This window comes from Microcoleus sp. T3_B1, assembly GCF_036700445.1.
Classification (GTDB): domain Bacteria; phylum Cyanobacteriota; class Cyanobacteriia; order Cyanobacteriales; family Microcoleaceae; genus Microcoleus.
The window spans coordinates 1-57,671 of sequence record NZ_JAUBOX010000033.1 but is presented as its reverse complement, the minus strand read 5'-3'; the positions used below and the strand labels follow the sequence as shown (position 1 = coordinate 57,671).

Here is a 57,671-nt window from a genome sequence, read left to right as displayed (position 1 = left end):
TTGATCGCCTTTTTCCGGTTCTTGGAACCTTTCTTTTTCCGAGAAACTCGCTTCTGCAATCTCTTCAAAGCTTTTTCACTCTTTCGGAGGTAGCGAGGATTAGGAACTGTTTCGCCGTCGCTATCAGTATAAAAGTGGTTCAATCCCACGTCTATTCCAATAACCTTACCAGTCGGAACAAGTTCCTCTTTCCGCTCCACGTTGATACAGAATTGGGCGTGGTAGCCATCGGCACGGCGCACAATCCTAATTCGTTTAATCTCATCAGGCGCATAAAAATGCAAATCCCGACTACCGATTAACTTGAATCTCCCAGCAGCAAATCCATCTTTAAATGTTAGGCATCTTTTGTCACTAGAAAGCGACCAACCGGACTGCTTGTACTCAACAGAGCGAGTATGTTTCTTGAACTGCGGGTATCCTTTTTTTCCTGGCTTCTTAGCTTTGCAGTTAGCAAAGAAACGCTGGATAGCAAAAATGGCACGTTCGGCGGAAGCCTGACGTGCCGTCGAATTAAGCTTGCCTGCCCATTCAAACTCTTTTGCCATAACGGCGCATTGTTTGTACAGGTCTACTAGCTTAATCCCTTGATTATCTATCCAATGTCTAAGAGTTTTGTTTCGCACAAATTGAGCCGTCCGAATCATGTTGTCGATGATTCGATACTGCTCCGCTTTGCCCTTCAACTTAAACTCTAATACTATCATTTCAATAGTCTACCACTATTACAGAAACTTTGATTTGCAAGTCTGTATCTTTAACGAATCTTCACAGTCTCTGTAATTAAAGCCGTCCTATAAGGACGGGGCTTTAGACCCAATTTCTTGGTAAAGTTTCCAGACATAGTACGGTGACTTGATAGCTAATTTCTTCATCCTGGCTTTTTGGGGGAATTAGTGATTCCCAATTGCATTGGGGTTGAGACTTTTCTGGCAAAGGAATTACCAACTTTAAGGCGGGCGAGGAAGAATTTAGAGGAGTATCATCTTCACCGGCCAGATATTTGGTTAAATGCCTTCGCAGAATTAGGCAGGCTTTGCTCACGCATTTGCGGACGTTTTCTTCAGAGCATAGAAATAGCTTGGCAATATCTTGATAAGATTTATTTTGGTAGTGGTATAAGACAAAAGTATCGCGGATTCTGGGAGGCAAGGAGTCAATTTTGTGGTGGATATATGCCTCCCATTCTAGGTTCATAATATTAGGTTCAGTAAATCCTAAGTTAGAATAAAGTGCGGGATAATCTTCAAGTTTAATCTCGTCTATGTTTTCAATTATTAATGTTTCTCGTTTTCGTTTTCGATGGAAATCTATGCAGAAGTTATAGAGAAGTTGAGTTAACCAAGCTTTAGGACATTTAATTTGAATTCCATAGTTTTGCCATTCTGTCCAGGCTTTAAGCATTGCCTGACTCAATACTTCTTCGGCATCGAGTGGGTTTGAGTTCATCCACTTGAAACAGCAATGGGAAAGATAATCTTGATGCGCCTGCCATTCTTCCCAAAAAATTGTATTTTTATCTTCAGTTTCATCCCACAGGATTGATGCCGCCACTGATTGAGAAGATGACCTGATTTTCTGAGTTCTCTGGCTATTGCTTTCCATTTACAGGAGATTCCACATTTATGAAGTACACCAGCCTATCGTGAGCTTCCCCATAGGGATACTCCAAGATCCCGTTGGTGTCAACAATCGCCTGAAAGCCTGTGATAAATCTCGTTTTTACCTGAGTCCAGATCCCCCTAAATCCCCCTTAAGAAGCAGGACAGTTTCATTCTCGGTAGGGGCCGTGCTACCCCTACTCCCCGTGCCGGCCCTCTTGGTCTGATCTGCCGATCAAATCCTCTAGGTCGGGGGTAGGCATTCTTGGCACTACAAGAGTCAAAATTCATGTTTTTGGTGAGAATGAAACAGCCCTGCCTTAAGAAGGAGAGTAGGGGTTGACTTTGAGTAAGTTATTGTCCCCCCCTCTTCTTATCCCGAACTCAGGTTAATTAAGATTTAGCCATTTTTGAGCGTTAAGCCGCTGGACGACGCCAAACACCATGAGGTCTAGTGTTACCTTGCGCTCATCTATCAAAAAAGGCTCTAAAGTGCTGGTTTTGGTCTTATTTTCCGCGCAGGAAAAGGCTCTTTGACTTTGAATATTTTCTTGAGGAAAATACAGGTTAAATTGGCGCTCTCCTTCTTGGAATTTACCAATTACCTGCCAGCAATCCCCGGCGGAACTCATCCCAAAAACGGGAAATTTTTGCTTGGTAAAACTCACCTCTAAATCCTTAACGCCCTGCTTAGTCAAAGCAGTTTGCAAAGCGGGCAAATAATCTTGTTGAATAAATTCCGCAAAGGGCTTGTCTTCAACAGCAGGTGCTTTTTCCTTTTTAGCTTTAGCTGGGGGCTTGTCGCCTTCGGCCTTGGCTGCGGGCTTTTTAGCAGCCGGCTGAGGCTTGTCAGTGCTGGGAAAGTCGCTTGTCTCGGCTGTGTCGGAACTCGGGGCGTGATCGATCGACGCACTGGGAGTTTCCGATTCGCCAGCGGTAGGATTTTTCGGTTCTTCTGACATTAACGCTTCCTGGTAAAAGTGATTGGGTAAGGAGTTGGGAGTTGAGCAAGCGGGCGCTCGACTTTCTTGATGGCACACATTTTATCGAAAACCAACCTGAGAGAATGGCTAGTCAAAAAAATTTGAACTGAAAACACTCTCACAGGGCGATCGCCAGCAAACATCACAACTCCTTTGGTTATTCTAAATCTCAGCGACAGCTCGTTCAATCAAACGGCGGGCGAGAGTTTGAACACCGGTGTGTTCGTAGTAGTTGGTAGTCATGTCGAGGAATGCGCCCACGTAGTCCACCTTGTCTGCTGAAATATCTACAAAATTCTGCAAGTGGCCGAGTACGTTTTGGGGAGTCAAACCTCGATCGCTCACAAAAGAGCTCATCCAGCCAGAAACCGAGTTAAAGCTTTCGCCGATAAAGCCCAACTGGCCTGCGGGAGAGCCCCCTGGAATCATGCCGCCGATCGACTTAAAGGCCGAATTATCTTGCAAATCGTTCGGGGAGAGCCTCTGAATCCAAGACTGAGTTGCCATGATAAAGTCTGGGCCCAGAGGAATCAAACCATCGAAACAAACCAAAGCAGCCATCCGCATCAGGGATTCGCCGCCGTAGTCACCCAAGGATGCGGCAAAATCGCCGATGCTGTCGCCGGGAATGCCGTTGATTTGGCAAAAAGCGAGCAACTCAGTGACTAACTTCAGAGAAAGGTCGATCGTTTGAGCTTTTTCCGGCTTGGGAGTGAGATTGCCGAGCATGGACAAAAACGGCACATTTTGGGAGACTTTGTTAGCGAGGGCGGCAGTGCCCAAAGCCTTGTCGGCACTGTCGATCGTTTGGTAGAGCCAGAGAGCGCGCTGGTAGCCCTCAGATTTATCGTTGTACAGGTAGATGGCGCGCTCGCCAATTTGCTGGATCAGTTCTTCGTCTGTTTCGCCAGTAACGGTGCGAATGGTATTTTCAAAGCCAACTAAATTGTTCCACTCACCGGGAACCACAAAGTCAAGCGCTCGCAGGGCTTTGACAGTCATGTTGTCTTGAGGCAGTTGATCGACTAATTCAAAGACTGTTTTGCTCACAAAAAACTCCTTATGCTGGAACGAAAATCAAAGGTATTACTTTTGGCAGATGGCAAAAACTTCAAACTCTCTTTGTGGCAAATTTAGTTTTGATAGCGCCCGACTCAAGTCTGGCGCGGAGTTTGACAAGAGACATTGCTACTTGACGCGGGCGAGGCCGCCGAGGTTAAATTTTGACAGCCAAGCTTCGCGATCGCTGGCGGTAAAAGAGGGATTGCGGGATTGAACTTTCACCTGATAGCGATTTGCTACTAAAACAGCGGTGATATTAGCACCCTGATTAATGGCGGGATAGCCGGCAATTTGCTTGGTACTTTGTTGGAATTTTGCACCGGCGTTGGGGTTGCCGGCGATGTCGTTAATCGAGAGCACCGCGACATTTTTACCGTCTTTGTTCAACTTAGCTTCAGCAAAACCGGATTTTTCTTGAGCAAAAACGCGATCGAATCCACCGCCAGAAGACGGGAAGTATTTATTTAACTTACCGCCTGCAACTGCCTTCTTGGGCAGGTTTTGATTACTAGCACTTGATTTATCAGCAGTTGTCTGCTGTGCTTTACCAGGTTTTTGGGTGCTTTCCTGCTGAGCTTTGTCCCAGCGTGATTCGGTTTGGGTTTGACCGCAGGCGGTCACTAACAGCAGTACCGAGATCAGGAATGGAGCTAAAATTCTGCGTGCGGGGGAAAATTGCATCGCTGTCTCCTCATTAGTAGGTTTCCATAACAATTGTGGCTCAGAATTTGGCAATTTGTGTTCCCCGATCGGATGATTTGTCTTCTTTGCAAAAAAATCCTCTACCTGCAGGCAGAGGATTTTTTTGCAATTACGAGTTTTGAAGGAAGAAAACTGAAAGATTGCTCCACAGATAAAGTCTGGGGATGGGGGTAAAGAAACTAAGTTTTCTGATCGCCAGCAATCTCAAAACAATTTTTGCTGATTTTCCCTAGATTTATCTAGAAATTTCAGAGCAATTGTTCGTCCATCGTCTTACTTGGGCTTTCCCACTTAGGTCTTACTTTAGGGGTAAGGATCAGGCGTCGCTTTCAATGTAGATAAACAACAAACCCATTACCACAACCGGCATCACCCAGGTAATTAGGGGAATCAAAATCCAAGGCAAGAAAGAGGCAGCGTAGGAACCTGTCATATCAAATTCTCCAAACTAAAGTTAGTGTGTTCCAACAGGGATATTTGGGAGTCGAGTCTAATTGTTGACTAAACCCCGGAAAATGGCATCAACGCCGTTAAAGTTTTCGAGTAAGAAGTAGGCAACAAAGACACCACCCATTCCACCAATGAAGAAACCACCGGTAAACTGGCTCCACCCTTCAGCATTTCTGAGGGCATCAGGGGTCATGGGATTAGCGCTAGGGTAGCTGGTGTTGTCTTGTTTGAAAGAGACTAAACCGTAAGCAGACATACCTAGTGTGCCAAGCAGAACTAAGACGAGGGCTGTATATAATCCTCCGAGATTAGCTGCTTCTGGATAATCCCGCAGGGGTCCGAAGACGATTTCGGGACCGACGAGGAAATAACCGTGTGCCAAACCAATTTCTAGGCCTCGAATTAGGGGCGAGAGTCCTTTGCGGTAGACGGGCAAGTTCCCAATGAATGCTTTTGTGAAATCAGAAGCACTGATGGGAGTTGCGAGATGACCCGTGAAGGGGTCGCCGTTAAAGGGTTTAATCAGCTCTGCATCTCTGGGATCGGCCATATTCTCTTTTTCCTCGCTGTGCGTAAAAGTTGAGGCGTTCAAGTCATATTTTACGCAGGGACGTGTTTCCTATTTGCATAATTGGCAGCGAGCTTTAGAAAAGTTCACTATTCTTTAGTTTTTGGAAGAATTTTTCTTTTGCCTCTTATACCAGAAAGCGAGTCGATCGGGCGACACTCCCAGGAAATAAGCGATAATTACTATTTGATTAATCGCGGTAGTTTTGATCACCCCAAGCTGCTGCCAGCGACGGGCGGATGTCAGCACTGGCTGGGGTACTATTTCAATGCGGCCTTGTTTTTTCAACCGCCGCACGAATTCAAAGTCTTCCATCAGGGGCAAGTCTGGAAAACCGCCGATTTTGTCAAAGGTAACTGCGTTGAGGAAAATGGCTTGATCGCCGTAGGGCATTTGCAGAAAGTTCGATCGCCAGTTTACCCCTGTTTCTACCAGCCGGAGGCTGAGCCTGCGGGCGTCAATCTTGAGTTCAAAGGCCCCCGCTACTGCCGACGGGTTAGCTAGTACCCGACGCGCGCAAGAGTCGTACCCGCGAGGCAAAAGAGTGTCTGCGTGGAGAAACAGCAGGATCTCTCCAGTAGCTGCGGTGGCACCTGCATTCATTTGGGTGGCGCGGCCTGGGGCGGTGCAGATAACTCGGACGCCCAAAGATTTTGCTATATCTGTAGTACCGTCGCTGCTGCCGCCGTCGGCGACAATTATTTCGACATTTTTGGCCTCAAGGGCGGTGGAGATGACTGAGGCAATTGTAGGTGCTTCGTTTAAGACTGGAACGATCAGGGAAATTTTGAGATTGGGATTTTCTGGCGACAACATACAGAATTAAGCAGCCCGTGAGAGAGAGCGGGTTTTGTACAAAGCTGATTTTGCCCATTTCTGACCCCGGGCTCGCCCCTACATTTTGCCTTAACGTGAGAGTTTGGTAAAAAACAAAGCTATTAGTTGCTCATTTTTTACACCTGGCCCGCGCCTACATTGGGCTTTCATCTGGCGGGGCGGGTTTTGTACAAAGCGGAGCTGTTTGTTGCTAATTTTGTTGGTAATTTTTTGCTTTTTCTCGCGCCTGGGACTATTGTCCCAAGCGCTGTCTAACTGCTACTGAGATTCAGCATTTGGTTAGACAAATACAATTACTATATTATGACGTTCTGGTTTCACAATCAAGTATTTTTCTCAAATTATATATGACAATTTCTAATAACTTAGAACTGTTAAATAGAGTTTAGTTATTTCAACATATTAATATCTAAACCGAGGAGATCTTCTGGTCGATCGATATCTGCAAGAGTGGGAAGATAAGCAATATTGAGATCGAGCTTTTGGGCGATCGCCCGCGTACAAGCCAATACTTGACTGGTTCCCCAGTGAATGCCACCGAACAATTCCGGTATCGATCGCCGCAGCCCGATCAGATAATAACCTCCGTCTTTTGCCGGGCCCAAAACTAAATCGTGCTGACTCAATTCCTCAAAAGCTTGTGCCATGATTTCTGCTTTCAAACCCGGACAATCAGTGCCGATAATTGCAGTTTTATCCACCCCTGAATTAAAAGAGTTTTGAAAAGCTGCTGTCATTCTTGCGCCCAAATCGCCGTCTATTTGATTTTGACAAATAATATCAGTTCCCAACCACTCTTGCATCAGTTGTTGGCTGCCGCCGGTTCGGTGAATTTCTACCGATAATTGGCGGAATTTTTGGAGAGAGAGCGCGCAGGCGATCGTCCGTTGGGCCATCAAGCGGTGAAGGTTGGCAGCGCCTGTTTTTCCCAGCACCGGAATTAGTCGAGTTTTGGTTGTTCCCGGTTCGGGATAGCGGGTGAAAACAATCAGTTTTTCTAAAATCATCGATTGTCCATAATTTTTAAAGAAATGACCTAATGCAGTGCTGGACGCACGCGGGGCTAAAAACCCGGTTTCTGTGGCGAGCATCCGCAATTTTTCGGAGAAACCGGTTTTTTCGCGTCCATGATTACTAATTTAATCCGTGGATTCAACCCATCCTAAAATACTGTCAACTGTCAACTGACAACTGTCAACTGTCAACCGTTAGCTCATTTCTAGCATTCGTTGGATCGGCTGCAAAGCTGCTAGTTGAATATCTAGGGGCATGGTAATTTCAGGGGTTTGATTTTTCATAGCTAGATACAATTTTTCCAAGGTATTTAATCTCATGTGCGGGCATTCGTTGCAAGCACAACTATTATTGTTGGGAGGAGCGGGGATGAAGCGTTTGTGCGGAGCTTGCTTTTGCATTTGGTGAATGATTCCCGGTTCAGTCGCGACAATAAAAGCTTGGCTGGAACTGGCTTGAGAATATTTGAGCAAAGCGGTGGTGGAGCCGATGTAATTGGCGTGGCGCAGCACGGGAGGTTCGCATTCTGGGTGGGCAATTATTTCGGCTTCGGGATTTTCGATTTTGAGTTGAACTATCTTTTTTTCTGAGAAGTTTTCGTGGACGATGCAGGCTCCTTGCCAGATTTCCATGTTTCTGCCGGTTTGTTCCATGACGTAGCGGCCGAGATTGCGATCGGGCCCAAAAATTATCGGCTGATTTTCGGGAATTTGGTTGACAATTTTAACCGCGTTAGAACTGGTGCAAATTATATCGCTCATTGCCTTAATTGCGGCGGTACAATTAATGTAGGAAATTACTAAATGTCCTGGTCGATCGGCTTTGAAAGCTGCAAAGGCTTCGGGAGGGCAACTGTCGGCGAGGGAACACCCAGCATTTAAGTCGGGCAACAATACTAATTTGTCGGGATTGAGAATTTTTGCGGTTTCAGCCATGAAATGAACTCCGGCAAAAACTATGACATCGGCGCTGGTGTTGGCGGCTTTGCGGGCAAGTTCTAGGGAGTCGCCAATGAAGTCTGCGATGTCTTGAATCTCGGAGTCTTGGTAATAGTGGGCGAGAATGACGGCGTTTAACTCTTGTTTGAGGGCGTTAATGGCTGCAAACAAGTCGTGGGGCAGTCGGGTTTGAGTAAAGTTCGGAGCAGGTGCGGTGGTAAACACAGTTAGAATATTCCGGGGAAGGTGCGGGCTGGACTCAAGTGTATTTTGAATTATAGTTGAATTCACCAAAAACGGTGGGCAGTTGGGCCAGAGGTAGAAAATTTGCCATAGGTTAACCGACTGACTGGCAATGGGAGCAAGATTTTGCGATCCAAGGGTGGACTCAGCTAAGTTTTTACCTGACTCTAATTAGACTGAAAGCTTTATCCCGCAAGATATTCACAGGTAAATGACTACCTTGAGCCACGAGTATTTTGAGTAGCCTCTATTGACATCCTTTATTTACATCGTTTACTGTAATCAGTATACGATGTAAAGTGGTTGGTTTTATACATCTATGTACTTTGAAGACGATCGCCAGTGGGAGGGAACTGCTGAGTTTCTGACAAAAGAACTAAAACGACGGATTGAGCAGCTTGGGCTATCTGTGGAACCACCAGCCTTACGAACTGTGCGATCGTGGAGATCCAAGCAACTCCTGTCACAGCCGAAAGGTCAAGAATTTCGGTTTCGGCAGATTTTAGAAGGACTGGCAACAGCACTTTTGCTCAAGAAAGGCTGGACACTGGCCGCGATCGCGCAAGTTTTACCCTCATTCCCCGACGCAACATTGGAGCAACAAATTCTTGCCGAGGCTGATCGTCAAGACCCAACCTGGTTGCCACAAATGCAAACAACGACATTGCCATTACCCACAGGACACGCCAGCACGATCGATCTGGCTGAAGATACTGTTATATTGCTGGCCCAGGGAATTCTGCGACAATACACAAGAATTCTCAATCGAGACATCGTTCGCCAAGACGATGATAGTATGCCATCGGAACTTTATCGGGCTATGTGCAAGTTGGGCAGGCTGTATATCGAATCCGGACAAAGCGATCGCGCCGCTTGCGTGCATACGGTTTTGGAACGTGCTAGATATCCCCTCAATAAGTGGGAATTAGATATTTTTTGTCACGCCGATTTTGACTCTGGTCAAGTAATTCTCATCGATCCAGACTTGCGAGTGCCAACCCCAGATTGTGCAGTAATTGCCAACAGTAAAGGCACTTTTGGCGAAGATAATATCATCGAACACCGCCTGTACCAACGGTTGCGCGACGCAACTGAACGATTGGGAATTCGCCGCCAGCACAAAGCTTATACGGCTTTGCGATCGCTATTTGGCCGCCGATCGCTCATCGGAGAACACCAACTCTTAGAGTATTTACGTGATAACGATTTAACCCCTTTACAGGGAATGATTGTTGACACCTTTTTTGATAGCGTGCCGGATGTCTGGTTAATTGACGGACACGCTCATCGCTGCGCGTATTGCGGTACGCTGATGCGCCCCTATCCCAATAAAGAACTTTTTCCCGATGGGCGATGTCCGATTCGCCAATGCCTCGGTCACAACTCCTCAACAGCAAAAGTTTCGGAGAAATTAGACCCAAACCAAGACCGATTGCTGATTGCCCAACCGCAAATTTTAACCTATTGGACTGGGCCGGCGATCGACGAATTAGCAATTTTTAAGGCTGCCATAAAAAACGGACTAGATGCCGAACTTTACCCAGAATCAGACCTATGCGATGTAGCAATTAACGGTCGCAATATTGGTATTGATGCTAAGTCATACACCAGTCCTGTCTCCCTTGCTTTGCGCCTCAACCGCACTGGCATCGGAGGGCTGATTCACTACCGCCGCCGCATCATTGCCGTCAGCGACCAATTAATTGAGGAGCGGCCCGATTACCTCTCTACTTTCCAGTCAGCGATCGATAAAAAAGGCGATCCTGCTACTCTCGAAATTCTGTCTGTTTCACAAGTCATACAGTTGTTAAAGAAAATCAAATATGAGAATTAAACCAGATTTCTGGACGGGAATAGATCGCATTTGCTGGCTGTGTGTCTTGATGGCAGAATTTATTGAGACTAATTCCCTAGAATATGCCCCTTTAACGATATCGGGAATGGCGAGTATCATCAATGCACCCGCGTTGACAAAAGCCCGCCAAGCCATTTTCAATATGCGCCTGATGTCGCTGGCTTACGTGACAGAACAGTCAGTGAAACACGCCGTTGCTATTTATAACGATCGCCACTACCGCAACAAAACTCAAGGAACCTATAAAATTAACTTAGAAACACTTCACTTTCAACGCACAGACCCCCTAGAAGACCCTTTAATTGCCCAAGCACGTCAAATTCTGGGCCAGCCTTTGGCACACCAATTTTACAGCGCCACCTTTGCCGATCCCCGCCAGCAAATGGCCGTTGCTTTAGGTGAAGAAACAACAGCCGCGAGAGTGCCAATTGGGCCGATCGCAGCCCCACTTGCGCCGCGCCGCACCCATTCCCTCGATCGCCTGCCGAAAGCAAAAATCCGCATTCCCCTTGCGGAACTGTACGAGTTAGCAGTTGAGATGGATGAACGCGAAGCAAATCACCCTGAAAAAAGACGGGGTAGCTGGGTACAACGGTTTGAACATTTTGCAATTAAAGTGCCAGAAATTGGTCAGGGTTTGCGGGAAGAAACAGTCATCGAATTAGAAGGCATCAAGCACTTAATTGGACTGCCTGGATCGGGCAAAACAACTTTGCTCGTATTGATAGCTGTATGGTTGGGAAAACGCGGTTATAAAGCGATGTTTGTGTTTCCCTCTATTGAAGTTGCCAGACAGTACATGGCAGAACTAGCATTTCACGAAATTAAAGTGGGAATGCTAGTCGGTCAAAGCGATGGAACTCGTCGCCGACACGCTAACAATATTGCCGAGGCGATCGCAGCATCAGGGGGAAATGGCGGCTTTGCCTATAGTTTGGAACAGGCAGAAGTTTTTGGCTTAAATTGCGTCTTACCTGCGTTTTCTACTGCTGATACTTCGATGTGGGGATTTGGTTATGCACCCTGCAAGGAAATTTTACAAAGCGGTGGCAAAAAAGGGCAAATGAAAAAGTATCTTTGTCCGGTTTGGACGATGTGCGGCCGCCACAAAGCACCCCGCGATTTGCTAGATGCCGATATTTGGGTCGGCCACGTTCTCTCAATGGATACTGAAGTACCACCCCATGCCATTCGCGATCGCATTCGTTATTTTGAATTAATTGCCCGGACATTTGATGTCGTAGTTTTTGACGAAGCAGATATGGTGCAATCAACTCTGGATGCTTACGGTGCGGCAACTTTAAAACTTTCAGGTGCGGCAGATTCTATCCATTTAGTCATTCAAGAACAAATTCACAATCGTTTTGCTCGCGGCGAAAATTATCGATTGTTCGATCGAGATGTAGAACTTTATAGCCGCGATCTAGCAGAATTTGGCAATCACAACACATCGTTAATTACTGCCGTTCAAAATATGCCCTCATCGCCAGTCGGCAAACGCTATGAGAATCAGTTATTAACCGTTCTGAGAATAGTCAGCGATTTGTTGGATGGCTTTGAGAAAACTTCTAAACGCGATCGCCTTGACGAAGATGAAGTCAAACAGGGATTTAGCAAAAGTCGAGCCTTGAAAGAATTCTGGGAAACGGCTGCTTACCATGCTTTTTACGATCGCACGGGCATTGAACCGCACGATCGGCTAAACATGGATCTGTGCGCTCAAAGGCTGGGAATAAACGCCGACACGCTCAAACAGCAATGGGAAACTCAAATTCTTTATTTTCGTCGTTATTTAGCGGAGAATCTGATCGAACGGCGCGATAAAATAGTCAAAAAAATTGCCGAATTGTTTTTGCCTTTGTGTTTTAAGGATGGCACTGCATCAGGCGAAGCTCAGGATACGATTACCTTACTTGTTTGCGTTACTTTCGTGATTTTAGGCTATCAGCGGATCGTACCGCAAACTAGAACAATGGTAGCAGAAGGACTGATTCGGGAACCGATTGTCGAATCAACGGCAACACCGGAACTGCGACAACTGATTCCTGAGAATATTTTGGGGTCTTTTTCGGGCGTGAAATACAGTTGTGAATCGGCACAAACTACTCGCTCTCAAGCCCGAAATGTGGAACTGTCTTATATTATTTTTGTGGGCGCGCCTCGGATGTTAATGCACCGTTTTCATCAGTTATTTGAGGCAGATGGCGAACTGACAGGGCCGGCAGTTTTAATGACTTCAGCTACCTCATTTCTCGAAGCAAGTCCTGCTTATCACATTAACTCTGGGCCGGATTATCTGCTGAAACCGCGGCAAACAGAACACGCTCCCAAAAAGAGCATTTACCGCTTCAAATGGCTGCCAGATCGCGAATCGCGCGATGAACCTCTCCGATATAGCGGTGCAGGCGAACTGCGAGATCGTAATTTAAAAAAAATGGTAGACGCGCTGGTGCAAGGAGGAACCAAGAAATCTGAAATTTACAAATCCATCCTCAACTTTGACGTGCAACATGGTATTTACCGCAAAGCTGCCTTAATTGTTAACAGCTATGAACAAGCTCGGAACGTTAAGAATTTTATCAACGATTACCATCCAGAAATCGGCAAAAGAACCAAAGCAGTTGTTAATTTTCTCAAAAACGGAGAGCAACCCACTGATTTCGTTACCACGGCTCAGTGCGAGGCTTTAGGAGATGATGAAACTTGCGATATTATCATTTTTCCGATGTTGGCAATTGGTAGAGGCGTAAATATTGTTTTCACCAAAGGAGATAGGCAACTCGATGCAGCCATTGGTACAATTTATTTCCTCACCCGTCCCCACCCCACGACTGACGATACGCAACTTTTGTACAGTCTAGCCGGAAAAGCTACCCAAGAATTTGACAGTCGAGTTTTTACTGAATCCGAAGACTTGCCAGCAATTTATAATACTTGGAAACAGTCCCGAAAACTACTCTGGAAAACGGCTAATCGGCTGTTACGCGAACCTCTCATGGCTAGCCGTTTGGGTGAAGATTTATTTAAACCGTTTACGGCAAATCAGATGGTTGGGATTTTGCAAACAATTGGGCGCGGGATGCGAAATGGATGTCCCGTACAAGTTTACTTTGTCGATGCAGCTTGGGCAATTAAATCTACTAAAAATGAACCTGACTCCGGGCGGGACAGTATGCTAGTTCAGATGCGAATTATTTTAGAAGAATGCGTCAAGCATCCCGATCCAGTGATTCGAGAAATTTATCAAGAACTTTACGGTGCATTTCTGGAGCCCCTGCGGCGCATTAATGGCATAGTTTACCCGGAAAGTTTACGCGATTCAGAAGGTTTGACAGAGGAAGAAGACGATTTTAATGATTTTTCGCCTTTATTGGAGATGTAAGCATGAACGACGAAATTTTGGACGAAATTGAATTCGATCGCGACGGCGAAGTAAAGCAGTCCTGGACGCACTCAGACCAAAGAAACCGGGTTTTTTACCGAATCTACGGGCTGTAACGAAATATTTTCGTAAAAAAACCCGGTTTCTGGCCCCCATGCGTCCAGGACTATAAAGGAAACCACTATTATTGGAGATGCAACCATGAACGACGACATTTTTGACGAAATCGAATCCGATGATGACGAAGAAACTGAAGCTACTGTGGTTTCAGACACTCTTTACATTCCTCTTGCGAATAAGAGTCTGAAAGAAATTACCCTAGCTTTTACCGTGCCAGATAATATCGAGCCAGTAACAGTCAAAGGCTTGACACTAGGTTGGACAAAATCTGCTTTACATGAGCTTTCAACTATCCAAAAAGCTGCTTGCAAGGGCGATTCAGCCATCAAAAATCTCCCTTATGCCTCGCTGCGAGGTTTGTTAGAAGTAGGACTTGACAGTGCCGCACGGATTCAGTCAAATGTAGGTTTGAGTAACTATTCGTTGAATTCTAAAAGTGTAAATGAGCCGGAACCATTTGCTTACTTAAATTCCGAAAGTACACAAGATATCCAGAAAGCGTTACGCCCAATTATCAACGAGTGGATAACAAATTTCCTAAAACCTTTTGCTGAAAAAGAAGATGGGCTAGTGGAAGTTATCGACCGTTTGGAAGATTTGCACGATCGAAAGGAGTTGTTAACAATTACTCCGTCTGAGTCTCAAGTTTTACCTTGGAAATGGAATCCAAATACAGGAACTACAAAACACAGCAACAATTATGATTATCGCGTGTTAGTCGATTATGCAGCTCGTGCGATCGCCGGAAAAGAGATTTTTCAGGGGCTAGGAACAATGAAGCGGGTTATTTCCAGCAGTGGTAGCCTCACAACTGGGATGGCAGAATTGATTACCGATCCCATTACTCTACCCGACACTACAGGAACATTCAGTCTGGTGGTACGCTTAGAAGTTGTAACCTATCCTTCTTTGCACCAGCCTTTATTGAAGATAGATGTTTCCAAACGCCGCTGGTTAAGTGGGTTACAACCTGCACGCTATAACTCAGCAAATATTAGCGGCTTTGTCTTTTCTGATGATTATAGCGATCGCACCTTTCGCTACACGGTGCTTTCCGATTCCGAAAAACCTGAGAAAAATCAACCCGACAAAAAGAAAAATTGGTTTTGGGCGATCGATAAAGATTTTGAAGCCTTGCGCGGCAAGCTAAAACTCCCGCTGAAAACCCCTAACGGTCAAAATATTGATGGTTCCCAAATTGCTTTGGGGAAAGCTTCAACGGATAGCTGTAAAGTAGTATTAACTTACCGCAACCGACTGCAAGAAGGAAAACACGGAATTGATGCTGGTGTACCGGAAATTGATAAATTAGAAGCTTTTGAGGCGATAGCCACAATTCTTGAACCTATCGGTTTTAAAGCTTTTGATAATTACTATCCTGTAAAATTTAAGAGAGGTGAAAGCCACAAATTAGATGATACAGCTTCACGCATGATTAATTTGCCTACTCTGTTAGGTGCTGCTTTAGAAGTTCTCGAAAAAGACGACTGCTATGATTTGACTCCCAAATATCTAGAAAGCTTTGAGGACAATGAGTTAAACAGCTTGCTCACTAAACACCTTGATACCAATTTAGATAATATTGCAAAAGGCAGAAAAGCCCTTAAATTGGTTTGTCAATTAAAAGAACTCAAGGCGATGATTCAGGCAAACCAGGAAGCTATGCGTCGGCTATATCCTAACGAAAGACTGTTGCTTGTTGTCTTTTACGAAGAACAATGCCAAACCGAAGTGAAACTGCTGCAAGCAATGATTCCAGTTCTCTGGGGTGATGCGATCGAACTCATGGCTAATCGTTTGCCAGCAAACACTCACGGGCCGAGAGAGTCATTGCCAGGTGCAAATTTGAAAGCGAAAGAGCGATCGCAAAACCGCATAAAAGCCTGGGAGTCGATCGTCCAACAACTTGCTTTACGCAAACAGCGAACTTTTTGCCTGGTAATGGCACGGGAATGGTATCCAGACAACAAACATGACGATTCGGTGAATAAACCCTCATCCCGTCAAGCACTGGCTAAAATCGCTGGTTCTTGCGTGCAGTTTCTGCTACCGATTGAAAAAAGTAAGGACAAAAATATTCTCAACCTCGATAATTTTTCCCATCGAGTGCAAGCGGCTCTAAAAGACTTACTTTGGGCTCATTCTGGCCGCATTGATGATGTCAAAGAAAAGGTTGACAAATGGCTAAAAGATACTCCTCAAGAAGCCAGACCAAAAGAAATTATTGGGATTACGATCGTCCGCAAACAGAAAGGTCGCACTCGCGGCTCTATTGAGAAGACATTTTTACCAGTTGCTATGCGTCTCAACGTGGAGACAGGCGAGTGCGAACTGTGCTGTGCTTATGATAGGAATAGTTTACAAATCAGTCCTTGGAGCAAGTTTTCTGATGCGATCGCCTTCATTTCCCAAATCTCCCCCGTGAAACTGGCTGACAAAGAAGATGTGCGTCGGAATCGTTTCATGGAATTTGTCAAGCAGATTATTTCCAATTCTGTAGAGGAGGGAAATCAACCATTAGTTACGATCGATTCTTCCAACTGCGTGAAACTTTGGTCTTGGCTTGCCGATTCTAAAATGAATGCAAATCAGATTAATTTTGAAACCCAGTCGGGAAGCCCCTTGCACGAACATATGGAGCAAGAATGGAAAGGCGCGCGGATAATTCGGATTCGCCAAGACCTCGCCCCTGGAATTATCGATAAAAAAGTCCGATATTTAACAGAAACTTCTCTGGAAGATACGCGGACAAAAAAAGAACTGACTTCAACCCTTGAAATTCCTTCAGCCTCTAGTGTAAAGGGATTATTTCGACTAAGCGCAACTAATCAAACGGGTTGTGTTGCTTATCTATCTGTACGAAATGAAAAACCAGGTAAATTACGCGGTCAAAGTTGCTATCGCTCAACAAAAATTAACGTAGGTGCCAAGAAAGCTGATGATTCTCAAGACAAACTTTTAAATAATGCTGATTTAAAAGTTGACGAAGCTGCCAAGAAATCTGATGAGTCCAAAGGCAAATTTTTAAATAAAGCTAAATTAAAAGTTGACCAAATCGCAAGCAAACCGCCGTTTTTGGGTCAGTGGACAACTCCCAATCCCCTTGAGATTGTTGTTACCTTGCGACAAGAAAATGACAATCCCGATCGCCTTGCTGCACTGGTTGAATCTCTGCGCTATGGTTTCGGTCACTACAGCGACTGGTCGAGCTTACCGGCCACCCTGTTCTTCGAGCGTGTCGTGCGAGATTACATCAGCGAATTTGCAATTGAAGATGAAGAAAGGTCGGGGGAACCTGATAGGGAGGAATAATTCAGTCTAGGGGTTCTGTCCCGACTCGCTTGAGTTTTATGGCGTTGGAGTCGGTGATTAACGGGCTTAACTTCAGGCCAATCGCTTCTCATGTCAAAGGGGGAGAGAATTTTTGCGCCCTGGAGTGAAAGATGAAGAAAGCTGAGCAAATCTCAAATCTCCAATCTCAAATCTCCAATTCCCTGGGAGAGGCTGCACTGTATAATTAGTGAAGGCTGGATTTGCCGAAAATTGGTAAGTTTAGTAGGAATTTTTAAGCGGTAAGGGATCGAACGAACGAACGCAAATCACATGAATGAGGCTAAATCTATCAAAATTGCGGTGGTTGGGGATGTTCACGATCGCTGGGAACCTGAAGACGGCGAGGCCCTGAAGCATCTGGGCGTTGATTTGGTGCTGTTTGTGGGGGATTTTGGCAATGAGTCGGTGGAGGTGGTGCGGGCGATCGCCCAATTGGACATTCCGAAAGCAGCGGTGTTTGGGAACCACGACGCTTGGTACACGGCGACAGAGTGGGGCCGCAGTCAGTGTCCTTACGATCGCACTCAAGAAAATTGGGTAAAACAGCAGTTAGATTTAATGGGAGAAGCTCACGTCGGTTACGGGAAACGGGATTTTCCAGAATTGGGCGTAACTGTGGTGGGAAGCCGCCCGTTTACTTGGGGGGGCTCGGAGTGGAAGTACGGAGATTTTTACTCGGAGTGGTTTGGGGTAGAGAGTTTTGAGGAGTCGGCGCGGCGCATAGCAGGGGCTGCGGCGGATGCCGATTGCGAAAATGTGATTTTTTTGGGTCACACGGGTCCGACGGGGCTAGGAGAGGCTCCTGAAGACCCCTGCGGGCGAGATTGGAAGCCGCTGGGAGGGGATTGGGGCGACCCGGATTTTGCGGAGGCGATCGATCGAACTCGGAGTTCTGGGAAGCAGATACCTCTGGTAACTTTTGGTCATATGCACCACAAACTGCGGCACACGAAGCAGGAGTTGCGGAAGTCGCTGGAGGTGAGTGCGGAGGGTACAGTTTATTTGAATGCGGCCAGCGTACCGCGAATTGTGGAGAGAGAGTGCTCGAAACTGCGGAATTTCTCGATCGTCCTGCTGGAAAATGGAGCAGTGTCGGAAGTGTCTCTGGTATGGGTAGGCGAAGATTTCGCGGTAGAAAGAGAACAAATTCTTTATCGGCGCACTGAATCTGCAGCTATTTGTAGTTAGAGACATTTGCTGGTATGATAAAATTTATGCGCCAGGAGAGGTGGCAGAGTGGTCGAATGCGCTCGGCTTGAAACCGAGTGTGGCAGTGATGTCACCGTGGGTTCAAATCCCACCCTCTCCGTTTAACAATTCTCTTGTCCGTTAAGGGTTTCAGATTCTCTCTCCCCTCAAGAGTTCGCTTTTGTGCTCATCTTTCGCTCACTCTTGGTATTTCGCAACAAAAAAACACCCCCGCAGGGGTGTTGCTTACCAGGTAAATTTTCTAGCCAACTGACTTAACTAAACCCTTCCTCATCCGCCGGGTCGCCGTAGGGGTCTTCGCTGGCCGGGCTCACATTGCCGAACATTCCAGCATCCGCTACGTAGTCTGCGGGGTCGCCGTAGGGGTCTTCGCTGGCCGGAGTCAGGTTGCCGAACTGTCCGTAGTCAGTACCGGCGTAGTCTGCGGGGTCGCCGTAGGGGTCTTGGCTGGCTGGAGTCAGGTTGCCGTACTCTCCAGAACCGGCGTAGTCTGCGGGGTCGCCGTAGGGGTCTTGGCTGGCTGGAGTCAGGTTGCCGTACTCTCCGTACTCAGCCGGGTCGCCATAGGGGTCTTGGCTGGCTGGAGTCACGTTGCCGTACTGTCCGGCATTGGAGGCATCTTGGTAATTGCCATCAGGATCGAGTTGCTCGCTGTCTGGCCCGACGATCGCATCTTTTAACTTCCGCAAAAATCCGTCTACCATGATAAAGTTCCTCTTTTTTATGTGTTGAAAAACGACTGTTTTAGATTGGGAATCCCAGATTTAATTGAAAGTCAGGGAACCTGCAATCTAAAATCTCAAATGCTTAGACTACTGTGCGGGAACAGGACTTGTAGCTTCCGGCAAGGTAGTAAGGTCTCGACCGGTATTTTGGTTGTTGTACCCCTGGAATTCGCGGTAACGCACTGCCTCGGACTCCGGAACTGTAATTCCTCCCGGCGGGGGCGTTACCCAGACCGCGCGATTCTGGGCATCGCGGTAGTAAACGCGACCGTTTTTGGAAAGGTAATGTTTTCCCTGGGGTCCCTTTTCTTGTTTATTTTTGTGCTGATTGTAGATGTAGTAAAGGGCGGCTGCTCCTGCTAAAGTAATCCCTACTTTTTGAGCATTGCTCAGTCCTTTTTTCGCTTGTGGGGAAGGAGTGGGGGCGCGATTAGTTTGCACTCCTCCAGCGCGAGTGTTGTCAACAGGAGGCGGGGGAGCGACACTTCGCTCGTCAGAACCGCAAGCACTCACAAAGGGAAAGGTCAGCAGCGTTGTCAGCAGCAGAGCCATGAAGCGCGATCTTTGGGGTTCGGGTTTGATTGTGTTCATTACCGCTCCGAATTGTCGGGATTATAGGTGGTGTGTTCTGGCGAGGTTGAGGAACCTGAGCTGCTGCCAACAGTTTTTAGATTAAATTAATTGTCTCAAAGCAATTTTAACCAAAGTAGTTGCTGAGAACTTAACAGCGCAGGTACGGTATTGCGTTTGTATATTAATCATCCTCAAGTCTCTCGAAAATTTACTCATTCCAGGGATATAAATAAAGTTTCTTTTATTTCAGTCTGCAGGTATAGGCAAATGCGCGCCTTCGGGTAAGAATAAATTCGGTTTGTGGACTGAGCAAGGCAAAGTGAAGCAGACCGAGCGGACGAGTCCGAAGCTCAAAGCAGCACTGGCGAGGCAAAGGATGCGGGATTTATAAGTCCGGTGGTGTTTAATTGCACCAGAGTGCTTGTGGGAGATGCCTGCAATTTTAGTGGGGGAATTCTGGAGAGGTCGATCGCACTATTGTAGAAATCTATTAACCGCGATAGAAAACCCCCTAAGCCTTTCGGATATTTATGAAATTAAAAAATTTAGTTACTGCTGGATTGTCGATCGCAGTTATATTTACTGCGGCAAAATATCTAACTTTTTCAAATCAACAAAATCAAGTCAAGCAATTGCTGGAAACCAAACAGTGTCCCGAATGCAATTTCAGCAAGGCCAACCTAAAAGGATTAGACTTGCAAGGAGTCAACTTGCAGGGAGCCAACTTAGAAGGTGCTAACTTATCAGGATCCAAATTAGCCAATGCCAACCTCAAAAATGCCAACTTAAATAAAGCCAACCTGACGGGAGCTGATTTGGGCTGTGCCGGCATCACTTTCAACCTTGAGGCTAATGAAAAAGAAGCAAATATGGATTTTAATGTCACCGCTGTTCCAGAACAGAATAACCCAGAAAATGCAGTAGTTGGTTTCAATATGAAAGCAACGGATCGAGGAGCCACAATGCGTTTCAACCTCATGGGATGCGCGGACTTCTCAAATGCTAGCTTGCAAGAAGCTAAAATGCCAGATGGCACAATTCATCCTTAATTGCAGCAAATACAGCAATCTGCTGTCTCATCATTTGTCAACTTCTTTTCATTCTTTCTGCTCTCTCTTTTCTCTTTCTCTGTGTCCTCTGTGGCCTCTGTGGTTCATAAAAAAAAACCGTCGCCTGACTGACAGGCGGCGGTTTTTTTAAGCAACTAACAATCGCCTAAAATTAGTGAGCAGAACCATTACCGTGATACTTGTCAGTATCGTAGAATCCGTTTTTTGTGCCGAAGAACAAACAGCAAACCGTGAAAACTGCTGTCAAGACTGCTAAAACTAACTTAACGTCCATAATTTACCTGCTGTTGTTGAGTGAGTGCAAATACTCAGATTGTAGAATCTTTTTGGCTGGCGCGGCCATCTACCAGCGTAGCGCCAGATTTGCTGGGATGTTCGTTGGTGCGGCAGTTTCCTGACGGCGAGACGATTCGGGGAATTATTGTCGAAACCGAAGCTTACGGCCCAGGAGATCCCGCTTGTCACGCTTACCGAAAGCGAACTCCTCGCAATGAGGTGATGTTCGGGCCTCCGGGTATGAGCTACGTTTACTTAATCTACGGGATGTACCATTGCTTTAATGTCGTGACGGATGCAGAGGGAGTTGCTAGTGCTGTGCTGATTCGAGCTTTGCAGGTAGATGTGGTTCCCAAAGAATTCGCTGCAATTCCTGAGAAGAAGCGATCGCGCCTCGCCGCCGGGCCTGGGAAACTGTGTAAGGTACTGGGGATCGATCGAACTTTAAGCGGTTTTCCCTTGGGTGCAGGCCAACCGCTGCGGTTGGAACACCGGAGCGAGCGCTTTCAGCAAGCTGTGGAGGAGGGTACAATAAATTTTGTGCAAACTACGCGGATCGGGATTTCTCAAGGAATGGATTTGCCTTGGCGCTGGTATTTAGGGAACTGTACGGCTGTGTCACAACTCTTGTAATGTCAAAGGTATCATTGTAAATTTTGTCGCTTATCTTCGTGAAATTATGGCTTACTCTTCTGAAAACCCGATCGTACAACTCAAAAAATGCCTAAGCCTGGTTCAGGATGTTAGCACTCACACCGAAGCCAACCGGGCTTTCGAGCAATTGTGTGGGATTATCGATGCTGAAAACCCAATGGCGGCGCAACTTTTGGAGATGCTTTGGGAAGAAGCAATTATGGCGAGGCGATCGGCTTTATTTTGGCAGCAAATGAGCGATGTTGAGAAAGATATGGCTAATAGAATGATGGAAAATATGACGCAAATGCGGCAAAACTATTTGCGGTTGATGCAGGAAATGTAGGAATCGGGAATCGGGAATCGGGCATCGGGCATGGGGAAATTGAGACTCAACTCTGACGGAGTGACAGTCCCGGTCAGCTTGAGCATCTTTTCCCCTGTTTTTTCTAGCTGAGCGAGGAATTAAGGGGTAAAAATAGGTTGTCTTCGATGTGCGATCGGACTTCAGGTGAGACGTTACAACCACTGTTTAGGCATTCCATCAAAAATTTACTAGCCTGATAATACTGAACAAGCAATTCTTTTTGCGATTCTGTGAACTGCCAGTCCTGACCGATATCACGATACTGAATTATCACATCTCTTAAGTTTTTAGTCCACTCTAAACCATTGTTTAGCCACCATTCCCTAAATATCTCTCTATTTGAAATAGGTAAGTAATTTTTAAACTCTTCAATTGCTTCATTAAACTCAGAATTAGTATTTTGTTTTAGGAACTCATCGAGAGTTTTAGTGATAGCATTGAGAATAAGATCGGAATTGATAATATTAATGGCTGTATTGGTAGCAATCGCTCTACTAATAGCAATAGCACTTATATAGTCGATAGAAATGTCTAGGTCAGTTCTAGTGTTGATATCAATATCCAAGCCAGTGGCAATAGTGTTAGTGGTAGTAACCTCAATAAGGCTACCAATAGCGCCGCCAACAGCACAGTCTGGGTCGCTGGCCATAGCAATAGCGCGAGCGCGGGTAAGGTAAAAAAGACGAACGGCTGCTGGTTTGTAAGAAACATTCACTGAATTCGATTTTTTACTTACCCACCTGAGAAATGCCTGGAGTTTTTTATCAGTAGTGATGAGCATATCAACTTGTTGCTTCATTAGTTGAAATAAACTATCTGCTGCAGACAATTTATTAGAAGCCTCCAAAAATACTTGTCGCCACCGTGGTTCAGTTATGTGAAGGACGAGTTGCTGACAACCCTGTTGAGAGCTTACCAATTCTTCGGCACTCAAATACTCTTGAAATATTTGATGAGAAAAAAAGGATTTTTTCCAGGTTCTTTTTACCAATAAGTCAGAGACAAGTTCAATATCACTTAAATCATCTGAAGGAGAGAATGCGATCAATTTCTTACCATCAACGGCATCAAATACCTGTATTTTGTATCCAATTTGTTCTAACCATTCAGGAATATCCCGCCAATTTTTTAGCGTCTTGGGTTGTCGTTTTGTCAGTTGTTCTACATACCGATATATTGTCTTGCAGAGGTCAGCTTCCACTCCTCTAGAATTTTTATATAGCTTTTCAGATATTTCAGCAGGACTATAACCACACAGTAATCCACGCAGATGTTTCTTTTCTATTTCTGTGAGTTCCCGTTTCATGTGAGGCGCAAACTCTCGCTTGGCAACAGCTAAGTCTTTGTATAACTTTTGCAGATCCCAATTAGTTGCGGCTTCGGCAAATAAGTCTTCGGATGAATCTGGAGTGCGTACCATCATTACCACACGATCGAGTCCCTAACAGATAATCCTAACAAATTTCCTAACCTTTGTTTGGAACCAACTAGGTATGGGAGTGTAAAGCTATATATGTAGTGATTCAAAAGTCTAAAAGATATGACCAGACAGCAATCCAACCATCAGCAGCTATCTCTTTGCATAGACAAGCCAATCTCCACCTTGATCAAAGACCTCAAAGTGTCTCGTCATCCACTCGTTATGGATGCTACCAACAAACTTGAAGAAGCCCTACGCCTCTTGCAATATATCCAGGATGCTGGAGTAGTCAAATCGACGACAACAAAAACAGCTATTTACGAACTCCTGACCAAAGTTTAACGAAACTCACGTCATCTAGTGGGTGTGCATCTTGCGAGCCTCACTTTACACAGGACTTATGCAGGAACACTATATATAGTGTTCCTGCATAAATACGAACGCTAATAATTGATCCAAGCTATTTGCCCGATCGCAATTACCAACTTTTCCTATTTCATTAAAGCAGCGCCGCAGTTGTAAAGTTCCCGCGCGTAATCAGTCCAAGTTCCCTGTCCCCAATAGCGAAAACAGCTTGTTTGCAGCAACAAATTGTACAGCAAAGCTTGCTGGTATTCAAACTGCTTGGTAACGGTGGCATCTTGCTGCAACAGCGCATCGTACTTTTTGTGAAATGCAGCGCTGAGTAGATTCATCGGTTCCAAAACATTTTCGTAGCCTTTCACCCAACTCAAATCGTTAGTCCAAGAAGCACCATCCATGTGAAAATTATGGTCTGTTTGCTTGAGTTGGGCGATCGCACTTTCCACTTTTTCCGGCGTCGCACTATCAGCATCGACTAGATGCCAGATTTTGTGCTGGTTAACCCCTTGACAAATGGGATAATCATCAGGATTAACACCCGCCGCTTCAATTATCTCCAAATATTCAGTGCCGTTTAAACCGACAACGCCGGATTTTCCCCCGCCTTGTTCGCGGTTTTCGTGCCAAGCTTTGACAAAAGCGCTGGGAAATTCATTCATCATCACGCCGCCATTTTCGCCGTCGGCAATTTGAGTAACTAAAGAAGGGACTGTGATATTGCCAATTTGCTGTTTATTGCGTCCTTTGGCTTCGTAATAAGGCTGCATTTGACCGACCAATTTCGTATCTGAACCTTGGGTTTTAATCAAAGCAGTAATACTGATTGTTTCGCCGCGAGAATTGCGGGCAACTAAACGGTTGGGAATATATTTTTGGTCTTGCGACAATCCCGAACCGTCTGGATTTTCTACAGAATGTTCTTGCACCATCAGCCAGCGATAGCCGCATTCTTTCAAAGCTTTGATGTATTCGTAAAGTGTATCTGGGTGATTGGGAAAGTGCATTTCTGGGGGCGAAAAACCTTTGACGCGCTTCAGGGCATCAATGCCAAAGATAGCGGCAAAATGATGTTGCCATGCTTGAATTTGGAGTTTGATGTCGGGAATGGGAGTTGAGGGAATGACGGCGTGACTCCACATTGTCCCCAGCCATTCTACGTGAGGTTGATATTGAGGATCGCAGGTAATCCGCTTGAGATTATCAAAGATATCGTCGCGTCCCATTTGGCGCAATCCCCACAATAAGTTGCCCGAATAGTCGAGCATAATTCGCGGGTTGCAGCCTTCGGCAATCAGTTGGGGGATAAATTCTCCCATGCGAGAATAGCACCAAGCAAACACTCCGGCGTTGTGGTTGTCTCCTTGGTTGGGATGTTCAAACATATGCTGGAGATTGCAGATCAGTTCGCCGTTTGCACCCGCAGGAATGGTGGGTTGGTGCATATGCAGGGCGCAGGCGAATCCGGCTTGAATATTTTCCAGGCGCAGATTTGTGGTAGGTAGAAAGATTGGTTCGTTGCTATTGGCTGCGGCATTAATTTCTGCTTCGGAGCCGCAAATATGGGGTAATCCTGAGTTGATTTCTTGTAAAATGGGTAAATTGGGAGATTGTGCGATCGCAGGCATAAATTTTTCTCAACAATTGTGGAGGGGCGCTGTCTGCTATTGCTAAGATAGCTAGATACTTTAACAGTAGCAGAGGATGTCTGCACAAGATAAATTACCCAAGATAAGTCCGGGAGCGCAGAAGCTCCTAATCTTGGGTAAAATGTTTAACACATTTCACGTAAATAGGCGAGGTAAATTATGAAATACGAAATCAAGCTTTTGGAACCGACGGATTTGTGGTACGTCCAAAATAACATCAATAAAGAAACCAACAAGTTTTACCATCCAACTAAAAATATTCCGTTGGTTCAGCAAGCGGAAATTCACTTGAACAATTCGGGAGTGATTATTCAAAAAGGTGCGCTGCATTGGTGTATGGGAAAATTGACTTCCGGTGTTTATAAAACGGATAACCGTTTAAAAGATATGTGGGTATCGTTGACTACGGAAATGGACTACAACGCTCCCGTATATCAAGGAACTGGTACGGTGAAACTGGAACCGAGACAAAAAGGGAATTTCCTGCATTATACGCCGATCGAGCTTTTGGATGCAGAGCAGTGGGAATTTGATGATGGTGTATTTCAGTTTTGTTCGGACAATGTAGTTATCGGTGCTAAAAAACTGAAATTCCGACAAGTGGCTGCTTCTAATGACGGTAGGTGGAGAATTGCTGTTACAGCTTTGCGCGAGCAAAAAGCTATAGTTGTAGCTGCTACAAATTCACCGGCTAAGGTTGTCGAACTCAAACAAGGTGAAACTTTGATAGCTGATTGCGATTTGGTGAAAGGATTTACCAAGGGGATTGAAGAAGATTATCGAAAATTAGGTCATTTTGGCAAAGGCGGTGGAGAGGGTTATGTTTGGTATTATCAGGGGAAAGGTAAATTATTAGTATGTGAAAATGATGCTATGGGTTTGGGATAAGTTGTTGCATTTTTGTCGAGCGGTATGAGAATGATGAGTGGGATTTATGTAAGATAAGGAGGAAGAAACATCGCACACAAATTTGCAGGCATGAAAGTGTCTGAGATTCTCAAAGGTAAAAAAGGTAGTAGAAAACAAGCACAGCTTCCGGCAACTTCGCCAAGTTGGGAATAATTTAGCGAAATGATATGGGAGCAAATAGAAAGAGGTGCTGAAGAAAATCTCCCCGGCTTTAAGATGGTTCGCAAATTGTTGAGCGATCGGAGATTTGATAGATGAAAAATAATGGATTTGACCAAGTAATATTATTTTTGCAAAAATTGCAAAAACAGGCTATCGATTACAGTTTAGCGCATCATCGCGATGAAGCTCTGATGGTAATTGTAGCTGTACCTGGGGAACGGTGGGAAATTGAATTTTTGAGTGATGGTTCGGTGGAGGTAGAGAAGTTTGTCAGTAATGGAGAAATTGTTGGAGAAGAAGCTTTGAGTGAGTTATTCGATCGCTATTCGGAACTAGACGAGACAAATGGCGATTTGACTCAAAAGATTGAGTTGACAAATGTGAGAAGATGAGTTATGTTTTGCGGAATTTGCGATCGAGTTGCAGCAATGCCGAAACGATATCGCCGATCGCAACCGCCGCAAATTCGGCTTCTGGGAGCCCGATCGCCCTGTATTCCCAATGGCCTACTTGCTTATTTGGCGAGAAACCATATACTTTGTCATGTTAAGAAAATATCTTTTTGATTCATCCAGGAGCGACAAAAAAAAATGTACATAGTACAAATTGCCTCAGAGTGCGCCCCCGTCATCAAAGCAGGGGGTTTGGGCGACGTAGTTTACGGCTTGAGTCGGGAGTTACAGAATTCCGGCCACTGCGTCGAGATTATTCTACCGAAGTACGACTGCATGAGGTACGACCACATTTGGGGACTTCACGAGGCCTACCGGGATTTGGCTGTGCCCTGGTACGGCGGCGAAATCCTCTGCGATGTGTTGTGCGGCTGGGTGCACGGGCAGTTGTGTTTTTTCATCGAACCTCGCTCTCAAGATAACTTTTTTAATCGCGGCTGTTATTACGGGTGCAATGACGACAATATGCGGTTTGCATTTTTCAGCAAAGCCGCTTTGGAATTTTTGCTCAGAAGCAACAAACGTCCCGATGTGATTCACTGTCATGATTGGCAAACTGGTTTGGTGCCAGTCTTGCTGTTTGAAATTTACAAATACAATTGGATGGAATATCAGCGAGTCTGCTATACCATTCACAATTTCAAACATCAAGGCATGGGAGGTAGCGATATTTTGCAAGCAACGGGTTTGCACAGACCGGATTATTATTTTGATTACGATCGCCTCCGAGATAACTTTAACCCTTTTGCTATCAACTTTATGAAAGGTGGGATTGTTTACTCGAACTTTGTCACCACAGTTTCGCCGCACCACGCTTGGGAAGCTCATATGGGCGAGTGTGGCTACGGTTTGGGCCACACATTGCATTTATATCAAGAGAAGTTTCGCGGGGTGCTCAACGGCATTGATTATGATGTCTGGAATCCCGATGGCGATCGCTATATTCCTCACCACTACAATCAGGAGGATTTGGCAGGAAAAGCCAAAACAAAAAAAGCTTTGCGCGATCGGCTGTTACTGCGCGATGCTGACAAGCCTATTATTACCTTTATCGGTCGTTTGGACGACCAAAAAGGCGTTCATCTCGTCCACCATGCAATTTATTACTCTCTGAGTAAGGGAGCGCAATTCGTGCTTTTGGGTTCCGCGACGGAAGCGGGAATTAACGCGCATTTCCAGCACGAAAGACAGTTTTTAAATGATAATCCAGACTGCCATTTAGAACTAGGTTTTAATGAGGAACTGTCGCACTTAATTTACGCCGGTGGGGATATGATTGTGGTTCCCAGTAATTACGAACCCTGCGGGCTGACTCAGATGATCGGGTTGAGGTACGGCACTGTTCCTGTGGTGCGGGGAGTTGGCGGTTTGGTGAATACTGTGTTCGATCGAGATTACGACACCCGCCACCTACCGGAAGAACGCAACGGTTACGTGTTTTACCAAAGCGACTACTACGCTTTAGAGTCGGCGCTCGATCGCGCGATCGGATTGTGGTATGACTATCATGATGAATTTGAAAAACTCATGCTTCAAGGCATGAATTGTGACAATTCGTGGAACTATCCAGCTAAAGACTATGTGGAAATTTACGAGCTAATTAGACACAAATAATCCGTAAGCTGTTCAGCATTTAAATAGAATGTCAACAAACAATCTAAGTCTTGTGGGGTGGGCGTCTCGCCCGCCCTGAATATGCAATTTAAATGCCTGACAGCTTAGGATCTCAGATGCTGCACCATTGTCAAGAACGGGCTCTGGGGCCCGTTCCACAAAGAATGAGTTTTCTCGCTTCACAGGCCGTCCAGCCTGTTCATAAAAGGCTTATTGAGAATGGTGCAACATCTCAGATGAAATTGTTGTGGGGAGTAGGGGTTGGGCGTCCCGCCCGCCCGAAAAATACAACGCAAGATGCCCGACAGCTTATAAAAAAGTCTTTGCGTAAAAAAAAATTGCCGGTTGAGCGAAGTCGAGACCGGATTTCTGACCACGAATTTCAAAGGTGGTACCCGCCACGTGATTTATCCGTGGAATCAATCCAAAATCGAAAATCGAAAATCCTCAAGAAAGAGCATTTATCCGTGGGGTCGCCTCTAAAATCTAAAATCTAAAATCTAAAATCGATTGACCAGCAGTGCGTCAGCCCTAAAATAGTTACGATCTCGATCATCAAATAAGAATTACTTGCATTAATATAGTAAAGCACTGACTATAGATGGCTGTAGAGAGACCATCGTGTCAATTACCAGATGAAAAAATCTATCATTATAGAACAATGAGCATTTCTCGGCGTATTTTTCTTGCCAGCGGTACAGCAATGGCTGTCGTGGCCGTGGGGGAACTAAGCAAAAAAGCCCCTGTCGCAGCCCAAACCGGGACTCTCAACCTTTATTCAGCACGTCACTACGACACTGATAATGAGTTGTACCAAAGCTTCACCAAAAAAACTGGGATCAAGGTTAACCTCGTTGAGGCGGATGCTGACCAACTAATTGAACGGATCAGAAGTGAAGGTGCAAATAGCCCTGCTGATGTTTTTATCACGGTGGATGGTGGGCGTTTGTGGCGGGCAAAACAAGCAGGTATTCTGCAACCTGTTTCTTCAACAATCCTGACATCGGCAATTCCAGCAAGTTTGCGAGATCCTCAAGGTTTCTGGTTTGGTCTATCGCGCCGGGCACGGGTGATTGTTTATAACAAAAGCAAGGTGAACCCGACCCAATTGTCAACCTATGAGGCGCTGACAGAACCTCGGTGGAAAGGCAAAGTTTTAGTGCGATCGTCCACTAATATCTATAATCAGTCTCTGGTTGGGGCTATGTTAGCGGTTCATGGAGCTCAAAAAACAGAAGCTTGGGCACGAGGATTGGTGGCTAATTTTGCGCGTCCTCCAGAGGGAAATGATACGGCGCAAATCAAGGCTGTTGCTGATGGGGTAGGCGATATTGCCATTGTTAATACCTATTATGTAGCTCGCTTAATGAAATCGAAAGATCCAGCAGAAAAAGCGATCGCGGCGAAAGTAGGTGTATTTTTCCCGAACCAGCGCGATCGCGGTACCCACGTCAATATTAGTGGTGGAGGTGTAGTCAAAACCTCCCGTAACAAAGCAGGCGCGACCAAATTCTTGGAACACTTAGCCAGTCGCGAAGCGCAACAAATTTTTGCTAGGAGTAATAACGAATACCCTGTGATTTCAGGTGTGGCGATCGATCCTGTAGTGGCAAGTTTTGGTACATTCAAATCTGACCCTCTCAACCCTGATGTGTTTGGGAAAAATAACCCCGAAGCTTTAAAGGTTGCCGATCGGGCAGGATGGAAATAGAGGCTTTTTGAACAAGAAGCTACTCTTTGTGATTCGGCGGTTGAAACCGCCGAATCCCATAAACTTTAATTTTTAATTTTACCATCCGGCATGATAGCGCCTTTCAGGTTGGCCCCTTTCAGGTTTGCCCCAGTCAAATCAGCACTATTTAAGTCAGTTTCACTTAAATCGGCATTACTAAGATTGGCATTATTCAGTTTTGCCCCTCGCAAAAAAGCCCCCTTGAGATTTGCATTACTCAAATCAGCATTTGTGAGATCAGCAGAAAATAAACCTGCTTTTTCCAGAGAAGCAGCTTTTAAATTTGCACCTTTGAGATTGACGCTATCGAGTAAGGCTTCATTAAGTTTGACATTTTCTAGCATAGCACCTTCCAACTTAGCACCGTTGAGATTAGCACTTGTTAAATCAATGTCACTTAACTTAGTATCAGTCAGGTCACATCCTGGACATTGCTTAGTTTTTTGTAATGTTTCGAGAGGGCTGGCCGCCTGTTTTTGGCATCCAAAGGTGACAAAAATAGTAAGCAGTAAGAAGGAGATTGTGCCAGTAGTGCGGTTAAACATTGCTAAGTTTTTATTAATCATCTTAATTTATGAAGGAAAAAGGAAGATGGAAGAAGGGTTGATACATTCTCCTGAAACCCGCCAGGGAATAAATTATTCCCTGTCTAATAGCTAAAGTCGGTTGAAACCGACATCTTGCACCATTGTCAAGAACGGGCAAGATGCCCGTTCCACAAACAGTAGATTTTCTTGTGGAACAGGCCGAAAAGCCTGTTCCTAAACAAGTAATTGAGAGTGGTGCAAGATGTGAGTTGAAACCGACTGAAATCCTAGCTGTATAGTCGTCTTCAGACGACTTTCGCTATGAGACAGGGGTTTCAACCCCTGTCGGACTATAGCTTTAAAAGAATCAATCACCTGTGCAAGCAGGGAAGAGATTTGGCGGTTATAGTGTTGAAGACTTGCGCGATCGCGCAATTTTCCAACTTAATAAAATAACCGGTAACATCCCCACTAAAACAATTGCCAAGGCTGGGCCAGAAGCTTCCGCCAATCGCTCATCTGAGGCAAGTTGATAAGTTCGCACAGCCAAGGTATCAAAGTTAAAAGGTCTAATAATTATAGTAGCAGGTAACTCTTTCATTACATCAACGAATACTAACATCATGGCCGTTAGTAAACCTCCCGTCATCATTGGTGTATGAACTGTAACTAAAGTTTGCATCGGGCTATAACCCAAACTTCTCGCCGCATCATCTAAATTAGGCTTAATTTTGCTCAAACTTGACTCTACCGCATTTAAAGAAACAGCTAGGAAGCGAACTATATAAGCAAATACCAAAGCTGCGATCGTACCACTTAACAACAAGCCTGTAGAAATCCCCAAGTTTTCACGCATCCAACTATCAAATAGATTGTCAAATTTTCCAATGGGAACCATAATCCCCACTGCAATCACAGAACCAGGTACAGCATAGCCCATTGCCGCAACTCTAGTTCCTAACTGCACTCCTAAATTAGGATATAACCGTAAGCCATAAGCCATAATCAAGGCAATAACTACGGCTAATATTGCTGTCAGTGTTGCCAAAATTAAACTATGACGGGCAAAGATCCAAAAACGTTCATCTAAAGTGACTTGCCAATTAGCTAAAGTCAACTTGCCTAAAAGACCTGCTGGCAATAAAAAACCAAAAAACAGCGGCAGGAAACAAGCCATTACCGCTAAAATTTCCCGGATTCCTTTAAGTTGATAAGTTGGTAGTTGGCGATAGCGGCTGCTAGCTTGATAATATTTAGTCCGACTTCGAGACCAGCGTTCTAGTAAAATTAAACCCAGAACAAATAATAATAGCAGGGCAGCTAATTGATTGGCAGCAATTCGTTCTCCCATGCCAAACCAAGTCCGATAAATACCTGTGGTGAATGTATCAACTCCAAAATACTGAACAGTACCATAATCGTTGAGAGTTTCCATCAAAGCCAGTGCTAAACCTGCAACAATTGCTGGTCTAGCCATTGGTAAGGCAACTGTCATAAAACTCCGCCAAGGGCTACAGCCGAGTATTCTACTAGCTTCTAGGGTACAAGTTGATTGCTCCAAAAAGGCAACTCTTGTTAATAGGTAGACGTAGGGATATAAAACTAAGATTAGCATTAAGATTGCTCCAGGGAGCGATCGCACGTTAGGAAACCAATAGTCTCCATAACTCCAGCCAAAAATATAACGCAAAGCACTTTGAACTGGGCCTGAAAATTCTAAAAAGTCTGTATAAGTATAAGCTAGCACATAAGCTGGGGCCGCTAAGGGTAACAGTAATGCCCATTCAAATACGCGACTGGCCCGAAAGCGACACATTGTTACTAGCCACGCACATCCTACCCCAATCACGACAACACCAAAGCCTACACCGATCATTAACCAAAAAGAGTTGATGATATAACGAGTTAAAACTGTATCGGTTAGATGTTGCCATGTATCTTTAGCTTCCACAAAGATACTGGATAAGACACTGAAAACTGGTATGGCGATCGGCAATGCTAAAGCAATAACCGCAAGCGTCCACCCACTAGCGGATAAACCGCGTAAGGTCGATAGCCATTGGATTGTCCTGATTCCTGTTTGCTGTAGTGATTTTTGGGAATTTTTCATCGCTAGTAAATTGTCTAGCTTGCTAGTTTATCAGTACGTGTAAACATTTGTCAAGTCTTTCTGACAATTTATATCACTAAACAGGTTTATTGTAGAATAGTAAGTTGTTGATTATTTATGGCAATAATGGCTCCACCTATAATTCTGCAGTTGGATGGTGTAACAAAACAGTATGCCCAAGCAGCATCACCTGCGGTGGCATCTGTCACCCTGACATTACATCAAGGAGATATACTGGGGTTGTTGGGGCCATCGGGTTGTGGGAAAACAACGTTGCTGCGGTTAATTGCGGGTTTTGAACAGCTACAAGCAGGGACGATCGCCCTAGCAGGGAAAACTGTAGCCAGTGTTAATATGTCAGTGCCGCCGGAACAGCGAGACATTGGTATGGTGTTTCAAGACTATGCACTCTTCCCCCATTTGACAGTCGCGAAAAATGTAGCTTTTGGCTTGACGCATCAAGGAAAAGAGTCAAAGCATAATATTCAGAAAGGTGTCACCGAAGCATTAGCGTTGGTGGGATTAGAAGGATTGGAAAACCGTTATCCCCATGAATTATCCGGGGGTCAGCAACAGCGAGTAGCCCTGGCCCGTGCGTTAGCCCCTAGACCTGCGATTATTTTACTAGATGAACCATTGAGTAATTTAGATGTACAAGTACGGTTAAGATTGCGTCAGGAAGTCCGCGAGATTCTCAAAGCAACGGGAACCTCTGGTGTATTTGTCACCCACGATCGCGAAGAAGCACTTTCGATTTCCGATTGGGTAGCGGTGATGCGTCAAGGCCAATTAGAACAGTTTGGCACTCCAGAGGAAGTTTATCAAGAACCTGCATCTCGATTTGTGGCTGAGTTTGTGACGCAAGCTAATTTTGTGTCTGCATCGCTGAAGCAGGATTTTTGGGAAACAGAAGTAGGTTGTTTTGCTGTTAAAGGATATTCATCTTCACAAGTTCCTTGTGATGTTTCTACTGAAGGAGAATTGATGATCCGGCAGGAAGACTTGAGTTTATACTTAGATGAAGATTCGGCTGTTGTGGTTTGCGATCGTCAGTTTTTAGGTAGAGAAAATCGTTATTGTTTAAAAACACCTTCGGGCGAAAAGTTATATGCCCTCACAACCACAGGAAATGTTTTTCCCATTGGTTCTAAAGTTCGGTTATCTTGTGGTGATAATTCTCCCTTAGCTTTCTTTGTCGGTAAGCCTAGGTCATAGCTAAGGACTAATTGCTAATAGACATCTCGCAAAAAGAATCTCAAACCGTTGCCCTATGTAGAAAAGGTTATTTGCAGCCACTCAACAGGAAGGTTACATTTTTTCCCGACAGGTGAATGCGATCGCCTGCAACTCCTTCCCCTCGCCCGCCTTATTTCCCTAAAGCCTCAAAAAATACAGCAACCACCAAGGCTAAAATCAGATCTGGATCGATCGCCAATATACCACCAACCCCGTCAGCAACAAATTCCCCTCGCTATCCCACCACCGTAACCATTGCTGAGTCTGATTTTGGTAACTGCCTTCCCATAGGGCCAAGTTTAGTTCCATAAGTTCGATCGGCTACTGAAGGTTGATTAACAGTAAGACTTTTTCTTACATTTGCTAACAATCACTTACATTTGCCTTCTGGTCTTCATGTCATATAGAATGAATTTAGCCACTCAGATGTAGGTGAAAAACCTTGGTAGTACGCAACCGCTATATAAATAAGTTGCCTCTACATTATCAAAGCAAATAATCAGATTGGCGTGGGGCTGTAAGCGATAACCAAGCTGAAGGCAAGAATATAAGTGCTTGTAGAAATTTCTACGGGCATCGGTTGATACGCCTTGGTTGAGATAGGATCTCAACTTATGTATTTGTTAGCAAATGTTAGCAAAAAAGTATCGGAAACAATATTACAACATAAAAGCCTTTCATCCCGGTGACTTTAGTCTGGGGATGAAAGGCTTTTGCACGTTTTGACCAGCCTTCAATCTTGTGGGCTTGACAGATTTAAGCTAATTTTATTCAAATGAAAGTATGTTAATTTTCGGACTTTTGTCCTTGCGATTCCGGCAGTGCAACTTCTGAATCCGGCTGAGTGAGAGCCATTTCTAGAGATTTTGCAATCTCGACTGACTCAGGAGTACGCTTAGAAAATCCCCAGATAAACATCAAGACAATACTGGAAACTAACAGCCATTGCGGAGGAACTAAATCGGGATTAATTACTTTCACCAACAACCGCATTCCCACGAACCCAACTGTGATGTAACCAGCACTTTCTAGGTGAACGAACTCATCCAGCCAGCGGATGAACAACCCGGCCATGAATCGCAGGGCAATAATTCCAATAGTAGCGCCTGTTACGACGATAAAAGTGTTGTCAGACACAGCGATCGCAGTAGTAACGCTATCCAATGAAAACGCTAAATCCGTAAAAGCAATCATGGGAATTGCTTGCCACACAGACGCAAATCTGGGCCCGTGATGTTCTCCTTCGGAGTCTGTCTCTGAAGTAAAATGTTGGAAAACAAGCCACAGCAGGTAGAGAGCACCAAGCAGCTCAAACTGCCAGTATTGGATCACCCAAGTAGCCGTTAAAATTAGGGCGATCCGCAGTACAAAAGCAATTATCAAACCCAAGTTGAGAGCTCTTTGCTGATCCTTGGCATCTTCTAAACCTTTAGAAATAGACGCCAGGGCGATCGCGTTGTCAGCCGAAAGTACAGCCTCCAAAGCCACCAAAACCAACAATAATAAAAAGCCGTCAACTCCAAAATTGGGTGAAGCGTCGAGAAATTGATCTAGCATTAACTATTTTGTGCACCTAAAATTGGCAAGGGTCGAGCGCAGCGCAAATTACCCGCTCTGTCTAACATTAGTGTCACCTTCACGTGAACTACCAGACGCTGACCACTTCATTGGTACAGCGCTGGCTTCCTGATTCAACGGGGCGGCGCGTCCAACAAAACCGAAGTTTTGCCAGATCGACTTACATCCCCTCCACAGGCAGAAGCGCTAGTTCCTAACGCCAAAATCCGCAAGGCTTCATTTCTAATGTTGAGGGCTGCATTTACATCACGGTCATGATGAGTACCACAATGTTTACAAGTCCATGCCCTAACATCAAGAGTGAGATGCTCAACTTGATTTAGGCAGGCATGACAAGTTTTTGAGCTAGGAAACCATCGATCAATCTCAATGTATTGTTTACCTTCACTTTGGGCCTTGTACTTAAGCATTGTGCAGAACATACCCCAGCCAACATCACTAATGGCTTTGGCTAAATTATGATTCTTGACCATGCCTTTGATATTGAGATTTTCTACTGCAATAACTTGGTTTTCGTTAACTATCTTGCGGGATAGCTTTTGTAGAAAATCTTCCCGGCATCGGGCAATCTTGGAGTGAACTTTTGCCACCGCCCGTCTTGCCTTTTTCCTGTTTTGACTGCCTTTCTTTTTGCGATCGAGCTTTTGTTGTTTACGTTTTAAGTTTCGTTGACGTTTGACGAAATACTTGGGATTGCCGAACTTAGAACCATCACTGGTAATCGCAAAATGAGTTAACCCTACGTCAATGCCAATAGCTTTATCTGCTGGGACTAACTCAGGCTGTTCTTTCCCATCGTCAATCAAAACAGAAACAAAATGTTTACCGTCCGGGTTGCGAGATACGGTAACGGTCTTGATATCGCCCTCAAAATCACGATGTCGCCGACAGAAAACTAAACCAATCTTAGGTAGGTTGATATAGTCACCGTCGAATTTGACATTTTGAGGGTAGCTGATCGACTGCCTGCCATGCTTGGCTTTGAACTTGGGCAGCATCGCCATCTTGTCAAAGAAGTTTTTGTAGGCAGTAGATAAATTCAATGCAACCACCTGCAAGCATTGAGAATAAGGTTCTTTTAACCATTCGTATTCTTTTTTGAGTGCAGGGAGCAAGCCTTGTATGTATGCCCTAGATAGTCCTTTGCCAGTATTCTTGTAAGTTTCTTGACATAGATTCAAAGCATAGTTCCAGAACCATCTCGCACAGCCAAAAGACTTTGCAAGCAAGACATCTTGCTCATCTGTGGGATAAATTCTGTACTTGTAAGCTTTATACATTTATCAAGGTTGCAGAATACCGATAAAATTATCATAGCGCACAAAAAGGATATTGATTCGCTCTCGCTCAATTTATTTTCGGGCTGCGTTTTCATCCCGACGCTCACCTTCGGTAGAGCGCAAGACTTCCCATTCGCATTAGTTAAATCTTAACCTAACGCGGTAGTTCTGTGCGAGGCGATCGTCCCAACAACGTCGGAAGGAAGCAGTCCCAGGAAACAAGGAAAAATTCTCCCCCTCCGACACTCAAAAACAGCGCCACTGCGCCACTGCGCTACTGCCCCACTCCTCCCCGGAGGCAGCATTTGTGTTGCAAGTTGTAACAAATGATTCCCAAAAGCGCCAATTTGTCTCAAATTAGTGAAAGCTCGTCCCCGCGAAAAGGAGTTTTGCGAATATGTCTTTAACAGATACCCAAGTCTACGTAGCGCTCGTAATTGCTTTGATTCCCGGAATCTTGGCTTTCCGGTTGTCAACTGAACTGTACAAATAGTTTCCAGACACCAGTTGCGAACTGCAAAACGCCTGCCTGACCAGTTAAATCTCTCGCATTACAGATACAGACAATTGCTGCCCCAGTGCAGTAGATTGTTTGTGTTCCGCAAGACGAGACTGCAAGGGCAGGCATTTTTATGGGAAAATTCCGTCTTAAGGCGTCACCTTTGTCTCAACAATTTTGGCTGTCAGCACCCTGACAAACAGCGGCGAGTGTGCGTTAAGCTCAGAATTTGCTCTGTTGAACTCTAAAACGTCAGTCTCAGGTATTTGAAAAAAAATTATGCAAGCGATTCAACCCACCGTTACCCCACTGCGTCCTGTAAAAAACTCCCCTCGGGTTACTCCTCGTCGCAACAGCAGCCGCCAGCGTTCCTACCCTCACCAAACCCTCGCGGCCGAAACAGGGGTCAAGTTGGCAGTCAACATGGTACTTTCAGTCTGTGCCACTTCTGCTTTGCTTCAGCTTTGGCCTCACTACCGGGCGGTGCAAGAAAAATTGCACGAAATCCAAGCTGAAGTCAATCTTACCCAAGGGCGAGTAAATCAGTCGCGATCGGACTTTAACCGCTACTTTGACCCTAGTCTTGCTAAAACTGTGATGCAAGAGCAAAGCAACCAAGCTGACCCGCAGCAGCGTCCGGTGATTTTGCAAGAAGCCGAGGTGCCCGACGCCGAGGAATCAACCCCCCAACCTTAAGGGAAGGGCTGTTTTGGGTTTGGATATCACGTCCGATGTGCATCATTCTTTTATGTCATTGGTTCGCACAGCGAACAATGACAGATGAATCTGTCGGACGTGATATCAGTTTTGAATAAAAGAGCAAAACTTAAGTGCCAAATACTTTGCTAAACTTATTCACAGTTAATCACCGAGAGGAAGTTTCATGTTTGCTGTCAAGCGGGCGCTAAAATTAAATAACAAGGAAGCGACGTTGATGGCAAAACACGCAGGATTCCGGCGCGTAGTTTTCAATTTTGGGTTGAGCCTGCGAACTCAAATGTACAGTGAGGGGAAATTTACCGACTCGAAGGTACTCAACGAAGTCAAGAAGGTTCTCACCAATCACGTCAAGAAAACGTCTGAATTTGCTTGGATGAACCAGTTGTCTAGCCGAGTTTATCAAAACGCTTTGATTGACTTAAAAGATGCTTTTAGTCGATATCGTTCGGGGAAAGCAGGTCATCCGAAGTTCGCCAGCCGCCGAGACGGTCAATCTTTTACGGTTGATTCATCTAACGGTAAAGTTTTGTTAGTCGCTGGTAGCACTATCAAGATTCCTACGTTGGGAACTTTTCGACTTTTTGAGCCGTTAGAATGTGGTTTTATTTCTCAAACTTTTACGGTTTCAAAAGAAGGGAATCGCTGGTTTGTTTCCTTTTGTGTTGATGCAGAGCGCCTGCCCGGTGGGCAGTCTGAAGGTTCTGTGGGAATTGATGTCGGCATCAAGTATGCGGCCACGCTATCAACCCAACAGAGTTTTGATGCACCAAAGCCGCTAAAGCAAGCGAAAACCAAGCTTGCTACTTTACAGCGCCAAGCATCTAAACAGGTAAAAGGCTCTCGAAATCAGCGCAAAACCTACAACAAAATTAGTCAGATCCATGCACGAGTCGCTCGTATTCGCTTAGACTTCCTTCACAAGTTAACAACTTACCTAGCTAAAACTTTCAAGCTAATTAAGATTGAGAACTTGAATGTTCAAGGAATGATGGCGAATCATAAGTTAGCTGGAGCAATATCTGACCTGGGATTTTACGAATTCAAACGTCAGCTCGACTACAAATGCCAAATGTATGGAGCTAGTTTAGTGCTAGTAGACCCGTGGTTCCCTAGTACGAAAACATGCTCAAATTGTGGCACAAAAAAAGATATGCCACTAAGCGTTCGGACTTTTGACTGTCCTACTTGTGGCATATCTTTGGATCGGGATTTTAACGCAAGTTTGAATATTTTAAATTGGGAACCCTCGGCTTGAGGGGAATAGCCTACTTATCTTGGGATTAGCCGTCTACCCAACAGCGTAGGAAGTGAACTCGAATTGTGTCTAAAAATGAGTTTAGACAAGTTTAGATAAGTTTCACGAAGCAGTTTTTAGGATGATTCTTGTCTGTCGTGGCGAAGCAAACGCAGAGACAGACAGACCTGCGTATTGTCACCTATTGCAATCTCAAAACTTTAAACTCAGGCTTATACTGACTTTGCCAGCACGGTTTTTTCTTTCAGTAGTTGCAGTGCAGCTTGATATTGCAAGTCTGCTGCGGTGCCGATTTGATCGCGCGCGATGGGTTCCAAAGGCACTACGCGATCGGGCGCAATCCCCAGCTTGTTAATATCTTTATGGTTCGGTGTCTCGTACTTAGCAACAGTCACGGCTAACCCGGAACCGTCAGACAAATCAAACAGGGACTGAATCAGTCCTTTGCCAAAAGTCTTTTCTCCTACCAGTTGAGCTCTGCCGTTATCTTGCAGCGCACCCGCCAAAATTTCGCTAGCACTGGCAGTTCCCTTGTTCACCAAAACAATCAGCGGATCGTTAGTTAGGGCTTGTCCAGAGGCTTCAAAACTGCCGAGAATGCCTTGTCTGTTGACCGTGTAGACGATCGTCCCGGAATCGAGCCACAAGCGGGCAATTTCAATCCCTGCTTGCAACAGTCCGCCCGGGTTGTTCCGCAGGTCGAGAATGTAGGCGGCGGCTCCTTGTTTTTCCAAGCGGTCGATCGCGTGAGCGACTTCCTCAGTGGCGTTAGCGCTGAATTGACTCAAGCGAATATAGCCCACCGGCAAATTCTCCGACGCCGACTGCAATTCGGCGTAAACCGGATTCAGAGCAATGCGATCGCGCACTAGCTCAATGTCCTCAGCAACGTCCCTTCCCTCGCGCCCCAAGGTGAGGGTAACAGGAGTGCCGATGCGGCCGCGCATTCGAGTTGCAGCCTCGTCTAGGCTCAATTCTGAGGTGGGAGTGCCGTCAATTTTCAGAATGCGATCGAGGGGTTGGATGCCAGCTTTATCCGCCGGTGAGCCGGCCAAAGGAGCCACCACTGTCAGGGTATTTGTCTGGGGGTCGATCGCAATTTGCAGCCCCACACCCGTCAATTCTCCCGAAGTGTTGACCTGCAAACTGCGGTACTGTTCGGGTTTCAGCAGTCGAGTGAAGGGGTCGTCGAGATTGGCCAGCATCCCCTGAATCGCCGTGTAAGTCTGCTGTCTGTCGTTAAGCGGTTGCTTGACAGCTTTTTGGCGAATCGACCACCAGTTTTGAGAGTTGAAGCTGTCGTCCACATAAGAGCGATTGACAATTCGCCAAGCTTCGCTCAATAGCTGCTGTTCAGGAGTCAGCGCCGCCGCAGGCTGCGCCCACCCACCTAGAACTAGGACGACTTGGAGGCAAAGTACAATAGCAATCTGGAAAACTCGTCTGTGCATGATTTTTCTGTAAAATACCAGTAAGTATTACATTTTATGTATTTTAGGTTTGTACGCTCGGAACCCTGTTGCAGATTTAACTCAGATTTGTTTCCCGACGGTCAGTCCCGAAGGCACTCGGATGTTTAGAAGAATCCTCGCCGTAGAACGGCGAGGAGTTGTCAACTACAAAATAGCAACTCGTCCAGTCGGTGCCAGTTATGTCCCCACAGAAACCTTTAATTCTTGATTTTGCCAAGACAGACGGGATGAAAGTGATTCTCCCGCGCCCCGCAATCCTGTCGAGTCACGGCACAAAGTGGCAAGGAATTCATGTCGAATATCACTCTCAGCCGCCAAACGAATGTCCCGAACACTGTCTCGAACAGCACACGGTTGGCTTGATGCTCAATTCAGCCACACTAAAAGGAACAGTGAACGGGAAAAACTGCGGTAGCGAATCGTGGCAAAGTGGGCAGATGTTCATCGCTGCTGCTGGTACTTATTTCCAGTCAGTTGCAGCCGCAGACTATGAATTTATGGCGATCGCTCTTGAACCTACCGACTTCGACAATACAGTTGGCGAATCGATCAATTCAAATTCCATTGAAATTATACCGCAATGGCAAACCCGCGATCCGTTGGTTCACGGAATTGCCTGGGCTCTCAAAACCGAACTGGAATCAGGCGGATTAAACGGTACTCTTTATGTCGATGCACTGAAAAACGCGCTTTCACTGCACATACTGCACCGCTATGGCGCGAAAAAACCTAATCGGCGAGATGTGGGAGGCGGTCTTGACCCCGGTCAATTGCAGCTAGTTATTCACTACATTAATGAATTCATAAACCGAGATTTGCACTTAAGTGAACTTGCTAATTTAGTGAACATTAGTTCTTATCATTTCAGCCGTATGTTTAAACAATCGACTGGAGTCACGCCCCATCAGTACGTGACCCAGTGCCGAATTGAAAAAGCAAAACAGTTGTTGAAAAAACCGAAGTTATCAATAAAATATATCTCCCAGCAAGTGGGATTTCACGACCAAAGTCACTTTAGTAAGACATTCTGCAAAATTGTCGGTTTGACTCCTAAGCAATATCGCGATCGGCTTTAACAAAACTCAAGCCCCTGTCACATTAAAAGCAGTTTGTAGTTGCAAAGTATTTTCGCCTAGGGCTTGCGGGGATTCAGAAACCGGGTTTTTTGCCCGATCGGGAAACCTGTGTATTTTGGTACAAAACCCGGTTTCTTTGGTAAGCTGTTCTGCCTTTAAATTGTATGTCAAAAAAATTTAAAGTCTTGTGGGGAGTAGGGGTTGGGCGTCCCGCCCGCCCTGAATATACAGTTTAAATGCGCGACAGCTTATTGAGGCGTAAGTTCTGTCGTAAAAAACCCCTGCCCGCCGGCGCTGTTACAATTCTTCATCAAATAGGGATAAATTCCGCAAGAAAATTATATTTTTAGCAATTTTTCCGCAAGAATTTACAATACAGCAGAGCTGGTGCTTTTGTAGACTTGCTCGCATCACATAAACCCGAAGTATCAGCTAGGTAAATTAATCATGTCTACTTTCAGTATTGGTACCAAGTTTCCTGCCGGCACAAGTCCCCAATCCCTCAGTGCCGAAAACTGTAATAACGATAACATCCCAGACTTAAACATCCCAGACTTAGGGATCGCCCCAACGGCTGTTTCCCTAAAGTCAATGACTCAGCTTTCCTCAAAAGCGATCGCATTTATCGATGCTGCCGTCCCCGACTGTCAAACATTAATCGACGGCGTTATCCCTGAAACCGAAGTAATTAAATTAGAAACTAACCGCAACGGCATCGAACAAATTGCCGAAGCTTTGCAGGGGAATAAATTTTCAGTAATTCACATTATTGCCCACGGGAAGCCCGGTTGTTTGCAACTGGGGAACGTGGAATTGAGTTGGCAAAATTTGAGAGATAGCGCAGACAATTTTGTCAAAACAGTTAAGATATGGGCGGGCGGGCTGACACAAAATGCCGAAATTTTGCTCTACGGGTGCAATGTTGCCAAAGGAAATATAGGTAAAGAATTTGTAAAAAACCTGAGTCAAATAACAGGAGCCAATGTTGCCGCTTCTGATAATTTAATAGGTTGTGCGGCAAAAGGCGGCGATTGGAAATTAACAGTAACAGCGGGGACAATTAAAGCTGGCCTTGTATTTGTGCCAGAAGCGATCGCAGCTTACGGCCACGTTCTCAATACGTTTAGTTCTCCTAATAATTTTAATGCGGGAACCAGTCCATCCTTTGTTGCGGCTGGCGATTTCAATACCGATGGCCTCTTAGATTTAGCTGTTGCTAACCCCACCACGAATAGGGTTTCTATTTTACTGGGAAACGGTCAAGGAGGATTTAACTCTGGAACTGATTTGACTTCGGTATTTGGTCCGACCGCGATCGCAGTTGGCAATTTTAACGGCGATAACTTTTCCGACTTAGCGATAACTTCCGCACAAGGTTCGGAATTTAGCAGCATTTATATCTTTTTAGGATCTGGTAATGGCAACTTTAACAGTCCGGGATTTTTGACTGCCCTAGAAAATCCTAGCGCGATCGCTGTCGGCAATTTTAATGCTGATGATTTACTCGATATTGCCATTACTCAATCCAGTGGCAATGGTTTTGTACCTGAAGGCAATGTTGGCATTTATTTGGGAACGGGACAAGGCGGTTTTTCCACTCCTGTTACTGTGAATGTTGGGCAAAGTCCCAGCGCGATCGCTGCGGGAAATTTTAACGGCGACAATTTCCTCGATCTCGCCGTGGCCAACCGAAATTCTAATAGTGTTACCATATTATCGGCAAATGGTCAAGGTAGTTTTGGCAATCCGACTAATATTAATGTCGGTCAAAGTCCGAGTGCGATCGCAGTCGGAGATTTTAACGCTGACGGCAGATCCGATCTAGCTGTAGCCAATGCAGGCAATCAGAACGTATCAATTTTATCAGGGACAGGTCAAGGCACTTTTAGCAATCCTGCTAACTTTAATGTTGGGGCAGATCCTAATGATATTGCCGTTGGTGATTTCAACGCTGACGGTCAACCCGATTTAGCTGTAGTGAACGCCGGTTCTAATAATGTTTCAATTTTAACTGGAACCGGTCAAGGAACGTTTAACGGGCCGTTTAATTATAATAGTGGGGGAACCACTCCGAGCGCGATCGCGGTTGGAGATTTTAACTCTGATACCAGACCAGATATTGCTGTCGCAAATACCAACAGTAACAGAGTTTCAATTCTGTTGAATGTGCTATTGAAAGCAAGTTTTGGTAATTCGGCCTACAGCAGTCTTGAAGGAGACGCAGATGCGACTGTTAATATTCCTGTGACACTCGAAGACGGTTTGCGATTTACAGACTTGATTGTACCGATCGCAACTGTCTTGCCCGTTCCTCCTGCTACCTCACGAGCGACTCAAGGTTCGGATTATACTCTTTCTACTAATACTCTCACTTTTGCCGCAGGTAGTGGCAGTTCGACTCAAAATATAGCTGTCACTATCAAACCAGACAACCTTGCAGAAATGGATGAAGCAGTTGTCTTGAGTTTTGGTACGAGTCCGGGAGGGTTTGCAGGTACAATCCCTCAAACTACCCTCACAATTCCAGCCAACGATCCGATTATTTACACAGTTGCTGCTAGCGCTGGTACTGTTCCTGAAGGCAACTCCGGCACAAATCCGCTGATATTTACTGTTAGTCGCAGTGGCGGTACTGATTCAGCAGGGACTGTCGATTATGGAATAGGGGGAACTGCAACCAACGGCAGTGATTACAATATCGGCGCTACTTCGGGCGCAACAAGTACCAATGCTACTATTAATTTTGCATCGGGAGAAACATCAAAAACTGTCACCATAGATGTATTAGGTGATGCTAGCGTTGAACCAGACGAAACTATTACTGTCACTCTCTCAAATCCCGTGACATTGCCTAATGGTGGTCTTCCCAGCGGCATCTCAACAATTGGTTCTGCTAGTGCGACAACTACTATTACTAATGACGACACTGCTGGAATTGCCGTCAATCCCGATAGTGGATTAATTACAACAGAAGCAGGAGGAACAGCGACATTTACTGTCCAACTCAACTCTCAACCAACTGCTAACGTGACTGTTGGCTTAAGCAGTTCCAATGTTGCCGAGGGAACAGTTTCTACACCCTCGCTGACATTCACTCCCGCCAATTGGAGTGCGCCGCAAACTGTAACTATTAGTGGCGTTGAAGACAATATTGCTGACGGCAATCAAACTTACAATATTGTCACCGCTGCGGCTGTTAGTACAGACAGCAATTACAGCAATTTAAGTGCTGCCGATGTCAGCGTTACGAATAGCGACAACGAAACTCCCGGCATTACCGTTAATCCCGCCAGTACCACAGCAGCAGAAGGCGGTGCAACGGGAATTTATACACTTCAGCTAAATTCGCAGCCAACAGCGCCGGTAACAGTCAGCTTGGAGGGGGGGAATCAAATAAATGCGATCGCCCCCATTAGCTTCGACAGCACTAATTGGAATATTGCCCAAACTGTAACTGTGATTGCGACGGATGACACAGTTGTAGAAGGTACTCACACAGGCACAATCAATCACGCGGTAACAACTACTGACGCGAAATATAGCGGAATTGCGATCGGGGCTGTCACTGTCGCCATTACCGACAATGACACGCCAATTACATCGCCAACACCGCCAATTACATCGCCAACACCGCCAATTACATCGCCAACACCGCCAATTACATCGCCAACACCGCCAACATCGCCAACACCGCCAACATCGCCAACACCGCCAATTACATCGCCAACACCGCCAATTACATCGCCAACACCGCCAACACCGCCAACACCAACACCGCCAATTACATCGCCCACACCGCCAATTACATCACCCACACCGCCAACACCGCCAACACCACCAATTACACCGACGCCAGCCCCAATCATCATGCCGCCGGCGAAATCGGCTGGGATTACGGTCAATTTGACATCGGGATTAACCACTACAGAATCGGGAGACAAAGCAACATTTACCGTCAAACTAGATAGTCCGCCAACTGCTGATGTCAAAATTGATTTAGCAAGTTCCAATACAACAGAAGGAATCATTTCCCCAGTCTCGCTTACTTTCAATTCAACTAACTGGAATTCACCGCAAACGGTAACAGTAACAGGTGTTGATGACCTTGTAGCCGACGGGAATAAAACTTACAGCATTGTTACGACACCTGCTGTTAGCAATGACAGCAACTATTCTGGGTTAAACGCAGCCGATGTTAGCGTTACCAATAGCGACAGCGAAACCGACAACAATACAGGATTTCCGGTAGATAGCGCAACTGGCGTCGCATATAAACCGGGCGAACTGTTGGTAAAACTCAAACAAGGTCGAGGGAACGAGGCAATCCAGAGTGCTTTTCAGTTTAATGGAGCGATCGAGATCGAAAATCTAGTACCCCGAAGCGAACAGTTAAGCTCAACACCTCGCCGATTAGATCGGTGGCGAGTCGTCAAGTTTGCGACTGATGCAGACTTGTTGCAAATTCAGAGAAACTTAGCTTCAGATTTCAGAATAGAAGCCGTGCAACTGAACTATCTGGAATCTATCAACGCAGTGCCCGATGATACCCTGTTCAGCGAACTTTGGGGTTTGAATAATACAGGAGCCGATGGCGGAACAGCAGATGCCGATATTGATGCGCCGGAAGCTTGGGACACCGCAACAGGTAGCAGCAGTGTCCTCGTCGCCGTTGTGGACAGTGGCGTGGACTACAATCACGAAGACCTGGCTGCCAATATGTGGACTAACTCCGGGGAAATTGCCGGCAATGGTATTGATGATGATGGCAACGGCTACACAGATGATGTGCGCGGCTATGACTTTGCTAACAACGACAGCGATCCGATGGATGATAATGACCACGGCAGTCACGTTGCCGGCACCATCGGTGCTGTTGGCAATAACAGTCTTGGCATAACAGGCATTAATCACACCGTCAGGATCGTGCCTTTGAAATTTATCGGTGCGGGTGGCACAGGTTCGGTAGCTAATGCTGCCAGAGCCATCCGCTACGCTACTGATAAGGGTGCGGACGCAATCAACTACAGCGCTGGCGGTTATCGTCCTTCTGATTTCGACCCGCTTACAGATGTTCGGTATGATGCGATCGCAGATGCCAATGATGCTGGCATTATCTTCGTCGCAGCAGCAGGTAATGATGCGAACAATAATGACAGCAATCGCTTTTACCCTGCTAACTTCGATCTGCCCAATGTCATTTCAGTGGCGGCAACCAACCGTAATGATGGTTTGTGGAGTTCCTCCAATTTTGGAGCTACTACCGTAGACTTAGGTGCGCCCGGAAGCAGCATTTTGAGCACAGTTCCTGGTAATAACTACGATGTTTTTAGCGGAACTTCTATGGCTGCACCCCACGTAGCAGGTGCGGCGGCGCTGCTATTAGCTCAAGATCCGACCCTGACTGTCACTCAACTGAAAAATTCTCTTCTGTCAAATGTTGACCTGCTGCCTTCACTTGCAGGAAGGACTGCTACGGGAGGACGTTTAAATCTTCGCAAGGCTTTCAACCGTCCGCCAGTTGTGAATCGTTCGGTGTTTTCCCAAAGCGCGGCGCTGGGTTTTTCTCAGGCGGGAAATACCTTTACTTTAGCTGCCAATACTGACACCGATCCCGATGCGGGTGACAGCATTAATTATTCGATCGCCCTGGCAAATTCTAGCGCTTTAAGTTCATCTGCATTTACCTGGAGAACCGATCGCAATGGCGGTTCCTACCGCCAACCAATTGCCGGTTCAAGTTTCCCGGAAATTCCTTTGCCTTCCTGGCTAACTTTTAATTCGGCAACTCGCACGATTAATTTAGGCCCAACTCGCCCAAGATCGTTCAATTATTGGCTGAAATTAACGGGAACTGATGAATCTGGCGCGAGTGTTAGCGAGGTAATTCGGTTCAAGAGTAATGGCCTCGGCGGTTTTGTGATTGACGGTTACATCGCTGGTGCTACGGTCTTTTTCGATGCCAACAAAAACGGGGTACTCGATGCTAGCGAACCTTCTGCTACTACTGGCGATAACGGCGAATTCGATCTCGATCTCGACTCCACCATTTTCGACAAAAATCAAAATGGCGAGCTCGATCCAGAGGAAGGCAATATTGTTGCTTTCGGCGGCATTGATACTGCTACGGGTTTGCCTTTGGAAACGCCTGTCACTGCCCCGCCTTACGCTACTGTTGTCACTTTGTTAACCAGTTTAGTAGCGGATTTAATTGACAAAGGAATTGACAGCGATCGCGCCGAATCTCTCGTCAAATCTTCTCTTTCCATTCCCGCTAATGTTGACATAACTAGCTTAGATCCGATCGCAGCTACCGAAAATGCGATCGCGGGTGGAGTAGAAACTTTGACTGCAATGGTCAAGGTACAAAACGTCATTACCCAAGCTGCTGCTTTAATAGACGGTGCGTCGATTCTGGAAAATACCGACGCCGTAAAAGCAGTTGTAAGTGCGATCGTTCAACAAATTCAATCGGGGACAACTCTCAATCTCAGCGATGCCAACCAGTTAGCAACCATTGTCGATCGCGCCGTCACAGCAGCGCAACAATTTGACTCGGATTTAAACACTCAGCAATTGTTGCAAATTGCCCCCGATGCAGCTAAGGTAATGGCCGAAGCAAATCAGCGCATTGACCAAGTTGTATCCAACACTGCAACAGCTTCAATTAACCGAGAAGTTGCCCGCGTGCAAAAAGTAGCCCTAGGCGCAACCTCTGCAGACTTAAAAGCAGTCGGTACAGGTACGAAATCGATCGCCCAAGTTATTGCCGAAAATACTGGTACTGCCTTAGATACCAAAATTCAACAAACGACATTGCCCGATACACCTGCTGTTGCGGTGATTGAAGGAGAAATAGATGCGATCGCAGCTAACTCCAATCTAATCGGTACTGACGGCGACGACAGCCTCTCCGGCGACAGCGGCAGCGATACAATGGCCGGCCAACGTGGCAATGATACTCTCAGCGGTTTGGGCGGCAACGACTGGATACACGGCAATCAAGGTAATGATTCCCTCGACGGTAGCGACGGCGATGACACTGTTTACGGCGGCAAAGAAAGCGATAATTTGTTCGGCAATAATGGCGAAGATATCCTATTTGGAAATCGCGGTCAAGATAGCTTGAGTGGAGGTGAAGGCAATGACAGTCTTTACGGCGGTCAAGCTAGCGATATTCTCCTCGGCGGTAACGGATCTGATTTTCTCAGCGGTGACAACGGCGACGACAGCTTGATAGGAGGAAATGGGAGCGATCGCTTCTTAATTTCAGCCAATTCTGGCAGCGATATCATTTTTGATTTTGCGGATGGTATCGACTTATTCGCACTTGCTGAAAATTTAAGTTTCTCGCAACTCTCTATTATCCCTAGCAACACTGCAACTTTAATCACCTTGACAGCAACTGGCGAAATTTTAGCTGCTATCAATGGTGTGACAGCTAACCAAATTACCATCGCTGATTTCATTTAAAATATTAGGGATACCGGCAAATCCTGTGTCCCTAATATTCGTTCAAAAATCAGGGATGATGCAACCTGGATGGCTCTAATTTATCGGCGTTAATCTGTGTTTATCTGCCCTAATCTGCGGTTAAGAAAAGAGAATGTATTAACCGCCTCGGACAAGGGATTGACGCTGATTCACGCAGATGAATAGAAGAGAGATAGGAATAATTCCGATGCTAACAGATTTGATATCAGGACTAAAGTCCTTACAAACTCCAAACTTCAAAATTTAAAATTGCGGGGAGGGGAACAATCCAAAATCTAAAATCCAAAATCTAAAATAGAGTGACTGTTGTGAAATAGTTTTCAGGAGGACAAATGTATGGTAGTTATATGCGGTGACAATCTCGATAATTTGCTAGCCGGTGAAATTGGCGATGATTCCCTGTGCGGGCTGGGAGGCAATGATACTCTATTTGGTTTGGCTGGTAATGACACTTTAGATGGCGGAGAAGGAAATGATAGTCTCGCAGGTGGAGTCGGTAGCGATCGCCTTTTGGGCTACTTTGGTAACGACAGTCTCAGCGGTGGCGAAGGCGATGACAAACTTGAAGGAGGTGCCGGGAATGATATTCTTGAGGGTGGCGAAGGCGCGGATTTAATCAGAGGAGAAAACAATAACGACAGTATCTTGGGATGGGCTGGCAATGACTGTCTTTACGGCGGTCAAGGCAATGATACGGCGATCGGAGGAGATGGAGACGATCTCTTGTTTGGTAGCTTCAACAACGACTTGTTAATGGGTGGCAAAGGTAACGATCGCCTGTTGGGAGAAGGTGGGAACGACACTTTAAGAGGTGACTTAGATAATGACTACATTAACGGCAATGCAGGAGACGATTTGCTTGAGGGAAATGAAGGCAGCGACACCCTGATTGGCGGGCCGGGTAATGACACCATATCGGGTTACAGCTTTTCATCAACTGGAGAACAAATCGATTATTTAATCGGGCAAAATGGAGCCGACATATTTGTTCTCGGTTCATTAAATGCCCGCCCTTACCTCTTCTATGGCGGTGAAGGTCGCCATGCCGTTATTGAGGATTTTAACCGGGTCGAAGGCGACAAAATTCAAGTTGTTGGTTTCGTACAAGATCGTAATGGTTCTAACTTCTTCTCTTACCGATTTGAATCTTATGATGACGCTATGACACGGGGAACTCGGATATTTGTCGGATCGGATTTAATCGCCGACGTTAAAAATGTTACAGATGTGAGTCTATCAGATTGCGCGATCGTTTCGACTGGGTTTACACCGCCATCGCGAGACTTTCCATCCTTCCCGTCTCTTCCTGAAATTCCCTTCCCGATACCGCCGCGTCCCACTCCTTTCTCGCCAATACTGCCAGTTTTTGTGGAAAGTTTGCTTTCTTTTCAATTGTGATAGGACTTTACGGATGGGGGCAATCACCGGCTTTTTTTACGGAAATACGCAGGTTGCCGCCAGCAGATTTTGTTAGTAAAGACTGCAGTCCTGACTACAAAACAAGATTCGATTGTACGATCGAGCCGGTTCGGGTTACTCGATCGACAATGAGGGCGTTTGGGCCCAAAAGGTAAAGTTTTACGATCGAGATGAAATTTGGCCTCTCGCGGCAAACCTGTTTCCGGCTCGGACTGCTTGCTGTAGCTCAGCCCTACCCGCATAGTAGCTTGGGCGGATGTTGAGATTCCGAAAAAAGCCTTGTAAGTGTCCAAAAAGCGATCGCGTGCGTGAAAATTGCACGGCAATTATGTTACATTTTTTATCACAGTCTGGAATTCGATCGGGCAACGCCAGCGAGTAGGGACAAGCCACCGCTTAGTTTCCCAGGGCTTGCAGGCGATCGCACAATAGAGTTCCTTTCGTCAGCTCCAAATTTAAAAAATAGCCTCAGGCATTTGCTAGTAAAAGCAAGCTGCTCGGCGCGGGGCGACAAAAAACCTTGTGGCTGCTGCCCTGAACCTCAACCACAGCAATATTCTTTTAGGAATTCTGGCTCCATGTTTTCTAAACAAATCACCGACTCAAAAACCTACCAGTGGTTTGAGGAACGCCTGGAAATTCAGGCGCTCGCCGATGACATCACTACAAAGTATGTACCCCCCCACGTCAATATTTTCTACTGCTTGGGCGGAATTACTTTAGTTTGCTTTCTGATCCAGTTTGCCACCGGCTTCGCCATGACTTTCTATTACCGTCCGACGGTAGCAGAAGCTTTTTCTTCAGTGCAATACCTGATGAATGAAGTCAACTTCGGCTGGCTGATCCGCTCCATCCACCGCTGGTCTGCCAGCATGATGGTACTGATGATGATTTTGCACACCTTCCGGGTTTATCTGACAGGCGGCTTCAAAAAGCCCCGCGAATTAACCTGGGTGACAGGAGTAATCTTGGCAGTCATCACTGTTTCTTTCGGCGTGACCGGCTATTCGCTGCCTTGGGATCAAATTGGTTACTGGGCAGTTAAAATCGTTTCCGGCGTCCCCGAAGCCATCCCGTTTGTCGGTTCTTTGATGGTTGAACTGCTGCGTGGCGGTGTCAGCGTCGGTCAAGGCACTTTGACTCGCTACTACAGCTTGCACACTTTTGTGTTGCCTTGGCTGATTGTAGTGTTCATGCTGGCTCACTTCTTGATGATTCGCAAGCAAGGTATCTCTGGCCCGTTGTAAATTTTGAGTTGTGGGGGCGGTATTTTTTTTGCCCCCCCGCTGAATTGTGAGTTGAAAATTCAGAATTCATCGCTCAAGATATTTATTTACGGCTAATACTTCCTGCGATCGCCCCGCTGATTCAGACTAACGAATACAGCGGAATGGCAGGCCCGGGTAAAACTAAAAGGAGAACACTCTCACTATGTCTATTATCAAAAAACCAGATTTGAGCGATCCCGCGCTCCGCGCTAAGCTCGCTAAGGGCATGGGTCACAACTATTACGGCGAACCAGCTTGGCCTAATGACTTGCTCTACGTTTTCCCTATAGTCATCATGGGAACGATTTCTCTGTGCGTGGGTTTGGCTGTACTAGACCCGGCTTTGGTTGGAGAACCGGCTAATCCTTTTGCTACTCCGCTGGAAATTCTGCCGGAATGGTATTTGTGGCCTGTGTTCCAACTCCTGCGCGTTTTGCCTAACAAATTGTTGGGTATTGCTTGCATGGCTGGTGTTCCCGTTGGCTTGATTTTGATTCCGTTCATCGAAAGCGTTAACAAGTTTCAAAATCCGTTCCGCCGCCCTGTTGCTACTACTGTTTTCCTCTTGGGAACTGTGTTCACTCTGTGGTTGGGTATTGGTGCTATTTTCCCGATCGACAAATCTTTCACACTGGGTCTTTTCTAAGATTTAAGTTTGCTTGATATTGACGCCTGCGGGTTTCCTGTAAAGTGCTTTTGTACTGCTGGGAAACTTTAGCGGGCGTCATTTGATTTTAGATTTTAGATTTTAGATTTTAGATTGGTGATTTTGGATTTTAGATTTTAGATGTGGGATTTTAGATGTGGGATTTATCGCTCTAAAAGTTAAGAATTATCAGTAATTAATTGTAGGCACAACGGCTGGTATGAAAAAGCCGACTATCGATCGACTCTACACCGCCCTAGAGTCAAACTCCATTAATTTTTATTGCGGAACCTTGACAAACAGAGCTAGAATATGTAACGGACTGGGTATATTTTGTATACCTGCGGGAACTTCAGAGCTCTAGAATAACAGCAACTGCCCCAGGTGCAAGCTATGTCCTCAGAGAAAGCCTTAATTCTTGATTTTGCCCAGCCAGACGCGATGAAATCGATTCTCCCGATTCCCTCAATCCTGTCGAGTCAGGGCACAAAATGGGAGGGAATTCACGTCGAATATCACCGTCAGCCAGCAGACGAAACTCCCGAACACTGTTTCCAACAACACAACATTGGGCTGATACTCAATTCAGTTACAGTAAAGGGAATACTCAACGGGAAACACTACGGTAGCGAACCGTGGCAAAGAGGAGAGATTTTCATTGGTGGTGCTGGTACTGATTTCCAGTCAGGTGCAGTCGAAGATCCTGAATTTGTCGCGATCGGGATCGACCCTACCGACTTCGACAAAACAGTTGGCGAATCGACCAATTCAAACCTCATTGAAATTATACCGCACTGGAAAATCAGCGATCCTTTGATTCTCGGCATTGGCTGGGCGCTCAAAACCGAACTCGAATCAGGTGGATTAAACGGTACTCTTTATGTCGATGCACTGAAAAACGCGCTTTCAATGCACATACTGCACCGCTATTGTGCACAAAAACCGCATAGGCGAGATTTTGAAGGCGGTCTCGATCCTGTCAAATTGCAGATTGTTATTAACTACATAAATGACTACCTAAACCGAGATTTGCACATAGCTGAAATGGCTAACTTAGTGCAGATTAGTCCTTATTATTTCAGTCGTTTGTTCAAACAATCAATTGGAGTCACGCCCCATCAATACGTCACCAAGTGCCGGATTGAGAAAGCCAAACAGTTGTTGAAAAGGCAAGATTTATCAATAACATATATCTCGGAGCAAGTCGGGTTTCACGACCAAAGTCACTTTAGCAAGACTTTCTGCAAAATCGTCGGTTTGACTCCTAAGAAATATCGCGCTCAACTTTAACAGCGATTTGTTGTTGGGTGGGGGCAGGTTTATGAGATTGTCGGTTTTAGGCAATTATTGTCGGTGAGGGGAGCCCCTACAGGAATTATATCTATATTAATCCTGTAGGGGCGGGTTCACCAATATCTCTAATAGAAACGAGAAAGCCTATAAACCCTTCCTAAGCCTTTAATCGCGGTCGATCGACCCGACACGATCAGAATCTGGTTGGAAATGCAGAAAACCAGCTACAAAAACCGAGTCCGTAGCCCGTGTTACAATTTTTTATCAACAATCCGAGAAATTTCGCAAGAAAATTGTATTTTTCGTAAATTTTTCGCAAGAATTTACTATACAGCAGAGCTGGTACTTGTATATACTTACTCGCATAACATGAACCAGGGGTACCAGCTATGAGCTCTCAAAATCAACAGGCATCTTACGGTCAAATTCCCTTAAGTTTTATTGCAAATGCTGGACAAACTGACCCAAATGTGAAATTCCAGGTTAAAGGTGCTGGTCACAGCATCTTTTTTACTCCAAACGAAATTTCTTTCGTCGCTTTCCAGCCACCTAATGAACCGGGAAAGCAAGCCACAAATTCTTCAGTTGTCCGCAGCAGCTTAGCCAACAGCAACCCGAATCCCACAATTTCCGGGCTGGAACAATTGCCGGGAGTTGCTAACTTTCTTTTAGGCGAAGATTCTAGTCAATGGCAGACTAATGTGCCTACTTTTAACGGCGTTGTTTATCAAAACGTCTATCAAGGAATTGACCGCGTTTTCAAAGGCACAGAAGGACAACTTAAAAGCGAGTTTTTGGTAGCACCTTTTGCCGATCCGAGTCAAATTAAAATGAACTATAGCGGTGTTAATGACATCCGGTTGCGTGACGACGGCGCACTAATATTAGAGACACCGCTAGGCGAATTAATTGATAACGCACCGATAGTTTATCAAGATATCAACGGACAGCGGGTGAATGTTCCCGCAGCTTACAATTTATTAGGAAACGGTCAAGTTAATTTTAGTTTGGGATATTTTGACCCCTCTCAACCCCTAGTTATTGACCCGGTTTTAGCTTACTCGACTTACTTAGGTGGCAGCGGCGATGGCATAAGCGGCAACGGCAATGACTACGCCAACCGCATGACTGTAGATAGTACAGGTGCGGCTTACATTATTGGAACTACTTTTAACAATTTTACGACTACTCCCGGTGCATTCCAAACTACGCCAGGGGGTCAAGCTGATTTCTTAGTTACTAAAATTAACCCCGAAGGAACTGCGTTAGTTTACTCTACTTATATCGGCGGTACTGGCAATGAATACGGTTTTGGGATTGCGGCAGACAGTCAAGGAAATGCTTATTTAACCGGACAAGTCGATCCGGGTTATCCAACTACACCGGGTGCTTTTCAACCTACAGCAGTTAATTATAGTGCTGCGGCAACTAAACTCAATGCTGCTGGGAATTCCCTAGTTTATTCTACTTTTTTAGACGGTATCCAAGGAGACCTCGGCAATGGCATTGCTGTTGACAGTAGTGGCAATGCTTATGTTACCGGGCTGACAGGCGGCCCCGGGCCGACAGGCGGCGGTTTCCCCACTGTCAATGCTTCCCAACCTCTATACGCAGGGGGAAGTGGCGATGCGTTTGTTACTAAAGTTAATCCAACTGGTAGTGCTTTAGTTTATTCTACTTATTTCGGCGGTAGCGATCGTGAGGACGCTCAAGCCATTGCAATAGATAATAATGGTAATGCCTACATTACCGGTCTTACTTATTCGACTAACTTGCCGGGGAGAGATTTAGGCTTTCAAAATGCCCTGGCAGGTAGTTATGATGGTTTTGTCGCTAAATTTGACGGCAATGGTGCGCGTGCTTATTCCACTTATTTAGGTGGCTTTGGCGAAGATAAAGGTGCTGATATCGCTGTAGATAGTGCTGGAAATGCCTATGTTGTCGGAATTACCACTTCAACTGAGTTTCCGACTAAAAATGCAGTTCAAGCGACTTATGCAGGTGGTGCAAATGATGCTTTTGTCATCAAGTTAGGCCCTCTAGGTAACAATGCGATTTCTTCAACTTATTTGGGTGGCAGCGGAGATGACAACGGCCATCGCATTACTGTAGACAGTACGGGTAATGCTTATGTGACGGGGGATACGACTTCGACTAATTTCCCGACTAAGAATGCTATTCAAAGTGTTAGCGGCGGCGGGAAAGATGCTTTTGTCACAAAAATCAATGCGTCGGGTTCTGCCTTAGTTGATTCTACTTATCTTGGCGGCAGCGGCGACGACAACGGTAGTGGTATTGCGGTGGATGCTTCGGGTGCAGTTTATGTGGCGGGATCTACTACGTCTACTAATTTGCCTACTGCGAATCCTTTGCAAGCGGCGAATGGGGGAGGTGCTTCTGATGCTTTTATTACTAAAATAATTCCTGGCGGGCCGCAGGTGAAGATTGTTGAGTCGGGCGGCAGCACTAATGTGGCAGAAAGTGGGACGACTGATACTTATACAGTTGTGCTCACTAATCAGCCTACTGCAAATGTGGCGATCGCACTTAATACCGACACTCAAATTCAACCGATTGCTGGCATTAGTTTCACTCCAACTAACTGGTTTGTACCGCAAACAGTGACAGTCAGTGCAGTTGATGATGCAGTAGCAGAAACTTCGCCACACAGCGGCCCGATCGCCCACAGTGCTATCAGTACCGATGCTAATTATAACGGGACTACTGCAAGTTTTACAGTTAATGGCACTGCTGGCAATACCGTCAATGCTAATATTACTGATAATGACACCGCAGGCGTTAGTATTACTCCGACTAACATGACTGCGACGGAAGACGGTGCAACTGGAAGTTATACGGTTAAATTAAATACTCAACCGATCGCACCTGTTACGATTAACGTGGCTACAGGCAGTCAAATTCAACCAATTACCGCACTTACTTTTACAGCGAATAATTGGAATGTCGCTCAAACTGTGGCGGTGGCTGCTGTGGACGACAATGCAGTTGAAGGAAATCATGCAGGTACGATCGCCCATACTGCTACCAGTAACGATACTAACTATAACAGCATCACAATTGGGGCTGTTAATGTCGCCATTACCGATAACGACACCGCAGGCGTTAGCATTACTCCCACTAACACGACTGCGACGGAAGGCGGTGCAAACGGAAGTTATAGCGTTAAATTAAATAGTCAACCGATCGCACCTGTTACGATTAACTTAGCTACAGGCAGTCAAATTCAACCAATTACCGCACTTACTTTTACAGCGAATAATTGGAATGTCGCTCAAACTGTGGCGGTGGCTGCTGTGGACGACAATGCAGTTGAAGGAAATCATGCAGGTACGATCGCCCATACTGCTACCAGTAACGATACTAACTATAACAGCATCACAATTGGGGCTGTTAATGTCGCCATTACCGATAATGACACGGCAGGTTTCAGCATTGCACCTACGAACATAACTGCTACAGAAGGTGGCGCAAATGGCAGTTACAAAATCCAGCTAACTTCGGAACCGAAGGCACCGGTTACTATCAGTTTCAATACTGACAA

General features: G+C 45.7%; 43 protein-coding genes, 1 tRNA gene and 2 pseudogenes (1 of these 46 running past the window's edge). 25 read left to right on the top strand and 21 right to left on the bottom strand.

The genetic code is table 11. The features are described 5' to 3' along the window. The 10 genes and pseudogenes from QT990_RS18840 to nadA form a co-directional block, all read right to left on the bottom strand. Window positions 1-707, bottom strand: a pseudogene (locus QT990_RS18840) (RNA-guided endonuclease InsQ/TnpB family protein); it reaches 488 nt to the left of the window's first position. A gap of 103 nt (window positions 708-810) precedes the next feature. Beyond that, the gene (locus QT990_RS18835) at window positions 811-1,605 is read right to left on the bottom strand and encodes an RNA polymerase sigma factor (RefSeq protein ID WP_333465618.1); all 795 of its coding nucleotides are present in this window, start codon (window positions 1,603-1,605) and stop codon (window positions 811-813) included. A 385-nt stretch (window positions 1,606-1,990) separates the two neighbouring features. Then, window positions 1,991-2,563 carry a DUF2996 domain-containing protein gene (locus tag QT990_RS18830; RefSeq protein ID WP_333142658.1) on the bottom strand — a complete coding sequence of 191 codons (573 nt, stop codon included), beginning with the start codon at window positions 2,561-2,563 and terminating at the stop codon, window positions 1,991-1,993. 183 nt (window positions 2,564-2,746) lie between these two features. Then, entirely contained in the window at window positions 2,747-3,634 is an 888-nt protein-coding gene (locus QT990_RS18825; RefSeq protein ID WP_333142657.1) for a hypothetical protein, read from the bottom strand. Between the two features lie 138 nt (window positions 3,635-3,772). Beyond that, the gene (locus tag QT990_RS18820) at window positions 3,773-4,327 is read right to left on the bottom strand and encodes a hypothetical protein (protein ID WP_333465617.1); all 555 of its coding nucleotides are present in this window, start codon (window positions 4,325-4,327) and stop codon (window positions 3,773-3,775) included. 337 nt (window positions 4,328-4,664) lie between these two features. After that, window positions 4,665-4,781 carry a photosystem I reaction center subunit VIII gene (locus QT990_RS18815; RefSeq protein ID WP_333042098.1) on the bottom strand — a complete coding sequence of 39 codons (117 nt, stop codon included), beginning with the start codon at window positions 4,779-4,781 and terminating at the stop codon, window positions 4,665-4,667. A gap of 57 nt (window positions 4,782-4,838) precedes the next feature. Then, window positions 4,839-5,348: a photosystem I reaction center protein subunit XI gene (locus QT990_RS18810; protein WP_333081456.1), complete on the bottom strand. Its 510-nt coding sequence runs from the start codon at window positions 5,346-5,348 to the stop codon at window positions 4,839-4,841. Between the two features lie 114 nt (window positions 5,349-5,462). Further along, entirely contained in the window at window positions 5,463-6,182 is a 720-nt protein-coding gene (locus tag QT990_RS18805; RefSeq protein ID WP_445305443.1) for a TIGR04283 family arsenosugar biosynthesis glycosyltransferase, read from the bottom strand. A 410-nt stretch (window positions 6,183-6,592) separates the two neighbouring features. Then, a complete protein-coding gene (locus tag QT990_RS18800) occupies window positions 6,593-7,210 on the bottom strand; it encodes a TIGR04282 family arsenosugar biosynthesis glycosyltransferase (protein ID WP_333307749.1) in 618 nt (205 codons plus the stop codon). A gap of 201 nt (window positions 7,211-7,411) precedes the next feature. Beyond that, on the bottom strand, window positions 7,412-8,380 hold the full coding sequence (nadA, locus tag QT990_RS18795; protein ID WP_333142654.1) for a quinolinate synthase NadA: 969 nt from the start codon (window positions 8,378-8,380) through the stop codon (window positions 7,412-7,414). 337 nt (window positions 8,381-8,717) lie between these two features. Between nadA and QT990_RS18790 the strand changes: the two genes are divergently transcribed. From QT990_RS18790 to QT990_RS18770, 5 genes are all read left to right on the top strand, one after another. After that, complete coding sequence (locus tag QT990_RS18790) at window positions 8,718-10,232, top strand: restriction endonuclease-related protein (protein ID WP_333142653.1); 1,515 nt, start codon at window positions 8,718-8,720, stop codon at window positions 10,230-10,232. Then, window positions 10,222-13,635: a pPIWI_RE_Z domain-containing protein gene (locus QT990_RS18785; protein WP_333142652.1), complete on the top strand. Its 3,414-nt coding sequence runs from the start codon at window positions 10,222-10,224 to the stop codon at window positions 13,633-13,635. Before QT990_RS18790 ends, QT990_RS18785 begins: the two co-directional genes overlap by 11 nt. 201 nt (window positions 13,636-13,836) lie before the next feature. Then, a complete protein-coding gene (locus QT990_RS18780; protein ID WP_333142651.1) occupies window positions 13,837-17,067 on the top strand; it encodes an RNaseH domain-containing protein in 3,231 nt (1,076 codons plus the stop codon). 291 nt (window positions 17,068-17,358) lie between these two features. Further along, window positions 17,359-18,276 (top strand): TIGR04168 family protein, encoded by a 918-nt coding sequence (locus QT990_RS18775; RefSeq protein WP_333465616.1) that lies wholly within the window; start codon window positions 17,359-17,361, stop codon window positions 18,274-18,276. Between the two features lie 34 nt (window positions 18,277-18,310). After that, window positions 18,311-18,397: transfer RNA gene (locus tag QT990_RS18770), tRNA-Ser, on the top strand. A 154-nt stretch (window positions 18,398-18,551) separates the two neighbouring features. Here QT990_RS18770 and QT990_RS18765 read toward each other — a convergent pair. Both QT990_RS18765 and QT990_RS18760 read right to left on the bottom strand, forming a co-directional pair. After that, window positions 18,552-19,001, bottom strand: coding sequence for a translation initiation factor (locus QT990_RS18765; protein WP_333308544.1), 450 nt, complete (start codon window positions 18,999-19,001; stop codon window positions 18,552-18,554). A gap of 108 nt (window positions 19,002-19,109) precedes the next feature. Then, window positions 19,110-19,613 (bottom strand): hypothetical protein, encoded by a 504-nt coding sequence (locus QT990_RS18760; RefSeq protein ID WP_333465615.1) that lies wholly within the window; start codon window positions 19,611-19,613, stop codon window positions 19,110-19,112. Between the two features lie 512 nt (window positions 19,614-20,125). Here QT990_RS18760 and QT990_RS18755 point away from each other — a divergent pair. Continuing rightward, window positions 20,126-20,644 carry a pentapeptide repeat-containing protein gene (locus tag QT990_RS18755; RefSeq protein ID WP_333465614.1) on the top strand — a complete coding sequence of 173 codons (519 nt, stop codon included), beginning with the start codon at window positions 20,126-20,128 and terminating at the stop codon, window positions 20,642-20,644. Window positions 20,645-20,816: 172 nt separating this feature from the next. Here the strand turns inward: QT990_RS18755 and QT990_RS18750 are convergent, their stop codons facing one another. Continuing rightward, complete coding sequence (locus tag QT990_RS18750) at window positions 20,817-20,939, bottom strand: hypothetical protein (RefSeq protein ID WP_006633228.1); 123 nt, start codon at window positions 20,937-20,939, stop codon at window positions 20,817-20,819. Window positions 20,940-20,959: 20 nt separating this feature from the next. Between QT990_RS18750 and QT990_RS18745 the strand changes: the two genes are divergently transcribed. Both QT990_RS18745 and QT990_RS18740 read left to right on the top strand, forming a co-directional pair. Next, on the top strand, window positions 20,960-21,574 hold the full coding sequence (locus tag QT990_RS18745; RefSeq protein WP_333465613.1) for a DNA-3-methyladenine glycosylase: 615 nt from the start codon (window positions 20,960-20,962) through the stop codon (window positions 21,572-21,574). Between the two features lie 46 nt (window positions 21,575-21,620). After that, the gene (locus tag QT990_RS18740) at window positions 21,621-21,920 is read left to right on the top strand and encodes a hypothetical protein (protein WP_006633230.1); all 300 of its coding nucleotides are present in this window, start codon (window positions 21,621-21,623) and stop codon (window positions 21,918-21,920) included. Window positions 21,921-22,023: 103 nt separating this feature from the next. On the opposite strand, the gene QT990_RS18735 is transcribed toward QT990_RS18740, so the two are convergent. Then, window positions 22,024-23,364 (bottom strand): NACHT C-terminal helical domain 2-containing protein, encoded by a 1,341-nt coding sequence (locus QT990_RS18735; RefSeq protein WP_333300704.1) that lies wholly within the window; start codon window positions 23,362-23,364, stop codon window positions 22,024-22,026. Between the two features lie 117 nt (window positions 23,365-23,481). Here QT990_RS18735 and QT990_RS18730 point away from each other — a divergent pair, with 117 nt between their 5' ends. Continuing rightward, the gene (locus QT990_RS18730) at window positions 23,482-23,703 is read left to right on the top strand and encodes a hypothetical protein (protein WP_333142643.1); all 222 of its coding nucleotides are present in this window, start codon (window positions 23,482-23,484) and stop codon (window positions 23,701-23,703) included. Window positions 23,704-23,852: 149 nt separating this feature from the next. On the opposite strand, the gene QT990_RS18725 is transcribed toward QT990_RS18730, so the two are convergent. Further along, window positions 23,853-25,349 (bottom strand): glycosyl hydrolase family 57, encoded by a 1,497-nt coding sequence (locus tag QT990_RS18725; protein WP_333465612.1) that lies wholly within the window; start codon window positions 25,347-25,349, stop codon window positions 23,853-23,855. A 180-nt stretch (window positions 25,350-25,529) separates the two neighbouring features. On the opposite strand from QT990_RS18725, the gene QT990_RS18720 reads away from it, so the two are divergent. The 4 genes from QT990_RS18720 (at window position 25,530) to QT990_RS18705 (ending at window position 30,218) form a co-directional block, all read left to right on the top strand. Continuing rightward, window positions 25,530-26,258 (top strand): AIM24 family protein, encoded by a 729-nt coding sequence (locus QT990_RS18720; protein WP_333142641.1) that lies wholly within the window; start codon window positions 25,530-25,532, stop codon window positions 26,256-26,258. Window positions 26,259-26,533: 275 nt separating this feature from the next. Further along, window positions 26,534-26,833 carry a hypothetical protein gene (locus tag QT990_RS18715; protein WP_333142639.1) on the top strand — a complete coding sequence of 100 codons (300 nt, stop codon included), beginning with the start codon at window positions 26,534-26,536 and terminating at the stop codon, window positions 26,831-26,833. 198 nt (window positions 26,834-27,031) lie between these two features. Continuing rightward, window positions 27,032-28,507 (top strand): glycogen synthase GlgA, encoded by a 1,476-nt coding sequence (gene glgA / locus QT990_RS18710; protein ID WP_333142638.1) that lies wholly within the window; start codon window positions 27,032-27,034, stop codon window positions 28,505-28,507. Between the two features lie 661 nt (window positions 28,508-29,168). Further along, window positions 29,169-30,218 carry a Fe(3+) ABC transporter substrate-binding protein gene (locus tag QT990_RS18705; protein WP_333142637.1) on the top strand — a complete coding sequence of 350 codons (1,050 nt, stop codon included), beginning with the start codon at window positions 29,169-29,171 and terminating at the stop codon, window positions 30,216-30,218. A 65-nt stretch (window positions 30,219-30,283) separates the two neighbouring features. On the opposite strand, the gene QT990_RS18700 is transcribed toward QT990_RS18705, so the two are convergent. Next, a complete protein-coding gene (locus QT990_RS18700) occupies window positions 30,284-30,805 on the bottom strand; it encodes a pentapeptide repeat-containing protein (protein ID WP_333142636.1) in 522 nt (173 codons plus the stop codon). 364 nt (window positions 30,806-31,169) lie between these two features. Continuing rightward, a complete protein-coding gene (locus QT990_RS18695; protein WP_333142635.1) occupies window positions 31,170-32,876 on the bottom strand; it encodes an iron ABC transporter permease in 1,707 nt (568 codons plus the stop codon). 126 nt (window positions 32,877-33,002) lie between these two features. On the opposite strand from QT990_RS18695, the gene QT990_RS18690 reads away from it, so the two are divergent. Then, window positions 33,003-34,091, top strand: coding sequence for an ABC transporter ATP-binding protein (locus tag QT990_RS18690; protein ID WP_333142634.1), 1,089 nt, complete (start codon window positions 33,003-33,005; stop codon window positions 34,089-34,091). Window positions 34,092-34,322: 231 nt separating this feature from the next. On the opposite strand, the pseudogene QT990_RS18685 reads toward QT990_RS18690, so the two are convergent. From QT990_RS18685 to tnpB, 3 genes and pseudogenes are all read right to left on the bottom strand, one after another. Further along, window positions 34,323-34,409 (bottom strand): annotated as a pseudogene (locus QT990_RS18685) (Uma2 family endonuclease); the annotation flags it as partial. A gap of 489 nt (window positions 34,410-34,898) precedes the next feature. Then, window positions 34,899-35,669, bottom strand: coding sequence for a TerC family protein (locus tag QT990_RS18680; protein WP_333142633.1), 771 nt, complete (start codon window positions 35,667-35,669; stop codon window positions 34,899-34,901). A 134-nt stretch (window positions 35,670-35,803) separates the two neighbouring features. Next, window positions 35,804-36,970 carry an IS200/IS605 family element RNA-guided endonuclease TnpB gene (tnpB, locus tag QT990_RS18675; RefSeq protein ID WP_333142632.1) on the bottom strand — a complete coding sequence of 389 codons (1,167 nt, stop codon included), beginning with the start codon at window positions 36,968-36,970 and terminating at the stop codon, window positions 35,804-35,806. Window positions 36,971-37,367: 397 nt separating this feature from the next. Here tnpB and psaM point away from each other — a divergent pair, with 397 nt between their 5' ends. The 3 genes from psaM to QT990_RS18660 all read left to right on the top strand — a co-directional run bounded on the left by psaM (window position 37,368) and on the right by QT990_RS18660 (window position 39,444). Then, window positions 37,368-37,463: a photosystem I reaction center subunit XII gene (psaM, locus tag QT990_RS18670; protein WP_015174804.1), complete on the top strand. Its 96-nt coding sequence runs from the start codon at window positions 37,368-37,370 to the stop codon at window positions 37,461-37,463. A 285-nt stretch (window positions 37,464-37,748) separates the two neighbouring features. Then, window positions 37,749-38,165 carry a slr1601 family putative cell division protein gene (locus tag QT990_RS18665; protein ID WP_333142631.1) on the top strand — a complete coding sequence of 139 codons (417 nt, stop codon included), beginning with the start codon at window positions 37,749-37,751 and terminating at the stop codon, window positions 38,163-38,165. 187 nt (window positions 38,166-38,352) lie between these two features. Beyond that, a complete protein-coding gene (locus QT990_RS18660; protein ID WP_333142630.1) occupies window positions 38,353-39,444 on the top strand; it encodes an RNA-guided endonuclease TnpB family protein in 1,092 nt (363 codons plus the stop codon). Window positions 39,445-39,656: 212 nt separating this feature from the next. Here QT990_RS18660 and ctpA read toward each other — a convergent pair whose 3' ends face one another. After that, window positions 39,657-40,895 (bottom strand): carboxyl-terminal processing protease CtpA, encoded by a 1,239-nt coding sequence (gene ctpA, locus QT990_RS18655; RefSeq protein ID WP_333142629.1) that lies wholly within the window; start codon window positions 40,893-40,895, stop codon window positions 39,657-39,659. Window positions 40,896-41,095: 200 nt separating this feature from the next. Here ctpA and QT990_RS18650 point away from each other — a divergent pair, with 200 nt between their 5' ends. From QT990_RS18650 to QT990_RS18615, 8 genes are all read left to right on the top strand, one after another. Then, the gene (locus QT990_RS18650) at window positions 41,096-41,992 is read left to right on the top strand and encodes an AraC family transcriptional regulator (protein ID WP_333142627.1); all 897 of its coding nucleotides are present in this window, start codon (window positions 41,096-41,098) and stop codon (window positions 41,990-41,992) included. Between the two features lie 447 nt (window positions 41,993-42,439). Next, window positions 42,440-49,462, top strand: coding sequence for a S8 family serine peptidase (locus tag QT990_RS18645; protein ID WP_333465611.1), 7,023 nt, complete (start codon window positions 42,440-42,442; stop codon window positions 49,460-49,462). A gap of 357 nt (window positions 49,463-49,819) precedes the next feature. After that, window positions 49,820-50,881, top strand: coding sequence for a calcium-binding protein (locus QT990_RS18640; protein WP_333142624.1), 1,062 nt, complete (start codon window positions 49,820-49,822; stop codon window positions 50,879-50,881). Between the two features lie 112 nt (window positions 50,882-50,993). Beyond that, a complete protein-coding gene (locus QT990_RS18635) occupies window positions 50,994-51,146 on the top strand; it encodes a hypothetical protein (protein ID WP_333465610.1) in 153 nt (50 codons plus the stop codon). A gap of 334 nt (window positions 51,147-51,480) precedes the next feature. Then, window positions 51,481-52,149, top strand: a complete 669-nt coding sequence (gene petB, locus QT990_RS18630) for a cytochrome b6 (protein WP_172190423.1) — start codon at window positions 51,481-51,483, stop codon at window positions 52,147-52,149. A gap of 184 nt (window positions 52,150-52,333) precedes the next feature. Beyond that, on the top strand, window positions 52,334-52,816 hold the full coding sequence (gene petD, locus QT990_RS18625; protein ID WP_333101767.1) for a cytochrome b6-f complex subunit IV: 483 nt from the start codon (window positions 52,334-52,336) through the stop codon (window positions 52,814-52,816). A 393-nt stretch (window positions 52,817-53,209) separates the two neighbouring features. Next, window positions 53,210-54,106, top strand: coding sequence for an AraC family transcriptional regulator (locus QT990_RS18620; protein WP_333142622.1), 897 nt, complete (start codon window positions 53,210-53,212; stop codon window positions 54,104-54,106). A 392-nt stretch (window positions 54,107-54,498) separates the two neighbouring features. Continuing rightward, on the top strand, window positions 54,499-57,671 hold a 3,173-nt coding region (locus tag QT990_RS18615), incomplete at its 3' end, for a DUF7948 domain-containing protein (protein WP_333465609.1).

Bases quoted from the DNA above. Each gene is read 5' to 3' on its own strand.
- QT990_RS18835 (WP_333465618.1), bottom strand. From the start codon at position 1,605: ATGGAAAGCAATAGCCAGAGAACTCAGAAAATCAGGTCATCTTCTCAA.
- QT990_RS18830 (WP_333142658.1), bottom strand. From the start codon at position 2,563: ATGTCAGAAGAACCGAAAAATCCTACCGCTGGCGAATCGGAAACTCCC.
- QT990_RS18820 (WP_333465617.1), bottom strand. From the start codon at position 4,327: ATGCAATTTTCCCCCGCACGCAGAATTTTAGCTCCATTCCTGATCTCG.
- QT990_RS18815 (WP_333042098.1), bottom strand. From the start codon at position 4,781: ATGACAGGTTCCTACGCTGCCTCTTTCTTGCCTTGGATTTTGATTCCC.
- QT990_RS18810 (WP_333081456.1), bottom strand. From the start codon at position 5,348: ATGGCCGATCCCAGAGATGCAGAGCTGATTAAACCCTTTAACGGCGAC.
- QT990_RS18805 (WP_445305443.1), bottom strand. From the start codon at position 6,182: ATGTTGTCGCCAGAAAATCCCAATCTCAAAATTTCCCTGATCGTTCCA.
- QT990_RS18800 (WP_333307749.1), bottom strand. From the start codon at position 7,210: ATGATTTTAGAAAAACTGATTGTTTTCACCCGCTATCCCGAACCGGGA.
- QT990_RS18790 (WP_333142653.1), top strand. From the start codon at position 8,718: ATGTACTTTGAAGACGATCGCCAGTGGGAGGGAACTGCTGAGTTTCTG.
- QT990_RS18785 (WP_333142652.1), top strand. From the start codon at position 10,222: ATGAGAATTAAACCAGATTTCTGGACGGGAATAGATCGCATTTGCTGG.
- QT990_RS18780 (WP_333142651.1), top strand. From the start codon at position 13,837: ATGAACGACGACATTTTTGACGAAATCGAATCCGATGATGACGAAGAA.
- QT990_RS18775 (WP_333465616.1), top strand. From the start codon at position 17,359: ATGAATGAGGCTAAATCTATCAAAATTGCGGTGGTTGGGGATGTTCAC.
- QT990_RS18765 (WP_333308544.1), bottom strand. From the start codon at position 19,001: ATGGTAGACGGATTTTTGCGGAAGTTAAAAGATGCGATCGTCGGGCCA.
- QT990_RS18760 (WP_333465615.1), bottom strand. From the start codon at position 19,613: ATGAACACAATCAAACCCGAACCCCAAAGATCGCGCTTCATGGCTCTG.
- QT990_RS18755 (WP_333465614.1), top strand. From the start codon at position 20,126: ATGAAATTAAAAAATTTAGTTACTGCTGGATTGTCGATCGCAGTTATA.
- QT990_RS18750 (WP_006633228.1), bottom strand. From the start codon at position 20,939: ATGGACGTTAAGTTAGTTTTAGCAGTCTTGACAGCAGTTTTCACGGTT.
- QT990_RS18740 (WP_006633230.1), top strand. From the start codon at position 21,621: ATGGCTTACTCTTCTGAAAACCCGATCGTACAACTCAAAAAATGCCTA.
- QT990_RS18735 (WP_333300704.1), bottom strand. From the start codon at position 23,364: ATGATGGTACGCACTCCAGATTCATCCGAAGACTTATTTGCCGAAGCC.
- QT990_RS18730 (WP_333142643.1), top strand. From the start codon at position 23,482: ATGACCAGACAGCAATCCAACCATCAGCAGCTATCTCTTTGCATAGAC.
- QT990_RS18725 (WP_333465612.1), bottom strand. From the start codon at position 25,349: ATGCCTGCGATCGCACAATCTCCCAATTTACCCATTTTACAAGAAATC.
- QT990_RS18720 (WP_333142641.1), top strand. From the start codon at position 25,530: ATGAAATACGAAATCAAGCTTTTGGAACCGACGGATTTGTGGTACGTC.
- QT990_RS18715 (WP_333142639.1), top strand. From the start codon at position 26,534: ATGAAAAATAATGGATTTGACCAAGTAATATTATTTTTGCAAAAATTG.
- glgA (WP_333142638.1), top strand. From the start codon at position 27,032: ATGTACATAGTACAAATTGCCTCAGAGTGCGCCCCCGTCATCAAAGCA.
- QT990_RS18705 (WP_333142637.1), top strand. From the start codon at position 29,169: ATGAGCATTTCTCGGCGTATTTTTCTTGCCAGCGGTACAGCAATGGCT.
- QT990_RS18700 (WP_333142636.1), bottom strand. From the start codon at position 30,805: ATGATTAATAAAAACTTAGCAATGTTTAACCGCACTACTGGCACAATC.
- QT990_RS18695 (WP_333142635.1), bottom strand. From the start codon at position 32,876: ATGAAAAATTCCCAAAAATCACTACAGCAAACAGGAATCAGGACAATC.
- QT990_RS18690 (WP_333142634.1), top strand. From the start codon at position 33,003: ATGGCTCCACCTATAATTCTGCAGTTGGATGGTGTAACAAAACAGTAT.
- QT990_RS18680 (WP_333142633.1), bottom strand. From the start codon at position 35,669: ATGCTAGATCAATTTCTCGACGCTTCACCCAATTTTGGAGTTGACGGC.
- tnpB (WP_333142632.1), bottom strand. From the start codon at position 36,970: ATGTATAAAGCTTACAAGTACAGAATTTATCCCACAGATGAGCAAGAT.
- psaM (WP_015174804.1), top strand. From the start codon at position 37,368: ATGTCTTTAACAGATACCCAAGTCTACGTAGCGCTCGTAATTGCTTTG.
- QT990_RS18665 (WP_333142631.1), top strand. From the start codon at position 37,749: ATGCAAGCGATTCAACCCACCGTTACCCCACTGCGTCCTGTAAAAAAC.
- QT990_RS18660 (WP_333142630.1), top strand. From the start codon at position 38,353: ATGTTTGCTGTCAAGCGGGCGCTAAAATTAAATAACAAGGAAGCGACG.
- ctpA (WP_333142629.1), bottom strand. From the start codon at position 40,895: ATGCACAGACGAGTTTTCCAGATTGCTATTGTACTTTGCCTCCAAGTC.
- QT990_RS18650 (WP_333142627.1), top strand. From the start codon at position 41,096: ATGTCCCCACAGAAACCTTTAATTCTTGATTTTGCCAAGACAGACGGG.
- QT990_RS18645 (WP_333465611.1), top strand. From the start codon at position 42,440: ATGTCTACTTTCAGTATTGGTACCAAGTTTCCTGCCGGCACAAGTCCC.
- QT990_RS18640 (WP_333142624.1), top strand. From the start codon at position 49,820: ATGGTAGTTATATGCGGTGACAATCTCGATAATTTGCTAGCCGGTGAA.
- petB (WP_172190423.1), top strand. From the start codon at position 51,481: ATGTTTTCTAAACAAATCACCGACTCAAAAACCTACCAGTGGTTTGAG.
- petD (WP_333101767.1), top strand. From the start codon at position 52,334: ATGTCTATTATCAAAAAACCAGATTTGAGCGATCCCGCGCTCCGCGCT.
- QT990_RS18620 (WP_333142622.1), top strand. From the start codon at position 53,210: ATGTCCTCAGAGAAAGCCTTAATTCTTGATTTTGCCCAGCCAGACGCG.